Genomic DNA, 57,671 nt, shown 5'->3' with positions numbered 1-57,671 from the left:
GTTCGGCGGTCGGACGGCGATCTTCCACGCCCGAAAGGTGCACCAGACCGATCTGGTTAACATCAATGCCCGCTGGAAACTCCTGCTCAGCCTGCTCATAGAGATGATGGTGAAAGGTATCCAGCAATAACTTAAAGGGCACGTCCGCCGCGGCGATCAATTGCTGCGCTTGTACCGCCGAACGCAGCGAGCTGACCGGAAAACCCAGCGGCTCCACCAGACCCTGAATGCCATAGTGGGTAAAGCGCGGGGCCAGCTGCTGCATCGCCGCCTGGGTTTGCTGAGGCGACACGGCAATCCCCTCATTCAGCGGACACATGACCAGCGCCTTTGCACCAATCTGTTGTGCTGTCTGTAACAGTGCTTCGGCCCGGGCCAGTAGCGCGTCATCAATGCGGTTAAACGGATAGAGCGCATTAATGGTGATGATATCAATATGATACCTGTCGGTCAGAGCGCGCAGCTGATCGGTGCTGAGATCGTCAGTGACGCTGCCGCCCGGCATGTCATTACGCAGTTCAACCTTGCTCAGCCCCAGACGCTGAACCAGCTGAAAAAATGCCTCCAGCGAGAGCCGGGGCGCAATTTTGCGGTTGATACAGAAACGGGTTGGATCGATGGCCATGCACTGACTCCGGGACAGGAGGATGATGCGACCAAAGAGAACATTTATTTCATTAATAGTGAATAATGAAACACAAATTATTAGATCAGCCTCGCATTAATTTCATATTCCGTTTCAGCCCGATGCATAAAGGCTGGATCGACTTCGCAGTAAAACGCCCAAACCACTCCCCGGCTATTACCCTGCTACGCTAAGGCTGGCCGCTATTAGTGGCCTCCCGTCATCGTGATGCCGCGAGAGACTAAGTGGCGGGAAAAATGCGATCTGTGCCGCTAAAATCAAATTTCCCAAAAAGAACCATTTGAAAAATTTGTTCCACTGTAATAGCTTCATAGCACGCTTTCAGGTTTGCCTGGTCAGGCAGTGTGGCAGGTCGCATAGTCCGTCTGCAGGGAACTTAACCATCTAAAGAGGCAACATCATGACAATCATAGGTAACTTTATTGGCGGTAAAACCACTTTCAGCGCCAGCAACGAAACCATTCCTGTTTACGATCCGGCAACCGGCAAAGTGGTACGTGAACTGACGCAAAGTACCGCTGATGAAGTGGCCCAGGCGATTGGTGTCGCGCATGACGCTTTTGCCGCCTGGTCGAAAACCTCGCCGCTGCGTCGCGCCCGCGTTCTGTTCAACTTTAAAGCCCTGATGGAGCAGCACCGTGATGAGCTGGCGGCGCTGATTGTCTCTGAGCACGGCAAAGTCTGGTCTGATGCGCTGGGTGAACTGACGCGTGGCATCGAAGTGATTGAGTTTGCCTGCGGGATCCCCCATCTGCTCAAAGGCGAATATTCCCCGAACGTCGGCAGCGGTGTTGACAGCTACTCGCTGATGCAGCCAGTCGGCGTCGTGGCGGGCATTACGCCGTTTAACTTCCCGGCGATGGTACCGCTGTGGATGTTCCCGATAGCCCTGGCCTGCGGTAACACCTTTGTGCTGAAGCCACCGGCGCTGGATCCTTCTGCTGCAGTGCGTATGGCTGAACTGCTGACCGAAGCGGGCCTGCCCGATGGCGTATTTAATGTCGTACACAGTTCCAATGAAGATGCTGAGCAGCTCTATAAAGATCCGCGTATTGCCGCGGTGAGCTTCGTCGGTTCTTCTGGCGTGGCTGAGCATATCTATAAAACCGCCAGCGCCCACGGCAAGCGGGTACAGGCGTTTGGCGCGGCGAAAAACCACGCTATCGTTATGCCGGATGCCGACCTGGATGCCACCGTCAACGCCATTATGGGTGGTGCGTTTGGCTCTGCTGGTGAACGCTGCATGGCGCTGCCGGTTGTGGTCGCCGTGGGCGATGATACCGCCGACAAGCTGATCGCCCGTCTGACTCCGCTGGTGAACGCGCTGCGTATCGGCCCTGGCATTAATCAGGGCGCTGATGAAAATGAGATGGGACCGGTCGTTTCGGCGGCGCACCAGAAGAAAGTGCTGGGCTACATCGACAAAGGCGAGCAGGAAGGCGCGAAGCTGGTGGTCGATGGCCGTAACGTGCAGGTTGCAGGTCACGCCGAAGGTTACTACGTCGGCGGCACGCTGTTTGATCATGTCACCTCTGAGATGGTGATCTGGCGTGAAGAGATTTTCGGGCCGGTGCTGAGCATCATGCGCGCGCCGGACTACGACAGTGCGCTGCAACTGGTTAACAGCCATGAATTCGGCAACGGCAGCGCGATTTTCACCAGCAACGGTCACACCGCACGTGAGTTTGTGCAGAACGTTGAAGCGGGTATGGTCGGTGTCAACGTGCCGGTTCCGGTGCCGATGGCATTCCACAGCTTCGGCGGCTGGAAGCGTTCAGTGTTTGGCGCGCTCAATGTTCATGGACCGGATGGCGTGCGTTTCTATACCCGCATGAAAACGGCCACCGTACGCTGGCCATCCGGTCAGCAGACCGTGTCTGAATTCAGTATGCCAACCTTAGGCTGATTCATTTCAACGCTGATCCCGGTGCGCGACCGGCAGGATAATCTGCCGGTCGCTTTGTTCGCTGGCACCGCGCCCGCGAGCCCACCGCAGCGTCAATCGTGACAGAGAGGAGTATCAGGATGTCTTTACTGTCGAAAGCACAAGCCCCTGACGCGCAGGGTCGTATTCAGCATGTGACGCCTGAGCGCGCCGGCTGGCGTTATGTGGGATTTGATGCCTATTTGCTGAAGAAAGGGGAAACCCTGCGCCTCAGTAGTGGTGACAAAGAGCTGTGTCTGGTGCTGGTGGCCGGGCTGGCCTCGGTAAAAACCCGCCATGCTGATTTTCCCGGTATCGGTCAGCGCATGTCGCCTTTTGAGCGCGTTCCGCCTTATTCCGTTTATGTGCCGCATGATGATGAAGTAGAGGTTTACGCTGACAGCGATCTTGAGCTGGCGGTCTGTAATGCGCCCGGTCAGGGGAATCTGACTGCGCGCCTGATTGCACCAGCCGATGTTGGTGTTGAGCATCGCGGAAAAGGGCGCAACCAGCGCCTGGTTCACAATATCCTGCCTGACAATGAACCGGCTGATAGCCTGCTGGTGGTGGAAGTCTATACCAACGAGGGCGATACCAGCTCTTATCCCAGCCACAAGCACGACCAGGAGGAGAGTGAAAACGAAACCTACCTGGAAGAGACCTACTATCACCGTTTCGATCCGGAACCTGGCTTTGCCATGCAGCGCGTTTACACCGACGACCGTTCCCTGGATGTCTGTATGGCACCCTATAATCGCGACGTGGTGATGGTACCGCGCGGCTATCATCCGGTAGCGACGCTGGCGGGATACAATAACTACTATCTGAACGTGATGGCGGGGCCGGTACGGCTGTGGAAATTTACCTGGGAGAAAGATCACGCCTGGGTGAACAGCGACAGCTATCCACGGAAAGCGTAAGTCTTCGCTGAAAAATAAACAGCAATCACGGTTTATAATCCGCGTTCATATCAGTAAAAAGGGCAGCCTGTCGCGCTGCCCTTTTTTGTGTGTGGAACTCAGCTGGTCTTTGCGTTGTTCAGTGCCAGCGAAACCGCCAGCGTCTGTGCCAGGCAGAGTGAAGCGACCTGCGAACGGAAGCCATCGACCTGCGCTTCACGTACCACAAAGCAGACATCGCTGAAGGCGGCCAGCGGACTGACCTGACTGTCGGTAATGGCAATCTGATGCGCACCGCGTTTGGCACCCATTTCAACCACCTCGACCGCTTCACGTGCATAAGGCGAGTAGCTGATCGCAATCACCACATCTTTCGGGTTTACCAGGCTGAGCTGCTCGGTAAACATCCCGCCCAGTCCATCAATCAGGAAAGCGCGGCGCTCCAGATGACGCAGCGCGTAGACCAGGTAGGAAGCGACGCTGAAAGAGCGGCGCAGGCCGATAACATAGATATTCTCAGCCTCATTCAGCAGTTTCACCGCTTTGTTCAGCTGCTCAGGATTAACCTGCATCGCCAGCTGCTGCAGCGCCTGGCTGTTAACCATGGTAAAGACGTTGAGGATTTCCGCCGGACTTTCAGGCGCACTGGCGCTGTCGTCCGTGGAGGTCTGGCGAAACAGGCGAGCGCGCTCGGTATAGTTGACCGTCTCCTCCATCAGGTGCTGACGAAAAACCTGTTTCATTTCGTTGAAGCCGCTGAAGCCAAAAGCATTCGCAAAGCGGATCAGCGTCGACGGTGGCACATCAGCCTGCTGAGCAATCGAGGCGACGGTATCGAAAGCAATACTGTTACTGTTATCAAGGATGTAGCGCGCAACCTGTTTAAGACGCTTGCTCAGCGTTTCGTAGCGGCGACGAATATCGTCCTGCAAGAGAGAAAGTTGGGTGGGATTATTGTTCATCACTTCTGCCCGTATAATTAGAATAATGGCTGCATAATGAGCGCTATAGTATCAGATGGATGGAAAATTTCATTTCTTTGCGTCAACGACGCGGTTTATTTCATGGCTTTATGAAATGGTTCACAGATTAGCTTTAGCGCCCGATGCATGACTTTTCGCGGGCAATGTCAGGATGAAAGCCGGGATGAAATGCCAGCAGGGATGGAAGTATGCAGTCTTTCACCATTCAGATTGGAATGGCTGCAGATTGCTGAAAAATCGGGTCTGGCAGCAACACATTAGCTAAACGAGCAGTGAACACGGTCAGAAGAGAAAAGCGTCCCGCACCAAGGATGGTGCGGGACGAGCATGCCATGGATGGCAGCTTTCGCGTCTTTCCGATCTGACCGTGTTCCCTGTGACTGCACGGTCTAAAAGCGGCTTTTTGACAGAGCTGCAAATCAGGCGCGGGCAGCGCGCCAGTACTCAATCAGTCGCAGATAGTTGCCTTTAACCGTCTCAATCAGCGCCTGATCGTCCAGCTCCCCCTGTAACCACTGGCGGGAAGGCTGACCAAAGATAGTGCGGCCTACCGCAAAACCTTTCACCCAGGGCGCTTTGGCCGCCGCGGCGAAGCCCGCTTTAAGCTTCTCTTCGGGCGCATCCAGACCGAGTAACAGAATGCCGCGACAGTGGGGATCCTGCTGCTCAATCAGACCGCTGATCGCCTGCCAGCTTTCCGCCGACAGCGGTGGCAGTTTCCACCAGTCAGGCTGGATGCCCAGACTGTAGAAATGGCTCAACATATCAAAGTAATACGTTTCATTCTTATCCGGATTGTTGTCAGGCAGAATCACTTCCAGCAGCAGCTCATGACCGCTTTTGTTACAGCCGTTCCAGACGTCGAGCACCAGCTCATCCTGCTCTTTACGCAGTTCAGCACTATCATGTGGATGATAGAAGACCAGACATTTCACCACGTGTTCGGCAGGCCAGTCGATCAGCTGCGAGCCGATGTTGCCATGTTCCAGGCGCAGCGGCCGCGAGCTCGGCAGCTCAATCGGGCGGCCAATCCACCAGTTCTTACCGGTGATGGCGTTCAGCGCCTTCTGACCGTAGGTCGTATCCGCCAGAATCCCGCTTTTATTCTCTAATCCTGCTTCTCTGGCAGCCTGCTGAGCGGCTTCCAGCAGCAGCAGTTTCAGTTCCGGAATGCGGCTTTCGTCCACGCCCGCTTCCTGCGCCATATCCGCCAGTTGTTTGCGGTGGTCAAAGGCGAAGACATTCAGCTCCGGCCACTGCTGCTTGCGGGTAGTCACGCGGTGCAGATGGTTCAGACGGCTGTCGAGATCGGGACGCTTCACCTCTTTGTCGCGACTCAGGAAATCATCCAGCTCCGCTTTGGTTGGCATGGCGGGTGCGCAACCGTGGCGTGACACCACCAGCGCTCCACAGGCGTTGGCGTAACGGCACGCCTGAGTCCAGCCCTCATCATTCAGCCAGCCGCGCAGCAGGCCAGACATAAAGGCATCGCCCGCGCCCAGCACGTTGAGAACCTCGACGCGTACGCCCGTGTGCAGCTCAGTCTGTTCCCAGCTATCCGGGATCTCGCCTTCAAACACCACGCAACCCAGCGGTCCACGTTTGCAGACCAGCGTCGCCTGACTCGCCTGACGCACGTTTTTCAGCGCCGTCAGGGTGTCGGTACTGCCACCGGCAATATGAAACTCCTCTTCGGTGCCGACGATCAAATCGAAATAGTGCACCACTTCCTGTAACTGCTGCGTGACCTGTGACGACTCAATGAAACGCGTTTCACCGTCGCCCAGAGAGGTCAGTCCCCACAACACCGGACGATAATCGATATCCAGCGCCGTGCGCAGGCCGTTGCGGCGTGCGATATCCAGCGCTTTCAGCACCGCTTCGCGGGTCTGAGGATGGGATAAGTGGGTGCCAGTAACCGCCACGGCGCGCGCAGAGGTAATAAAGGCTTCGTCGATATCGTCCGGAACCAGGCCCATATCGGCGCAGTTATCGCGGTAGAAAATCAGCGGAAAAGTCTCTTCATCTTTAATGCCGAGGATCACCAGTCCGGTCAGACGCTGCGGATCGGTGATTAGCGCATCGGTGTTACAGCCTACGCGCTGCAACTCTTCACGCAGAAAGCGACCATTATGCTCATCTCCCACCCGCGCCAGCATCGCCGATTTCAGCCCCTGAATCGCGGTGCCATAGGCGACATTGCCCGACGAGCCGCCCAGATATTTAGCAAAGGAGGTGACATCTTCCAGTCGCGCCCCGATTTGCTGGCCATAAAAATCAACGGCGATGCGCCCGATACAAATCACATCAAGCGGTTTCTGTTGTGTACTCATACCTGTGGTTTCCTTCTGTGATTAGCAGCGCTGGCGGGCGTAAAGACCGACACCAGTTACGCTCTGCTTCCGGGTCTGTAGGTGTCTGACTGGCTATGAGGGGAGTATGAGGAATAAAAATTCCATATTCAATACGAAATGAAATATCCATCGCAATTTTGTGAACCAGGTAAAACTCCTGATTGCCGCCCGCCTGCGCAAAATCTGCCAGCGTGATGTGCGGTATGTCAGGGTTGTGAAGGGGATCGCAGGAATCCGCACGCCAGTCAGGCAAGCTGCTGCATTGAAATGAATTTTTTCATCAGGCACCACTCTCTGTTAAACGTTCCAGATTTCCCCACTGCAATCGCCCGCCAGACCTGTTGCCGTCATTAAATTTGATCTCACTCGCAAAATGAAATGTTTCTTCTGTAATCGTATTTTATGAAAAATATATTTGTTTATAATCGCCTCACGTTTCAGTTATTCAGGTCGCCTTTTCCGCCGATGACAACGCCTGGCGTTCTGTCGCGGAAGTCGGGGTCCACCAGCATGTAAGGAAGAATATGGGCACTATCAGACTGACCACGGCACAGGCGCTGGTTAAATTTCTTGATAATCAATTCATTGATGTCGATGGCGTTGAGACGAAGTTCGTAAAAGGCATCTTCGCCATTTTCGGACATGGCAACGTGCTGGGGCTGGGCCAGGCGCTGGAACAGGATAGCGGCGATCTGGTGGTCTACCAGGGCCGTAATGAGCAGGGCATGGCTCATGCAGCCACCGGCTTTGCGCGCCAGTCGCTGCGCCGCCAGATTATCGCCTGCAGTTCGTCTGTGGGGCCTGGTGCGGCCAATATGATCACCGCCGCGGCGACCGCTACCGCCAACCGCATTCCTCTGCTGCTGCTGCCAGGCGACGTCTTCGCCACCCGCCAGCCCGATCCGGTACTGCAACAGATTGAGCAGAGCTACGATCTCAGCATCAGCACCAACGATGCCTTCCGCGCCGTCAGCAAATACTGGGATCGCGTCAGCCGCCCGGAACAGCTGATGTCCGCCTGTATCAACGCCATGCGCGTACTGACCGATCCGGCAGAAACCGGCGCGGTCACGCTGTCGCTGCCGCAGGATGTGCAGGGCGAAGCCTGGGATTACCCTGACTACTTCTTCCAGAAACGGGTGCACCGTCTGGATCGCCGCCTGCCGGTGGCGGCGCAGCTGGCAGATGCCCTGACGCTGATTAACCGTAAGCGCAAGCCGATGATTATCTGCGGCGGCGGAGTGAAATACTCCGAAGCGGGCGAGGCGCTGCGCCAGTTTGCCGAGCGCTATCAGATTCCCTTTGCGGAGACGCAGGCGGGCAAAGGCACGCTGGTCTCTGACCATCCGCTGAATGTCGGCGGCGTGGGCGAAACCGGCTGTCTGGCGGCTAACCTGCTGGCGAAAGAGGCCGATTTAGTGATCGGCATCGGCACCCGCTACACCGACTTCACCACCGCGTCGAAATGGATTTTCCAGCATCCCGATGTCAGCTTCCTGAACATCAACGTCAGCAACTTTGACAGCTACAAGCTCGATGGCGTGCAGCTGCTGGCCGATGCCCGCGAAGGGCTGACCGCGCTCACCGCCGGGCTGGCCTCGCAGCACTACAGCAACGACTGGGGCAATCAGATTGAGCAGGCGCAGAGTCAGCTGCTGAAAGAGACGCAGCGCGTCTACCAGGTGGAATATCACGATGGCGACTTTGTGCCGGAGATTGCGGATCATCTCGACCGCGAAGCGGTGTTCGCTGAGTTTAACCGCCTGACCCAGTCGCTACTGACGCAAAGCAGCGTGCTCGGCACGTTAAATGAGCAACTGCCGAAAGACGCAGTGGTAGTGGCAGCGGCGGGCAGTCTGCCGGGCGACCTGCAGCGCGTCTGGCGCACCAAAGATTACAACGCCTACCACGTTGAATATGGCTACTCCTGCATGGGTTATGAAGTGAATGCCGCGCTGGGTGTGAAGCTGGCGCAGCCGCAGCGCGAGGTCTATGCGCTGGTCGGTGATGGCTCCTTTATGATGCTGCATTCAGAGCTGGTCACCTCGATTCAGGAAGGGGCGAAGATCAACGTAGTGCTGCTGGATAACATGACCAACGGCTGCATCAATAACCTGCAGATGGAACACGGCATGGACAGCTTTACCACCGAGTTCCGGTTCCGTAATGCGGAAGGCGGCAAGCTGGACGGCGGCTTTATCCCGGTCGATTTTGCCGCTATCGCCGCCGGTTATGGCTGCAAAACCTATCGTGTGACCACGCTGGAGCAGCTCAAGGCGGCGCTGGAAGATGCCCGCACCCAGACGGTTTCCACCCTTATCGACATCAAAGTGCTGCCAAAAACCATGATCCACAAATATTTCAGCTGGTGGCACGTCGGCGTGGCGCAGGCCTCGAAGACCGAACGTTCTCAGGCGGTGGCGGACAAGCTCAACAGCCATCTGGATCAGGCGCGAAAATATTAATTTCAGGGCCGTGCCGCGGCCCGTTTTGCTCTTCTCCGTACGAACCCTACACAGGTGTAATTATGACTTTGAAACTTGGCGTCATCGGTACAGGTGCAATTGGTCAGGAACATATTCGTCGCTGCAGCCATGTGCTGCAGGGTGCACAGGTGGTTGCCGTCTCTGACATTAATGTCGAAGGCGCGCGTGCCGCACTGCAACGCCTGAATATTGAGGCGGAGGTATTCGAAAATGGACACGACGTGATTCAGTCTCCGAATGTTGATGCGGTGCTGGTCACCTCATGGGATCCGACCCATGAAGAGTTCACCTTAGCGGCGATTGCCGCCGGTAAACCGGTGTTCTGTGAGAAGCCGCTGGCGATGAGCGCTGAGGGCTGCCGCCGGGTCGTGGATGCAGAGATTCAGGCGGGTAAACGCCTGGTGCAGGTCGGCTTTATGCGTCCTTACGATGCGGGCTACCGTGCACTGAAAAAAGTGATCACTGATGGCGATATCGGTGAGCCGCTGATGCTGCACTGCGCGCACCGCAACCCGACCGTGCCGGAGAACTACACCACGCCGATGGCGATCACCAACACCCTGATCCACGAGCTGGATGTGCTGCGCTGGCTGACAAACGATGACTATAAAACGGTGCAGGTAGTCTTCCCGCGCGTTACCTCGAAGTCACACAGTCAGCTGAAAGATCCGCAGATCGTGCTGTTTGAAACCCAGAAAGGGGTTCGCATTGACGTCGAGATCTTCGTTAACTGCGCTTACGGCTATGACATCCAGTGTGAAGTGGTGGGTGAAGAGGGGATTGCCCGCCTGCCAGAGCCCTCTTCGGTGCAGCTGCGCAAAGAGGCCCGCCTGTCGAACACCATTCTGGTGGACTGGAAAGATCGCTTTATCGAGGCGTATGACGTTGAGCTTCAGGCGTTTATCAACGACATCAAAGCGGGCCAGTTGACCGGTCCTTCTGCCTGGGATGGCTTTGCCGCCTCAGTCGCCGCCGATGCCTGCATTAAAGCGCAGAACAGTGGTGCGATTGAGCCGGTAGAGATGCCGCCGCGTCCTGCTTTCTATAACTGATTTAGCTGTCTATGCGGCATGGCCGCTCTCCGCCTGGGAATAAGATAATGAACAAAGAGAATGTAAAACTGGCGATCGCCCCGATCGGCTGGACCAACGATGACATGCCGGATCTCGGCAGTGAGAATACCTTCCAGCAAACCGTCAGTGAGATGGCGCTGGCTGGCTTTACCGGCAGCGAAGTGGGCAGCAAATATCCCCGCGATCCGGCGATCCTGAAACCGATGCTCGACATTCGCGGCATCGAGATCTGCAACGCCTGGTTCAGCACCTTTTTCGCCAACGGCGACAAACAGAAAACTATCGAACAGTTCATTGAGCATATGAACTTCCTGCATGCGATGGGCGCGCGGGTGATTGGCTGTTCCGAGCAGAGCAAAAGTATTCAGGGCACCGGGCTTGCGGTGTTTGAAGAGAAAGCCATTTTCAGCGATGAAGAGTGGCAGTTAACCGCGGAAGGCTACAACGAACTGGCCCGCATCGCGGCGGAGAAGGGGATGCGCGTAACGCTGCATCACCATATGGGCACCGGCATTCAGACCACTGAAGAGATTGACCGGTTTATGGAGATGACCGACGAGCAGGTCGGTTTGCTCTATGACACCGGCCACGTCTACTACTCCGAAGGCTCCCAGCAGAAGATGCTGGCGGTACTGGAGAAATATCTGCCGCGCATCTTCCACGTTCATCTTAAGGATGTGCGTGATGAGGTGGTCGCCGAGGTACGTGAGAACCATCTCTCGTTCCTGGAAGGAGTGAAAAAGGGCACCTTTACCGTACCGGGCGATGGCGTGATCGACTTCAGACCGGTGTTCAAAATCCTGGATGATTACGGCTATAAAGGCTGGATGGTGGTTGAAGCGGAGCAGGATCCGGCACTGGCCAATCCGTTTGAATATGCGGTGAAAGCGCGGAAATATATTCGCGAGAATGCAGGTATATAAAAAGCCCTTCTGAACGAAGGCTGGCTTCCCCGTGCAGGGAAGCCAGCCTTTTGTTTTACTTCAGCGTAATGCTTTTCACGATGTTATCAGCATCGCTCTGCGCCTGCTGCTGATTATCACCTGGCAGCGTAATCTGCAGCGTCACCAGTTTGCCATCCACTTTCGCCAGAACCACTGAAGACCATGAGGTCTGGTTATTGGCAGAAATCACCGTATCCAGCTGCTGTGCGGGCTGATCTTTTAGCGTCACAGATTTGTTCGACACCACCTGCAACTGCGGATCGCGGTTACGCTGCTGCTGTTCCATACGCTGCGACAGCACATCCAGACCATCATTGGTCGGGTCGCCGGCAATCACAATAATGGCGCGGGCACCGGTTTCATCCGCATAAACGTGCATGTTAGTGGTCTGCGAACCCAGTTTACCGCTTTTATCGGACATGCCTGGTGGCAGCGAGAAGCTCAGTTTGCCATCCATCAGCGTGACGGTTTGCGCCGACTGACTGGCGCTGACGCCGTTGTCATTCGCCGCTTCATCTTTCTTCTGGTCACAGGCCGCTAAGCCGAGTACCAGTAAACCCATTCCTACATATTTCACCAGGTTGCGCATCAGAATCCCTTTTTAAGTTTCCAGTCAGGCATTAATACAACAGGAATCAGGTTGCAAACGCAACCTGATGATTGTCAGAAGATCTTAGCGGATAGTAGTGGAAACCGTATGGGCGCTTAGCCGAAATTGACCTGGCGGGCGGTCTGGCGTTCAGCCAGACGTTTCAGCGCCGCGTTGAGCAGCACGCCGTAGGCGGGCAGGAAGAAGACCATGCAGATCAGCACTTTGAAGCTGTAATCCACCAGGGCAATCTCAACCCAGTGCTGCGCCATAAACGCATCGGGGCTTTTATAGAAGGCGATAAAGAAGAAGGCCAGCGTATCGCTGATATTCCCGAGAAACATGGCGCAGCCCGGCGCAATCCACCACTGTGGCAGGCGACGCAGACGGTTGAACACGTGAACGTCGAGGATCTGACCCAGCGCGTAAGCCATAAAGCTGGCGCAGGCGATACGGGCAACAAACAGATTCATCACTTCCAGTGCCTGCCAGCCCTGCCATTCACCCTGATAGAACAGCGCCGAGACACTGTAAGAGATAAACAGCGCCGGGATCATCACGGCCAGAATAATGCGTCGGGCCAGCGGTGCGCCAAAAATACGCACGGTGAGGTCGGTCGCCAGGAAGATAAACGGGAAGCTGAATGCACCCCAGGTGGTGTGAAAGCCAAACACTGAAATAGGCAACTGAACCAGATAGTTACTCGAAGTGATCACCAGCAGGTGAAACAGCGATAACCAGAAAAGCGCATGCATGCGCTGACGCGAAGAAAATGCGAGCATATTCAACCTTTTTAATGTTGGGGTGAGGGAACCCATTGCGGGACGCCGTTCGGGCAGCGCCTGGCAGTTTTATGAGCAAAAAGCGGCGGCATCTTACCGCGTTGTGCTTTTTATGCAATGGTTAATTTTAGCGCAATCGTTATCGCCTTGCTTCACCGCCAGCACGCGCTAGAATGAGCGCCCCTTACCTGAACCGAGTTGATTATGAGCGATGCTTTTTCCTCTGCCGACCATCAGCTGGATGCCCGTGGCCTGCGTTGCCCGGAGCCGGTGATGATGGTGCGCAAAACCGTACGCAGCCTGCAGGATGGCGAGACGTTGCTGATCATCGCCGATGATCCGGCCACCACGCGCGATATTCCCGGCTTCTGCCGCTTTATGGAACATGGCTTGCTGGCGCAGCAAACCGACACGCTGCCCTATCAGTTTCTGATCCGCAAAGGCATGGCGGGTTAACGACAGCCGTACAGGCCGCCGTTAACCTCACTCTTCAGATCAGAAGTCGCCTGCTCAGGCGCGGCGACGCAGTAACCGCAGCGCGTTGGCGGTGACCAGCGCGGTCGCACCCGAATCCGCCAGCACCGCCAGCCAGAGTCCGGTCAGACCCAGCAGGGTTGTAACCAGGAAAATCGCCTTCAGCCCCAGCGCAATACCGATATTCTGGCGGATGATACGCCGTGTCCGGCGTGCCAGCGCAATCATCGGAGCCAGATTGCTGAGCTGATTACGCGTCAGGGCAGCATCGGCCGCTTCCAGTGCCACATCGGTGCCGCTGCCCATCGCAATGCTCAGCGTTGCCGCTTTCATTGCCGGCGCGTCGTTAATGCCATCCCCGACCATCGCCAGCGGCTGTTGCTGACTCAGTTCACGGATCGCCGCGACTTTATCGGCGGGCAGCAGACTGGCGCGATAATCAATATCCAGCTGGCGGGCAATGGTCGCCGCAGCGCGCGGATTGTCGCCGGTCAGCATCAGGCTCTCAATACCCAGCTTTTTCAGCGCCTTTAACGCCTCAACGGCGTCGTCGCGCAACTGATCGCGCAGAGCCAGCGCACCCAGCGCTTCGCCATCGCGCATCAGCACCACCAGGGTTTCACCTTCAGCTTCCTGTTGCGCTATCTGCGCATTTTGCTGCGGCGTCAGACCGGGTGCATGGCCGGGCGTCAGCAGCTGAATCTGCTGGCCAGCGACTTTCGCGCTGATGCCGCGTCCCGCCTGCACCTGCTGATCCTGCGCGTCAGGAATCACCAGATCACGCGCCTGCGCGGCCGCCACGATAGCGCTGGCCAGCGGATGGGTGGCACCCTGTTCCGCAGCGGCGCTCAGCGCCAGCATCTCTGACTCGCTGGCCGTACCAAAGCGCAGGATCTGCGTCAGCTGTGGCTTGCCCAGCGTCAGAGTACCGGTTTTATCAAACGCCATTCTGCGCACCGAACTCAGCCGCTCTAGCGCCGCACCGCCTTTGATCAGTGCGCCCTGTCGCGCCGCCGCAGCCAGCCCGGAGGTAATGGCGGCAGGCGTGGAGATCACCAGTGCACAGGGGCAGCCAATCAACAACAGTGTCAGCCCTTTGTAGATCCACGGCTGCCAGTCGCCTGCGCCGAGCAGTGGCGGCACCACCATCACCAGCAGCGAGAGCAGCATGACCAGCGGCGTGTAAATACGGCTGAACTGGTCGATAAAGCGTTCGACCGGCGCACGATGCGTTTCCGCTTCTTCAATCAGCTGCAGGATACGGTCGATCGCGCTTTCACCCGGCTTCGACACCACTTCCAGCATCACCAGGCGATCAACGCTGGTAGCACCGGCGAGGATTTTTTCGCCGCTGGCCCGCGTTACCGGCAGCGATTCACCGGTTAGCGCGCTCTCATCGAAACTGGCAAGCGGACTGATTAAGCTGCCATCGACCGGCAAGCGGCTGCCCGCCGCGACTTCAATCACATCGCCGGGTTGCAGCGCTGCGAGCGGTACCTCAGTACGTTTGCCCTGTTCAAGGCGGATCGCCGATTCAGGCCGCAACGCCATCAGGCTGGTAACGCCGCTGCGCGCCCTGGAAGCGGCATAGCTTTCCAGCTGTTCGCCCAGCTGAAACAGCACCAGCACCATCGCGGCTTCAGCGTGTGCGCCAATAATCAGTGCGCCAGCTGACGCCAGCGTCATTAATGTCTCAATAGTAAAAGGCGATCCGCTGCGCAGACGCTGCCAGGCGCCGCGCGCCACCGGGACCAGGCCGACCAGCGTGGTCAGCACAAACAGCCGATCGCCCCAGGCGGGCGCGAACTGGCTGAGAATGCTACTGGCAAGCACCAGCAGCGCCAGCAAAATCAGCATCCGGTTATGCTGCCAGCCCGGCGTAGCGGGGGATGTGGCCGACGTGGCTGATGGGGTTGCGAGCTGGAAGCCGGCTTTTTTCACCGCCTGTTCAACGGCGTTTTGTACGTCCTGGTCAGCGTTGACCACCAGTTTCTCGCTGCTGAACAAGACACGGGCATCGGTCACGCCACTCACCTGACGGACAGCGGTTTCAATGGTGCGGGCACACGACGGGCAATCCATCCCGCTGACCTGCCAGCTAAAGGGATAACTGTCGGCACCTCGCCGGTCGCTTTCCTCAGCGGTGTCGGCGTCGTTGCCAGGGCTGCAGTGACTGTCACAGCAACAGTCTGCCGTCTCGGCAGGTACAGGCGTCGCAGCATGAATAGAAAGGGAGAGGGGGCGGGCCTGGCGAACCTGGCACAGCGGTTTTGCTGCGGCGTGACTGGCACGGGGTTTGCCGCAGCCACAGGCGTGATGTTGATGCATATGACCTCCAGAGTGTAAGAATAGTGGGATGAGCAACGCAGCCCATCCCTTATCCTACACTCTGGAGTGAACTCCAGAGTCAAGGCTATTTTTTCAGACGACCCATAACGAGCGCACGATCATAAAGTGACCGGCGAAGTAGCAGGCGGCGACAATCGCGCTGTCGGCGGTAAAGCGGCGGCGATAGTGTGAGATAAACCAGACGGCGTTTGCCAGCAGCAGCAGACCGGCACCAACCATGATCGAGAAGCTGTAATCGGTCGGGCGGAAGAAGTACTGCTCGGTCGCTATCCAGGTCATCACCAGCGTCATGCCGATAAAGGTGCAGACAGGCCAGCGCAGATCTTCCAGTCGGCTCCAGATGATGCCAATCAGGGCGGCACCGATGATGAGCAGCGTCAGCGGAATCGGCCAGAAGAAGGTCATGGTCATGCTGGCGGCGAAGCAGAGGGTATAAAGCAGGTGCGACAGGAAGAAAGCCCCGATGGCATAGAGCATCTGCTGACGCGGCAGCAGCGTTAACGCATCACCGACCAGCGTCGCGACCAGACCGGCCAGAATCAGGTAGTCCGTAGTCTGCAGCACCGGTGCCTGCCAGGCCAGCCCGACAAGCAGCAGCAGCGTGACCGGCTTAAATAACCAGCGTTGCCATTGCGGGCCGCGATAGGTGGCGTCGACATAGAGCCAGCCGGAGAAAAGTACAGCGAGGAAAGACCAGAGCATTGTTTCTCCCTTTTTTGTTCAAAATGGTGAAAGATCCCAAAATATCCCTTCCAGTTTAGGTTAAGCCTCTGAGATGTGACAATCAGGCAACTCTGGTTGTATGCTTTGCCGCCTGATTAATCATCCTGCAGGCACAAGAACGCTATGAGCAAACCGCCGCTAATCTTTATCATCGTTCTGGCGATTATCGCCGTGCTGGCGACCCGTCAGTTCATTAAGCAACGCCGGGAAGTGGCGGTGAATGACGCTTCACCCGAGCGTTCTCTGCAGGCTGAGGTCAAAACCAAACGTGAATTTCCTGCACCCAATCGCCGTTCACGGCAGCGGGAAGTGATCGCCGGGGAAGAGATGCGCTACGAGGTGCTGTTTCACCCGCTGAACGGTGCCAGCGACATCAAAGTGCAGCTTAAAGAGGCGGAATATCATCAGCTGGACAAGGGTGCCAGAGGCGAGCTGAAGATGCAGGGCACGCGCTTTATCAGCTTCACACCCCGGCAGTAACCGGCGGGCATCGCGCCCGCCCGGGATTATTTCTTGCGTGGGAAGTTTTTCTTCTGCCAGGCGACCAGTTCGAACACCCCGAACAGAAACACTTTGGCCTGGGTGACGCGGTCAATCGGCGGCGCATCTTTGGTCTGCGTGGTGCGCAGTAACACCAGCTGCAGGCCATGCATCAGGATCATGAAAATCAGCGCAACGTTGATAAAATAAGTCAGCGGTTTCGGGTAGGGATGAACCAGGTTAGCCAGCAGAAATCCCCACACGCATAGCATCAACAGACGCCCCAAATTAAGTAACATCCTGCGTCTCCTGTTGACGTTGATACAAACGATAAGCCACTTGTCCGGCTATTTTCTCGCGATAAAGATCCCACTCTGGCGGCACCGGCGGTGCGCCATTTTCCACTTCACTTTCGACGTAAATCAGCGCCTGATCGGCCAGCCAGTGATTCTGCTCCAGCAGCTGTAACGTCTGTTCCAGCAATCCCTGACGAAACGGCGGATCGATAAACACCACATCAAAGGGTTCACCTGGCTGTGCCAGCCAGTTTAACGCATTGGTCTGAATCACGGTGCCATTACTGGCGCGCAACGTCTGCAGATTTTTTGTCAGCTGCTGCGCCACCGGCCGTTCCAGCTCGAGCAGCGTCGCCGATCCCGCGTAACGCGACAGGGCTTCCAGTCCTAATGCGCCGCTACCGGCAAAGCAGTCGAGGCAGCGCGCCTCTGGCAGCACCGGGGCCAGCCAGTTAAACAGCGTCTCACGTACCCGATCGGTGGTCGGGCGCAGTCCGGCGCTGTCCGGCACCGGCAGTTTGCGTCCGCGCCACTGGCCGCCAATGATGCGAATCTGCCCGGCACCGCCTGTACTGCGGGGGTTTTTATTCATCTTGCTCACAACTCGTCATAATTTGTTGCGTAGTTTAACGGGCGAATCGGTGAGAAGAAACGTTAAAAAAGGGTGCTGTGGTGAGCTGGCTGGAAAGTGTTAGACTACTGAGTTGCTGAAGTCATGCATTATTCTGCGGTTTACGCCGGTCTGGCGCTGACCAACTTTCATTGATTTACCCCTGGAAACCACGCGCGACCGGGACAAAGCCATCGAGGAGTGTCGTCACACAATGGCAAAAGAGAAAAAACGTGGCTTTTTTTCCTGGCTGGGATTTGGCAAAGAGGAAGAGAAACAACCTGTAGCGGAGGAGCAGACACAAGAGGTCGCAGAACCCGCAGAGCAGCAGGCAGAACAGGACGCCCCGGCATTAAGCCAGGCTGAAGCGCAAGCGGAAGAGACTGTCGTTATCACCGAAACGGTGGCCGGGCAGCAGCGTGAGGCGGAAGCCACCGCGGCAGCGCCGCATGAGTCAGCACCCATGGTGCTGGATGAAGCTGCGCCGATTGAGGCCGATCCTGAAGCGCTACTGGAAATCGCCGCACCTGAACATGACGCGACGCCGGTTATTGACGCCGACGACGTGGTAAAGCCAGCCGTTGATGCGGAACCCGCCGATGCGCCGTTAAGCGAAGAAGAGCTGACCGCACTGGCGCTGGGCGACGTCCCGATCGTTGAAACCCCGGACAGCGAAGCGGACGCGCCATTAAGCGAAGAAGAGCTGACCGCGCTGGCGCTGGATGACGCCGGGATCGTTGAAACCCCGCACAGCGAAACCGAAGCGCCGTTAAGCGATGAAGCGCTGACGCCGGACGAAGCTGCGATCGTTGAAACCCCGGACAGTGAAGCGGAAGCACCGCTCACCGAAGAAGAGCTGACCGCACTGGCACTGGGCGAAGCCGAAGTCACCGACGCGGAACCGGCAGAGACATTATCCGATACCGTCAGCGATCTCCCGCTGGCCGCCGCGCCACTCATCGTGCAGGAGCAGGAGCGTCCCAGCAAAGAGGGCTTCTTTGCCCGCCTGAAGCGCAGCCTGGTGAAAACCCGTCAGAACCTCGGTTCCGGTTTTATCAGCCTGTTCCGTGGCAAAAAGATTGATGATGAGCTGTTTGACGAGCTGGAAGAGCAACTGCTGATTGCGGATGTGGGTGTGGATACCACTCGCCGCATCATCACGCATCTGACCCAGCAGGCAAACCGCAAGCAGCTGCGTGACGCGGAAGCGCTCTTCGGCCTGCTGAAAGCGGAGATGGCCTCGATTCTGGCGAAAGTGGACGCGCCACTGGACGTCTCAGGCAAAACGCCGTTTGTGATCCTGATGGTTGGCGTCAATGGTGTAGGTAAAACCACCACCATCGGTAAACTGGCGCGCCAGTATCAGGCTGAAGGCAAATCCGTGATGTTAGCGGCTGGTGATACCTTCCGCGCCGCGGCTGTTGAGCAGCTGCAGGTGTGGGGCCAGCGCAATAACATTCCGGTGATTGCTCAGCACACCGGTGCAGATTCCGCTTCGGTGATCTTCGATGCTATTCAGGCGGCTAAATCGCGTGGCGTTGACGTGCTGATTGCCGATACCGCGGGTCGTCTGCAGAACAAATCGCACCTGATGGAAGAGCTGAAAAAAATCACCCGCGTGATGAAGAAACTGGATGATTCAGCGCCACACGAAGTGATGCTGACGCTGGATGCCAGCACCGGACAGAATGCGGTCAGCCAGGCCCGACTGTTTAACGAAGCCGTTGGCGTGACCGGGATTGCGCTCACCAAGCTGGATGGCACCGCCAAAGGCGGCGTGATCTTCTCGGTGGCCGATCAGTTCGGTATTCCGATTCGCTACATCGGCGTCGGTGAAGGCATTGAAGATTTACGGCCGTTTAAGGCAGAAGATTTTATTGAGGCACTGTTTGCCCGAGAGGACTAATTAGGATGATTCGCTTTGAAGAGGTCAGTAAGGCATATCTCGGCGGACGTCAGGCGCTGCAGGGGGTAGATTTCCGTCTGCGTCCCGGCGAAATGGCGTTTCTGACCGGCCACTCCGGTGCCGGTAAAAGTACCTTGCTGAAGCTGATTTGTGGCATTGAGCGCCCGAGTGCCGGAAAAATCTGGTTCAGCGGCCATGACATTTCCCGCCTGCGTAACAGCGAGGTGCCTTTCCTGCGTCGTCAGATCGGCATGATTTTCCAGGATCACCACCTGCTGATGGATCGTTCGGTTTATGAAAATGTGGCGATCCCGCTGATTATCTCCGGTGCCAGCGGCGAAGACATTCGTCGTCGCGTTTCGGCGGCACTGGATAAAGTGGGTCTGCTCGACAAAGCGAAAAGTTATCCGATTCAGCTTTCTGGCGGTGAACAGCAGCGTGTGGGCATCGCCCGTGCGGTGGTGAACAAGCCAGCCGTGCTGCTGGCCGATGAACCGACCGGTAACCTTGACGACGCGCTGTCAGAAGATATTCTGCGCCTGTTCGAAGAGTTTAACCGCGTCGGCGTCACCGTCCTGATGGCGACGCATGACAGCGGTCTTATCGCCCGACGCAACTACCGGATGATGACGCTGAATCAGGGACGTCTGCACGGAGGCCACGATGGTCAATAAACGTATTAAACGTCCGGCTGCGCCGAAAGCGAAGCAGCAGTCGAAGAGCAAAGCGCTGAAAGGCGGCTGGCAGGAGCAGTGGCGCTATGCGCTGCGCGGTACGCTTTCTGATATGTGGCGTCAGCCGCTGGCAACCCTGCTGACGGTGATGGTCATCGCCATTTCACTGACGCTGCCCAGCGTCTGCTACATGGTATGGAAAAACGTCAGCCAGGCGGCAACGCAGTGGTATCCGGCGCCGCAGTTAACCGTTTATCTCTCCAAAACGCTGGATGACACGGCGGCAGAAAACGTGGTGGCGCAGCTCAAGCAGGTCGAAGGCGTGGATAACGTCAACTACCTGACGCGGGAAGAGGCGCTGAACGAGTTCCGCAACTGGTCAGGCTTTGGCGGCGCAATGGATATGCTGGAGCAGAATCCGCTGCCTGCGGTGGCCATCATCACGCCTAAGCTCAATTTCCAGAACTCAGACACCATGCAAAGCCTGCGCGATCGGGTAACTAAAGTGCAGGGCGTGGATGAAGTGCGGATGGATGATAGCTGGTTTGCGCGGCTGGCGGCGCTGACCGGGCTGGTGGGGCAGATCGCCTCAATGATTGGCGTGCTGATGATCGTGGCGGTGTTCCTGGTGATCGGTAACAGCGTCCGGCTCAGCATCTTTGCCCGACGCGACACCATTAACGTGCAGAAGCTGATTGGTGCCACTGACGGCTTTATCCTGCGTCCGTTCCTCTATGGCGGGGCGCTGCTGGGCTTCAGCGGGGCAGTGCTGTCGCTGCTGCTGTCGGAAGTGCTGGTGCTGCGTCTGCAGTCCGTTGTTGCCAGTGTGGCGACGGTATTTGGTACCACCTTCTCGCTGGAAGGCTTCTCGTGGGATGAGGCGCTGCTGCTGTTACTGATTGCGGCGATCATCGGCTGGGTGGCTGCGTGGCTGGCAACGGTACAACATTTACGTCGATTTACGCCGCAGTAAACGCCTGCAACATTTTTTTGTTATAATGGTCCTCTGCTACCGATGGTGGGTGCAGAGGATATTTCCCCTCTTCCTTTCCTGTCATCTGTGTGTAAAATATTCACCGCTATAATTGAACTTGTGGATAACTTTACCACTCTAAGTAGCACAGATTGCTTTCGGATTTCGCGCGACGTTGACGTAATGTATCGTCTGCGCAGGGAAATGTGCGGCAATTCCACTGAATTTGTGAGGGTTTGAATGACCAAAGAAATGCAAACTTTAGCTATTGCTCCTCTTGGCAACCTGGAGTCTTACGTCCGGGCTGCGAATACCTGGCCGATGCTCTCGGCAGAAGAGGAAAAAGCGTTGGCTGAACGGCTGCATTACCAGGGCGATCTGGATGCGGCAAAGACGCTGATCCTGTCTCACCTACGCTTTGTAGTTCATATCGCTCGTAATTACTCCGGCTACGGTCTGCCACAGGCTGACCTGGTCCAGGAAGGCAATATCGGCCTGATGAAAGCGGTACGTCGCTTCAACCCAGAAGTGGGCGTGCGTCTGGTTTCGTTTGCCGTGCACTGGATTAAAGCGGAGATTCACGAATACGTGCTGCGTAACTGGCGTATCGTGAAAGTCGCGACCACCAAAGCACAGCGTAAGCTGTTCTTTAACCTGCGTAAAACCAAGCAGCGTCTGGGCTGGTTCAATCAGGACGAAGTCGAGATGGTTGCGCGTGAGCTGGGCGTAAGCAGCAAAGATGTGCGTGAAATGGAATCGCGTATGGCCGCGCAGGATATGACCTTTGATATGTCTGCCGACGACGAGAGCAGCGAAGGCCGATCTATGGCACCCGTGCTTTATCTTCAGGATAAAACCTCTGACTTTGCTGACGGCATTGAAGAGGATAACTGGGATGCGCATGCGGCTGACAAGCTGAGCTATGCGATGGAAGGTCTGGATGAGCGTAGTCAGCACATCATTCGCGCCCGCTGGCTGGACGAAGACAATAAAACCACGCTGCAGGAGCTGGCCGATCAGTACGGCGTGTCAGCCGAACGTGTCCGGCAGCTGGAAAAGAACGCCATGAAGAAACTGCGTATGGCGATCGAAGCGTAACGCACTTCGACATCTTAAGGGGCGACTTTATGTCGCCCTTTTTGTTTTTCTGCGCCTGACTATTCTACCGCCATTATCCAGCCATCACTCTGCGCCCTGAAGCCACACGCCTGCATAAAGGCTGCCCGCACCTGCTGATCGTCACTGCCATCATCGGCAATCCACCAGTCCGCTATCGACCCATTCTGCCTGATCGTCTCTTCCAGTAAATATTGTCCCACCCCGCGTCGGCGCGTGACATCCCGCACCGACAGCCGGTGAACTTTGCCGTGGATCCCGGCGATTTCCAGCTGCAAACCCGCCAGTAGCCGGTCGTTAAAACGGGCAGCATAGAGACGATGGCGCTCATCCAGCTGCTGCTCCAGTTGTTCAATCTCCAGATCCGGCCAGACTTTGCCAAGATCAATGCGGTCCTGCGCGGTCAGCGTGGTTAAACGCTGAATAGTGAGCTTCATAACAAAAACCTCTGTAACAGGGGAAAGTGCAGCGAAAATGTACAACCAGAGTGCTACCACATTTTCATCAATAAAACAGGTCAAAAGATGGTCGGGATGCCAGGATGATAGTTGTAAACAGGGAGAGCGTGCGATCAATCCAGCATAACGCGCTGGCAAAGCGGTGAAAAACCGGCCGTTGCCTCCAGTGTATTATGCTGTTTCACTCAGTCAATTCTGAATATGTCAGTTGATTTACAGAAGAAACTTCCTGTTTAATAACCTGAAAAATAAAGCCTTATTAATAAAAAATGTCAGAAAAGTACGCTAACTCATTCATGCTTAATCAGTTTTCGACTTTATCTGACAGCACAAACACTCACAACATACACGACAAAACAAATGGGGTAGTCAGGATGAAAATGAAAGGTCGCGCATTACTGGCGGGATGTGTAGCACTGGCGATGAGCCATGCGGCGCTGGCTGAAGATATCAAAGTGGCGATTGTTGGCGCAATGTCTGGCCCGGTGGCGCAGTACGGCGACATGCAATTCGCCGGTGCGACTCAGGCAATTGAAGATATCAACGCCAAAGGCGGTGTTAACGGCAACAAACTGGTTGCGGTGAAATATGACGACGCCTGTGACCCGAAACAGGCGGTTGCGGTAGCGAACAAGGTGATTAACGACGGCATCCGCTACGTGATCGGCCATCTCTGCTCTTCATCCACCCAGCCCGCTTCTGACATCTATGAAGATGAAGGTGTGCTGATGATTACCCCGGCGGCGACCGCCCCTGACCTGACTTCCCGCGGCTATAAACTGATTATGCGCACCACCGGTCTCGACTCCGATCAGGGTCCGACCGCCGCGAAATATGTGATGAGCGAGCTTAAACCGCAGCGCATCGCCGTAGTGCATGACAAACAGCAGTATGGCGAAGGCCTGGCGCGCTCCGTACAGGAGAGCCTGAAAAAGCAGGGCGCTAATATCGTGATGTTTGAAGGTATCACCGCTGGCGATAAAGATTTCTCTACGCTGGTCGCGCGCTTCAAGAAAGAGAACGTCGATTTCGTCTATTTCGGCGGTTACTACCCGGAAATGGGCCAGATCGTGCGTCAGGCACGTGCTGCGGGCCTGAAAACCCAGTTTATGGGACCGGAAGGCGTGGGTAACGCCTCGCTGTCCAACATCGCCGGTGCCGCTTCTGAAGGCATGCTGGTGACCCTGCCAAAACGCTATGACCAGGTTGAAACCAACAAACCGATCGTGGAAGCGCTGAAAGCGAAGAAACTGGATCCGACCGGACCGTTCGTCTGGACCACCTATGCCGCACTGCAGTCGCTGGCAACCGGTATGGAGCGCAGCAAGAGCGCTGAGCCGGACGCTATCGTGAAAAACCTCAAGGAAGGTGCCGCGGTGCCAACCGTGATGGGCAACCTTAACTGGGATGAGAAGGGTGACCTTAAGGGCTTTGAATTCGGCGTCTTTAAATGGCATGCCGATGGCACCTCGACTGCTGTGAAGTAAACCAGGCTGTTTTGTGGTGAGCGGGAGACCGGTTAACCGGTTTCCCCTGACCAGCGACACGAACGCCTGGTGCTGGTCTGCCAGGCGTTTTTTGTACCCCGATCGCCCATGATCGGTTAAGTAAGGGTCAAGGTATGTCCGAGCAGTTTCTCTATTTTATTCAGCAGATGTTTAACGGTGTGACCCTGGGCAGCACCTACGCGCTGATCGCCATCGGTTACACCATGGTTTACGGCATTATCGGCATGATCAACTTCGCCCACGGCGAGGTCTACATGATCGGTAGCTATGTCTCCTTTATCGTGATTGCCGCCCTGATGATGATGGGCATCGACACCACCTGGCTGATGATTGCGGCCGGCTTTGTGATGGCGGTAATTATCTCCAGCGCCTACGGCTGGAGCATTGAGCGCGTCGCCTACCGGCCTGTGCGCTCGTCCAAGCGCCTGATTGCGCTGATCTCCGCCATCGGGATGTCGATATTCCTGCAAAACTACGTCAGCCTGACGCAGGGTTCACGCGACCTGGCGCTGCCGAGTCTGATTACCGGACAGTGGACGGTAGGCGAGAGCAACGGCTTTGCCGCCACGATTTCTACCATGCAGATAGTGATCTGGGTGGTGACGTTCCTGGCGATGCTGGCGCTGACCACCTTTATCCGCTACTCACGCATGGGCCGCGCCTGCCGCGCCTGCGCAGAAGACCTGAAAATGGCCAGCCTGCTGGGAATTAATACGGATCGCGTGATCTCGCTGACCTTTGTCATCGGTGCCGCGATGGCCGCGGTGGCGGGCGTATTGCTGGGACAGTTCTACGGTTCAATCAACCCCTTCATCGGCTTTATGGCAGGCATGAAAGCGTTCACTGCCGCTGTGCTGGGCGGGATTGGCAGTATTCCGGGCGCGATGATTGGTGGTCTGGTGCTGGGCATCGCCGAGGCGCTGACCTCGGCCTATCTCAGTACGGAATATAAAGATGTGGTCTCGTTTGCCCTGCTGATTGTGGTGCTGCTGGTGATGCCGACCGGGATTCTGGGTCGCCCGGAGGTCGAAAAAGTATGAAGACTTCCTTGATCAATGCCCTGATCTCCTCGGTGATGCTGCTGGTGCTCGCCACCTTCTTTATGGGGCTGCGCCTGAATCTGGACGGCACTAATCTGGTGGTGCAGAACGCCGGTAGCGTGCGCTGGAACTGGATCGCCACAGGCTGTGCGGTGGTGTTTCTGTTTCAGCTGCTGCGTCCGGTATGGCAAAGCGGCCTGAAGAAAATTTCCGGTCCAGCGCTGGTGTTACCGGGTCTGGATGGCTCGACGCCGAAGCAGAAGCTGGTGATGGCAGTACTGATTATCGCCGCCGTTGCCTGGCCATTCCTGGTGTCACGCGGCACCGTCGATATCGCCACCATGACGCTGATCTACGTGATGCTCGGTCTGGGCTTAAACGTGGTGGTCGGCCTCTCTGGCCTGCTGGTGCTGGGTTATGGTGGCTTTTACGCCATCGGTGCCTACACCTTTGCGCTGCTGAACCACTATTACGGTCTCGGCTTCTGGCAGTGCCTGCCGCTCTCCGGCATAGTTGCCGCGCTGTTTGGTCTGCTGCTGGGCTTCCCGGTGCTGCGACTGCGCGGCGACTATCTGGCGATAGTGACGCTGGGCTTCGGTGAGATCGTGCGTATTCTGCTGCTGAACAATACCGCCCTGACCGGCGGGCCGAATGGCATCAGCCAGATCCCGAAACCGACGCTGTTTGGTCTGGAGTTTGGTCGTACGCCGCGTGAAGGCGGCTGGGATACCTTCCATAACTTCTTTGGGCTGAAGTACGATCCCAGCGACCGCATTATCTTCCTCTACCTGGTGGCGCTGCTGCTGGTGGTGCTGACGCTGTTTGTGATCAACCGGCTGCTGCGGATGCCGCTGGGCCGAGCCTGGGAAGCCCTGCGCGAGGATGAGATTGCCTGTCGTTCACTGGGCCTCAGTCCGACCCGCATCAAGCTGACCGCCTTTACCATCAGTGCCGCGTTTGCCGGTTTTGCCGGCAGCCTGTTCGCGGCACGTCAGGGCTTTGTCAGCCCGGAATCCTTTACCTTTGTCGAATCCGCCTTTGTGCTGGCGATTGTCGTGCTGGGCGGGATGGGGTCGCAGTTTGCGGTGATTCTGGCCGCCATCCTTCTGGTGGTGTCACGCGAGCTGATGCGCGATCTCAATGAGTACAGCATGCTGGTGCTGGGTGGCCTGATGGTGCTGATGATGATCTGGCGTCCGCAGGGCCTGTTGCCGATGAAGCGTCCGCATCTGAAGCTCAGAACCGGTAAACAAGGAGAGCAGGCATGATTCAGCCTTTATTAGCCGTTGAAGGCCTGATGATGCGCTTCGGCGGGCTGTTAGCCGTGAACAATGTGGCGCTGGAGCTGCGTCCGCAGGAGATCGTTTCGCTGATTGGCCCCAACGGTGCCGGTAAAACCACCGTGTTCAACTGCCTGACCGGCTTTTACAAGCCAACCGGCGGGACGATCACATTGCGTGAGCAGCATCTGGAAGGGTTGCCGGGCCAGAAGATTGCGCGGATGGGCATCGTGCGGACGTTCCAGCATGTGCGTCTGTTCCGTGAGATGACGGTCATTGAGAACCTGCTGGTGGCGCAGCATCAGCATCTGAAAAGCGGCGTATTTTCCGGTCTGCTGAAAACCCCGGCGTTTCGCCGCAGTGAGAGCGAGGCGCTGGATCGTGCGGCGACCTGGCTGGAGCGGGTGGGGCTGCTGGATCTGGCTAACCGTCAGGCGGGCAATCTGGCCTATGGTCAGCAGCGTCGGCTGGAGATTGCGCGCTGTATGGTGACGCGCCCGGAGATCCTGATGCTGGATGAACCGGCGGCGGGCCTTAATCCCAAAGAGACGCACGAGCTGGACGCGCTGATTGCGGAGCTGCGTGGAGAACATAAGGTGTCGGTGCTGCTGATTGAACATGATATGAAGCTGGTGATGGGGATTTCTGACCGTATTTATGTGGTCAATCAGGGAACGCCGCTGGCTAACGGAACGCCGGAAGAGATTCGTAATAACCCGGATGTCATTCGTGCCTATTTAGGAGAGGCCTGAGATGGCAAATGCGATGTTAACCATTGAGAACGTCAGCGCCCATTACGGCAAAATTCAGGCGCTGCACAACGTCAGCCTCTATATCAATCAGGGCGAAATCGTCACCCTGATTGGCGCTAACGGTGCCGGAAAAACCACGCTGCTGGGTACGCTATGCGGCGAACCGCGCGCGACGCAGGGCACCATTACCTTTGATGGCAAAACCATTACCGACTGGCAAACCTCACGCATTATGCGTGAAGCGATCGCCATCGTGCCGGAAGGCCGGCGGGTCTTTTCGCGCATGACGGTAGAAGAGAACCTGGCGATGGGGGGCTTTTTTGCCAGCCGTCCGGACTATCTGACGCGGATCAAGCGCGTTTATGAACTCTTCCCGCGGCTGGAGGAGCGTAAAATCCAGCGCGCCGGGACGATGTCGGGCGGCGAACAGCAGATGCTGGCGATTGGCCGTGCGCTGATGAGCCAGCCGCGCCTGCTGTTGCTGGACGAACCGTCGCTGGGACTGGCACCGATCATTATTCAGCAGATCTTCGACACCATTGAGCAGCTGCGCAGCGAGGGGATGACGATTTTCCTGGTGGAGCAGAATGCTAATCAGGCGCTGAAGCTGGCGGATCGGGGTTATGTGCTGGAGAACGGGCATGTGGTGCTCGAAGACACAGGTGCAGCTCTCCTTTCCAACGAAGCCGTCCGCAGTGCTTACTTAGGTGCCTGATGGGGCACGGCCTGGCTTACTTGCCATTTCGACACCGGGCAGTGCTCGTAATCCTCACGTATATATATACGCTCCGGTTACTGCGCGCTGGCCGGTGCCGAACTGCCTGCGCCGCCGACGGCCTTGAGCATCGGTGTGGGTGTTGCCGCCAACGGGCTTTGAGTTTGCCCTTAAAAAGCAGGGACAAGTGCTGTCATTGCCAGTATCCGTTACAATTTATGTAAATTAACTCGACTTTGTAATGGTGTATAGCCGCTCAGATTGCTGAAAACCCAAATCAGGGTGAATTTGGCTGCAACGAACAAACTCAACGCACAGGGAACACGGGCAGAGGAGGAAAGCGTCCCGCGCCATGGACGGCGCGGGCCGAGCATGTCATGGATGACGGATTTTGCGTCTTTCCGATCTGACCGTGTTCTCTGTGCAGGGCTCAGTCTTACAGCAACCAGGCCAGACTTTGTCAACAAGCTCAGCTGCAGTTAGTCGCTCTGCCTTTTCCGCTATTCAGTCTGTCACCCGGCTGTCATCTTTCTGTTATTAATCCTTCATTTCCCCGTGTCATGTTACTTCGCGAAACAGAAATCCGTGATTTCACGCGTATTTACCTGCACAGGAAAATTCTATGTCCGTCGTTACCTTTCGTCGTAGCCTGATGAGCGTGCTGCTCGGTCTGACGCTCAGCAGCCATGCCATGGCCGCCACTGAGATCCCTTTCTGGCACTCTATGGAAGGCGAGCTAGGCAAAGAAGTGGATTCGCTGGCACAGCGTTTTAACCAGACGCATCCCGATTACAAAATTGTTCCGACCTACAAAGGTAACTACGAGCAGAGCCTGGCAGCAGGGATTGCGGCAGTGCGCAGTGGCAAAGCCCCTGCGGTGCTGCAGGTTTATGAAGTCGGTACGGCGACCATGATGGCCTCGCAGGCGATTGTGCCGGTGCATCAGGTCTTCAAAGACGCCGGTATCCCCTTTGATGAAAAGCAGTTCGTGCCAACGGTGGCGGGCTACTACAGCGACAGCAAAGGTCAGCTGATCTCTCAGCCGTTCAATAGTTCGACGCCAGTGCTCTACTACAACAAAGATGCCTTTAAAAAAGCGGGTCTGAACCCGGATCAACCACCGAAAACCTGGCAGGAGCTGGCGATGGATGCCGCTGCCCTGCGCAAATCGGGCATGAGCTGTGGCTACGCCAGCGGCTGGCAGGGCTGGATCCAGATTGAAAACTTTAGCGCCTGGCACGCTCTGCCGGTAGCGACCAAAAACAACGGGTTTGACGGACTCGACGCCGTGCTGGAGTTCAACAAGCCGGTACTGGTTCGTCATATCGAGCTGCTGGAAGCGATGAACAAGAAAGGGGACTTCACCTACTTTGGCCGCAAAGATGAGTCCACCGCCAAGTTCTACAACGGCGACTGCGGCATCACCACCGCCTCATCCGGTTCGCTGGCTGATATCCGTCATTACGCCAAATTCAACTTCGGCGTTGGCATGATGCCGTATGACGAGACCGTGCCGAATGCGCCGCAGAACGCCCTGATCGGCGGTGCCAGCCTGTGGGTGATGAAAGGCAAAGATGCGACAACCTACAAAGGCGTGGCTGAGTTTATGCAGTTCCTCGCTAAACCAGAAATCGCAGCGGAATGGCACCAGAAAACGGGTTATCTGCCGATTACCACCGCCGCCTACGAGCTGACTAAGCAGCAGGGCTTCTACGATAAGAATCCGGGTGCGGATATCGCCACCCGTCAGATGATGAACAAGCCGCCACTGCCGTTCACCAAAGGCATGCGTCTGGGCAATATGCCGCAGATTCGTACCGTGATCGACGAAGAGCTGGAAAGCGTCTGGACCGGCAAGCAGTCGCCGCAGAACGCGATGGATAACGCAGTGAAACGCGGTAATGAGTTGCTGCGCCGCTTCCAGCAGCAGGTGAAGTAATCTCTCCTTGCGGGCCAGCTCAGGCTGGCCCCTCTCTCTGACGCCAGGTATGCCATGTCTTCATCTCGTCCGGTCTTTCGCACCAGTCTTTTGCCCTATCTTCTGGTGCTGCCGCAACTGCTGATTACCGCCATCTTCTTTCTCTGGCCTGCCGGTGAAGCGCTGTGGTACTCGCTGCAAAGCCTCGATCCCTTTGGCATCTCCAGCAGCTTTGTCGGGCTGGAAAATTTCAGACGCCTGTTTGCCGATCCTTACTATCTGGATTCGTTCTGGACCACCATAAAATTCAGCGGCATGGTCACGGTGTTCGGCATGGTCTTCTCGCTGCTGCTGGCGGCGCTGGTGGATTATGTGGTGCGGCTGCGCCGTCTCTATCAGACGCTGTTGCTGCTGCCCTACGCCGTTGCGCCTGTCGTGGCCGCGGTACTGTGGATGTTCCTGTTTAATCCGGGCCTGGGCCTGTTCAGCTATCTGCTGAACCACATCGGCTACAACTGGAACTACGCGCAAAACAGCGGTCAGGCGATGTTCCTGATTGTGCTGGCATCAATCTGGCAGCAGATGAGCTACAACTTCCTGTTCTTCTTCGCTGCGCTGCAATCGATCCCCAAATCGCTGGTGGAAGCCGCCGCCATTGACGGTGCCGGACCGGTGCGTCGCTTCTTCAACCTCTCGCTGCCGCTGATTACGCCGGTCAGCTTCTTCCTGCTGGTGGTGAATCTGATCTACGCCTTCTTCGATACCTTCCCGGTGATCGATGCCGCCACCGGCGGCGGGCCGGTGCAGGCGACCACCACGCTGATCTACAAAATCTATCGCGAAGGCTTTACCGGTCTGGATCTCTCCTCGTCCGCTGCGCAGTCGGTGGTGCTGATGCTGCTGGTCATCGGGCTGACGGTGCTTCAGTTCCGCTTTGTTGAACGTAAGGTGCAATACCAATGATTGAGAATCGACGCGGGCTGGATCTCTTCAGCCACATCGTGCTGGTGCTGGGCGTGCTCACCATCCTGTTTCCGCTCTATGTCGCCTTTGTGGCGGCGACGCTGGATAACGAAGCGGTCTATCAGGTGCCGATGACGCTGGTGCCCGGCACGCACCTGTGGGAGAACATCTCGCGCATCTGGACGCATGGCGTCAACGGCAACGGGCCGGCGTTTGGCCTGATGCTGCTCAACAGCATGATCATGGCGCTGGGCATCACCTTCGGCAAAATCACGGTGTCGATGCTGTCGGCGTTTGCGCTGGTCTGGTTTCGTTTTCCGCTGCGCACGCTCTTTTTCTGGCTGATCTTCATCACCCTGATGCTGCCGGTTGAGGTGCGTATCTTCCCGACAGTACAGGTGATTGCCGATCTCAACCTGCTCGACAGCTACAGCGGATTAACCCTGCCGCTGATGGCCTCGGCAACCGCCACCTTCCTGTTCCGCCAGTTCTTTATGTCGCTGCCGGATGAGCTGGTGGAGGCGGCGCGTATCGACGGTGCCAGCGCGATGCGCTTCTTTATCGACATTGTTCTGCCGCTGTCGAAAACCAATCTGGCGGCGCTGTTTGTGATCACCTTTATCTACGGCTGGAACCAGTACCTCTGGCCGCTGCTGATCATCAATGACGCCAGCCTCGGCACGGCGGTGGCGGGGATTAAAAGCATGATCTCCTCCAGCGGATCGCCGACCCAGTGGAATGAAGTGATGGCGGCAATGTTATTAACCCTGATCCCACCGCTGGTGGTGGTGTTAGTCATGCAGCGTGCCTTTGTGCGCGGTCTGGTTGAGAGTGAGAAATAAGATGGCAGGCGTAACCCTTCAGGCAGTAACCAAATCCTACGATGGCAAAAATCAGATCATCCAGCCGCTGAATGTCACCATCAATGACGGCGAATTTATGGTGATGGTCGGTCCATCCGGCTGCGGTAAATCGACCCTGCTGCGCATGGTGGCCGGACTGGAGCGCGTCAGCTCCGGCGATATCTATATCGACGGCCGGCGCGTTACTCAGGAAGAGCCAAAAGATCGCGGGATTGCAATGGTGTTCCAGAACTACGCGCTCTATCCCCATATGTCGGTGGAGGAGAACATGGCCTATGGGCTGAAAATCCGTGGCATGGGCAAAGAGCAGGTCCGCCAGCGGGTGCTCGACGCGGCGCGCAGTCTGGAACTGGATCACCTGCTGATGCGTCGGCCTCGCGAACTCTCCGGCGGACAGCGGCAGCGCGTGGCGATGGGCCGCGCGATCGTGCGTGAACCGGCAGTTTTTCTGTTTGATGAGCCGCTCTCCAACCTTGATGCCCGTCTGCGGGTGCAGATGCGGCTGGAACTGCAGCAGCTGCATCGCCGCTTACAGACCACCAGCCTCTATGTCACCCACGATCAGGTGGAGGCGATGACGCTGGCGCAGCGGGTGATGGTGATGAACAAAGGGGTGGTCGAGCAGCTCGGCACGCCGGTCGAGGTGTATGAGCGTCCCGCCAGCCAGTTTGTTGCCTCGTTTATTGGCGCGCCCGCCATGAATCTGCTGAAAGGGCAGTTCAGCAGCGATGGATCACGCTTCGATCTCGACGCCTCGCACGCTCTGCCGCTCAGCGACAGTAAAGCGAAATGGGCTAACCGGCCGGTGGTGCTGGGTATCCGGCCAGAGCACATCCGGCTCAGTAGCCGCGAGCAGGGCGGCGTGCCGCTGCGGGTCGATACGCTGGAGATGCTGGGGGCTGATAATCTGGCACATGGCCGCATCGGTGACACGCCACTGGTGGTACGCTTAGCCCACAGTGAACGTCCGCAGCCAGGCAGTACGCTGTGGCTGCATCTGCCGTCAGATGCGTTACACTTCTTCGATTCAACCCATGGAAAGCGTCTGGAATGAGCACACAACACTGGCCCTATCCCCACATCGTCGCCCATCGCGGCGGCGGTAAACTGGCACCGGAAAATACGCTGGCGGCGATCGACACTGGCGCGAAATATGGTCATCAGATGATTGAATTTGATGCCAAATTATCGGCCGATGCGCAGATCTTCCTGCTGCATGACGACACGCTCGATCGCACCAGCAACGGCTGGGGCGTGGCGGGTCAGCTGCCGTGGGAGAAGCTGTCGCAGCTTGATGCGGGCAGCTGGTTTGGCAACGCGTTTACCGGTGAAAAGCTGGCGCGGCTGGATCAGGTGGCGGCACGCTGCCGTCAGCATCAGATGATGGCGAACATCGAAATCAAACCGACCACCGGCAGCGATGCTGAAACCGGACGCGCCGTGGCACAGGCTGCCGCGATACTGTGGCAGGATCAGGTCGCACCGTTGCTCTCTTCGTTCTCTTTTGAGGCGCTGGAAGCCGCGATGAAGGCAGAGCCGCAGTTGCCGCGTGGCCTGCTGTCGCACAGCTGGGATCCGCAGTGGCAGGAGAAAACTGCTGCGCTGGCGTGCGTCTCAATTCATCTTAATCATAAGGTGCTGACCGCTGAGCGGGTCGCCGAACTGAAAGCCGCAGGCCTGAAGATTCTGGTTTATACCGTGAACAGCCCGGATCGGGCGCGGGAATTGCTGAAATGGGGCGTCGATGCCATCTGTACTGATGCCATCGACATCATCGGCCCCGATTTTCATTAGTTCTGGTTTAGATTCTGGTTCTGATTCTGCTGGCCCGGCTGCGTGGTAATCACCCGCTGCTGGGCGCTGTTCCGCTGCTCCTGCATTTTACGCTGCGTGTCCTGCGTCTGACGCTGCTGATCCTGGCGCAGCTTCAGCTGTTGCTGCTGCTGCTGGGTCTGCATCTGCGACTGCATCCGCTGCTGGCTGGGGTTATAGCCAGGTTTATTCGGATCGTTAGTGCTGTTCAGCGTGTTCGCCTGACTGGCGAAAGGCAGCAGAGCGGCCAGAATAATCATCCACTTTTTCATCACTCCTCCTTCCTTAAAGCGACAGGGTTTTGGGTGCACAACGGCGTACACCGATATCAGGGTCGTAGCCATAAGTTTACCCGATATCACAGACCTTACTTTCCGATCTATTCCTGATTTGACTTAACCCCGGTTATTTTGCTGTATTTGTAGGCACTTGCAGAAATGATAAAAAAATGTAAATAACAATATGGGATGGTGGCAGGATGAAAATGCAGCAAACAGTGCGGCAGCTTAGCTGGTCGCTGGTGATGAGTTTCACCGTAGTGGCAGGCGCTAACGCCGCGCCAACGCAGGCACCGCCGGTCTCCTACGGTGTGGACAGTGACACTTTTCACCCGGTAAAAGCGCAGCACGGCATGGTTGCGTCAGTGGATGCGATGGCAACACAGGTTGGCGTCGAGATCCTGCGTCAGGGCGGCAATGCGGTGGATGCCGCGGTGGCGGTAGGCTTTGCGCTGGCCGTGACCCATCCGCAGGCGGGCAATCTCGGCGGCGGTGGTTTTATGCTGCTGCGCACTGCCTCTGGCCGCGCCACGGCTATCGATTTCCGTGAAATGGCCCCGGGACACGCGTCGCGTGACATGTTCCTGGATAAGCAGGGCAACGCCGACAGCAAGTTGTCGCTGACATCACATCTTGCCTCCGGCACGCCGGGCACCGTGGCCGGACTGGCGCTGGCTGCGCAGAAATATGGCACTCTGCCGCTGAGCACGCTGCTGGCACCGGCGATCAAACTGGCGCGTGACGGTATTCCGGTCAACGATGCGCTGGCGGATGACCTGAAGACCTACGGCAAAGAAGTGCTGATCACCCATCCCAACAGCAAAGCGATCTTCTACAAACCGGACGGTACGCCGTGGCAGAAGGGCGATCGGCTGGTGCAGAAGAACCTCGCTCACAGCCTGCAACTGATTGCCCGTCAGGGGCCGGATGCCTTTTACAAAGGTGAAATCGCGGATGAGATCGCCGGAGAGATGGCGCAACATGGCGGCCTGATCAACAAAGCTGACCTGGCGGCCTATCGTGCGGTCGAGCGTAAGCCAATTAGCGGGACATACCGTGGCTATGAAGTCTTCTCAATGCCGCCGCCGTCATCCGGTGGCATCCACATCGTGCAGATTCTGAATATCCTGGAGAACTTCGATCTGGCGAAGATGGGCTTTGGCAGTGCTGATGCCATGCAGGTGATGGCAGAAGCGGAGAAATATGCCTACGCGGACCGTTCGGAATATCTCGGCGATCCCGATTTCGTGAAGGTGCCGTGGCAGGCGCTGACCAGTAAAGCCTATGCCAAGACCCTGGCGCAGCAGATCGATGTGGCGAAAGCGCGACCTTCCAGCGAGATCAAACCGGGCAAGCTCGAACCTTATGAAAGCAATCAGACTACCCATTTCTCGGTGGTGGATAAGCAGGGGAATGCGGTCGCGGTGACTTATACGCTTAACACCTATTTCGGCAGCGGAATTGTGGCGGGCAACAGCGGCATCCTGATGAATAACGAGATGGATGACTTCTCAGCCAAGCCCGGCACGCCCAATGTCTATGGACTGGTCGGCGGGGAAGCGAATGCGGTGCAACCGGCGAAACGTCCGTTGTCATCGATGTCGCCGACCATCGTCGCCAAAGAGGGCAAAACATGGCTGGTGACCGGCAGTCCTGGCGGCAGCCGCATTATCACCACGGTGTTGCAGATGGTGGTTAACAGCATCGATTTCGGGATGAACGTGGCGGAAGCCACTAATGCGCCGCGTTTCCATCATCAGTGGCTGCCGGATCAGCTGCGGGTGGAGAAGGGCTTCAGCCCCGATACGCTGCGTCTGCTGGAAACCAAAGGTCAGCATGTGAAGGTACTTCCGTCGATGGGCAGTACGCAGAGCATCATGATTGGGCCGGATGGCATGCTCTATGGCGCTTCCGATCCGCGCAGCATTGATGATTTGAGTGCGGGTTATTGAGATTTTACTGTGTTGTTTGCGCAGGCACGGTTTAACAGTGAACCGTGTCAGACAGAGTCAGCAATCAGAAAGGGCCCCGGAAGGGTAATGCCAGTCAGTTAAGCGACAGGTGATAACGCAGTCTGGTGCCGGGCAGGGGCTGGCGGTCCTCGCGCCGCTGCGCGGTTCCTTCACGTCATTCCTCTGCCTGACGGACCGCCGGGGATGGCACATCCTGTGCCGCCCCGCCTTTCGCCCGCGTCCTGCGGGCTCTCCTGGCAGACTCATTCTGTTCAGCGCTGCGGATTGCCTGCCCCTGCCCGGCACCGGCCTGCTCTGAAGCTTCAGTGTGTATTGTTAAAAAGGGCACGAGAGTGGAGGCCTGAGCGCCTCTGCTGCTGAAAGGGCTATCCGCAGCGCTGAGGCGTGACGGCGGGCCAGAAGTCCACGCCGGGAAGCGTGGACAGTTCGGGGCCGGCCAGGGAGGGCCGATCCCCGAACGGTTCGTCGGCACGACGTCAAAGCCAAAGGTACCGCGTGAGCGGCGCGAGGACGGCCCGGCAGCAGCAGAGGTGCTCAGGCCCGCCCTGCGGCAGGCCCGCCCGGAAAAAAAGCCGCCACGTTTGACCGTGACAGCCTTTACAAATCTAATCTTAACTGATCAGCATTACCCCGGAAGGGGCCTTTTTTGCATTCAGGGGATCAGAGTTAAAATACGCTGTGACGCGATTTAAAACCCGCCACAGCATTAAAACCCTTTAAACATCAAGGTATTCACCGCGTTAATCAGGGTAAAAAATGTGAAAATGACTTTACAGACGCGAATGATAATGATTATTATTGTCATGCATTCTCGGGAGGTCGCCCGACAGCCTGAGAAAGCACGACATTGCTCACATTGCTTCCAGTATTATTTAGCCAGCTTATCCGCTGGCTTTTTTTTTGCCTGCCCTTCTTCAGTGCTTTTCAGCCACTGCTCAATGCTCATTCAACTATTTTGAACAGAGGCGTGAAGTTTTTCAGCTATCAATCAGACCGCCTCAGGGACAGACTATAAAAAACATTGAGGAGATTTGAACATGATTTATGTACGCAAAGCTGAAGAACGCGGTCACGCAAACCATGGCTGGCTGGATAGCTGGCACACTTTCTCTTTCGCCAGCTATCACGATGCGAACTTTATGGGTTTCTCCGCGCTGCGGGTCATCAACGAAGATGTGATTGATGGCGGTCAGGGATTTGGTACCCATCCTCACAAAGATATGGAAATCCTGACCTACGTGCTCTCCGGTACGGTTGAGCATCAGGACAGCATGGGCAACAAAGAGCAGATCCCGGCAGGGGAGTTCCAGATTATGAGCGCCGGCACCGGCGTACGTCACTCTGAGTACAACGCCAGCGAAAGCGAGCCGCTGCACCTTTATCAGATCTGGATCATTCCTGAGCGTACCGGTATCGAGCCGCGCTACGATCAGCGCCGCTTCCCGGATGTGCAGGGGCGTCAGCTGGTGTTAAGCCCGGATGCCCGTGAAGGATCGCTGAAAGTCTTTCAGGACATGACCTTATCGCGCTGGGTAATGGCTGCCGGCGAACAGGACAATGTCGCGATTGATGCGGGACGTCGTATCTGGATTCAGGTGGTGAAAGGTGATGTTACCGTTAACGGCAACGCGATCACCACCAGCGACGCCCTGGCGATCTGGGACGAAAGCGCGCTGACCATTGAAGCCAGCTCGGCTGCAGAAGTCCTGCTGTTTGATCTGCCACCGGTCTAAGCAGATAACGGGCGCGCATCGTCGCGCCCGGTTGGCAATTTTGTGACAGAAAAGTGATAGACTCATCGTACTTTAGCTTTAAGGGCGATCCCAGGCGCTACGATGAAGAAGAAAAGACCGGTATTACAGGACGTTGCCGATCGCGTCGGCATTACTAAAATGACCGTCAGCCGTTACCTGCGTAATCCAGAGCAGGTCTCCGTTGCCCTGCGGGATAAGATTGCGGTGGCACTGGATGAGCTGGGTTATATCCCCAATCGCGCCCCCGATATGCTTTCTAACGCCACCAGCCGCGCCATTGGCGTACTGCTGCCGTCACTCACAAACCAGGTTTTTGCTGACGTATTGCGCGGCATCGAAGCCGTCACCGACGAAGCCAACTATCAGACGCTGGTCGCCCACTTTGGTTACAACCCGCAAAAAGAGGAGCTGCAACTGCGCTCGCTGCTGGGCTGGAACATTGATGGGGTTATCCTCACCGAACGCACCCATACACCAGGCACGCTGCGCATGCTGGAAGTGGCCGGTATCCCGGTGATTGAGGTGATGGACAGCGTCACGCCCTGCCTGGATATGGCGGTAGGCTTTGATAACGTTGAAGCGGCCCGGCAGATGACGCAGGCAATCCTCAGCAAAGGTCATCGTCATACCGTCTACCTTGGCGCACGCCTGGATGAACGTACGCTGCAGAAGCAGCGCGGTTACGAAATCGCGATGCGCGAAGCGGGGCTGACGCCACGCAGTGTGATGATGGAAGATGCCTCTTCATTCAGCGCCGGTTGTGATCTGCTGCGTGAGGCGCAACGTCTCTATCCTGAAACAGATAGCCTGTTCTGTACCAATGACGACCTGGCGGTCGGCACGATGTTTGAGTGCCAGCGTCAGGGATTGCAGGTGCCCTCTCAGATGGCGATAGCCGGTTTCCACGGCCATGACATCAGTCAGGTTGTCACGCCACAACTGGCGACAGTGCTGACGCCACGCGACCGCATGGGACGCGAAGCCGCGGCGCTGCTGCTGGCGCGCATTGCCGGAGAAACCAGCACCTGCCAGCCGCTGGATGTCGGTTTTGAGATCAGTGAAGGTGGCAGCATCTGATTGTGGCGTTTTTATGAGTCAGCTCACACTTTCATGCATTTCCTGGTAAAAAGGTTGCCAGGCTGTTAAGCGGCCAGGAGAATGAGAAACGACATTGTTATCGGTAACATTGGCAAATTCTCACCTGCCGGAGCAGAAAAATGACAACGCAATCCCCGTCGCATCACGTTTTTATCCTGATGGGCGTTTCAGGCAGCGGAAAGTCTGCCGTCGCCAATCAGGTCTCTCACCAGCTGAATACAGCCTTTCTTGACGGTGATTTTCTCCACCCACGCGCCAACATCCTGAAGATGGCCGATGGTCATCCGCTGGATGACAACGATCGCCAGCCGTGGTTACAGGCACTGAACGACGCCGCGTTTGCTATGCAGCGCACCCAGGCGATTTCCATCATTGTCTGTTCAGCCCTGAAGAAAAGTTATCGCGACATCCTGCGTCAGGGAAATGACAATCTGCGTTTCGTCTACCTGAAGGGCGACTTCGACACCATCGAAGCTCGCCTGAAAGCGCGTAAAGGCCACTTCTTCAAGCCGCAGATGCTGGTGACGCAGTTTGCGACGCTGGAAGAGCCAGGGCGGGACGAGCCGGATGTACTGGTGGTGGATATCGCGCATTCACTGGACGATGTGGTGGCAGCTACGGTTGCGACTATCCAGGACGCTATCAGCCAGGGTTAGAGATGAATACCGCAACACTCGTTTTAACCGCAGCAGGCTCCGTGCTGCTGCTGCTTTTCCTGGTGATGAAGGCCCGTATGCACGCCTTCGTCGCATTGATGTTAGTGTCCATCGGTGCCGGGCTGTTCTCCGGCATGCCACTGAATCAAATCGCTGAAACCATGCAGAAGGGGATGGGCGGCACGCTCGGCTTCCTCGCGATTGTGGTCGCGCTGGGCGCGATGTTCGGCAAAATCCTGCATGAAACCGGCGCAGTTGATCAGATCGCCATCCGGATGCTGAAAACCTTTGGTCAGAGCCGCGCCCATTACGCGATGGGCATTGCCGGTCTGATCTGCGCGCTGCCGCTCTTTTTTGAGGTGGCAGTCGTGCTGTTGATTAGCATCGCTTTTGCGGTGGCACGGCGTACCGGCGGCAATCTGGTGAAGCTGGTGATCCCGCTGTTTGCCGGTGTGGCCGCAGCGGCGGCGTTCCTGCTGCCCGGACCGGCGCCGATGCTGCTGGCTTCGCAGATGCACGCAGATTTTGGCTGGATGATCCTGCTGGGTCTCTGTGCGGCGATCCCGGGCATGCTGATTGCCGGGCCCCTGTTTGGCAACTTCATTGGCAACCACGTCTCGTTCAGCGCGCCGCCGGAAGATCATCAACCGGATGTCGATGAGAGCAAGCTGCCGTCGTTTGGCTTCAGCCTCTCACTGATTCTGTTTCCGCTGGTGCTGGTTGGCCTGAAAACCATCGGCGCACGCTTCACGACCGAAGGCACCACCCTGTATGAGTGGCTGGAATTTATCGGCCATCCCTTCACCGCAATCCTGCTGGCGCTGCTGGTGGCGATTTATGGCCTGGCTTACCGTCAGGGTATGGATAAAGAGCGGGTAATGCAGGTGTGTGGCAGCGCGCTGCAACCGGCCGGGATTATCCTGCTGGTGATTGGCGCGGGCGGCGTGTTTAAGCAGGTGCTGGTGGACTCCGGCGTGGGTCCGGTGCTGGGCAATGCGCTGACCGGCGCAGGACTGCCGATTGCGCTGGCCTGCTTTATCCTGTCGGGTGCGGTGCGGGTGATTCAGGGATCGGCGACGGTCGCCTGTCTGACCACGGTGGGCTTAATCATGCCGGTGATTGAACCGCTGCACTACAGCGGCGCTCAGCTGGCGGCGCTGTCGATCTGCATCGGCGGTGGCTCAATCATTATCAGCCATGTGAACGATGCTGGGTTCTGGCTGTTTGGTCGCTTCACCGGGGCCAGCGAAGCGGAAACGCTGAAGACCTGGACACTGATGGAAACCATTCTCGGTACCGTTGGTGCGGTGGTCGGAATGATCGCCTTCACACTACTCTCTTAATCATGTCGGCTCTGCGCTTCCCTGGCTTCATGGGAAGCGCAGACACTCTCCTACAGCTTCAGATAAGCCCGAATGCCGTCCAGGAACATCTGAGTTGCCAGCATAATCAGTATTAATCCCATCAGCCGCTCCAGCGCATTCACGCCTTTATCGCCCAGCAGCCGCAGGAACAGACCTGACATCAGCAGAATACCCACCGTCACGCCCCAGGCGATCAGCAGCGCGCCGACCAGGTGCGACATCTGATGCGGATATTGATGCGACAGCAGCATCAGCGTCGCCAGCAGCGATGGCCCGGCTACCAGTGGGATCGCCAGTGGCACCAGGAAGGGCTCTTCACCCGCCGGTAAACCAGAACTGCTGCTTTCCGCCGACGGGAAAATCATCTTAATGGCGATAAGAAACAGGATGATCCCGCCGGAAATCGACACCGTTTCAGTACGTAGATTCAAAAATGCCAGGATGCGTTCACCGGTAAACAGGAACAGCAGCATGATGATCAGAGCAATCAACATTTCACGGATCAGCACCACTCGCCGCCGTTTCGGCTCCAGATGCTTTAAAACCGACATAAAAATCGGCAGATTGCCCAGCGGATCCATAATTAACAACAATAATATTGTCGCTGAAATCATTTCAGTCATCGGTTTTACGCCATGTTGTTCACGAAAAAGCGGAATTATTAGTTACGCTGCTGAAAAAGTTAGCGTAATCGAATTAATTCACTTGCTACCCGGCCTGCATTTTGTAGAGTGAAGGGACACAGGTAAATCTTATTATTACGCAGAGCGGCGTGAAAATAGCACGCCGCTCTCTCCTCTGAAATGAAAAGCAGGTGTAACTGCCTTAGACGGACACGACATGAAGAATGTAGGTTTTGTTGGTTGGCGCGGTATGGTCGGCTCCGTGCTGATGTCCCGCATGAGTGAAGAGCGTGATTTTGATGCAATCAATCCGGTCTTCTTCTCGACGTCGCAGCATGGTCAGGCGGCACCCGCATTTGCGGGCAAACAGCAGGGCACACTGCAGGATGCGTTTGATATTGAGGCGCTGCGGGCGCTGGATATCATTATTACCTGCCAGGGCGGCGACTACACCAGTGACGTCTATCCAAAGCTGCGCGCCAGCGGCTGGCAGGGATACTGGATTGATGCGGCCTCCACGCTGCGCATGAAAGATGATGCCATCATCATCCTCGATCCGGTCAACCATGCGGTGATTCGCCAGGGTATCGACAGTGGGATCAAAACCTTTGTCGGCGGTAACTGTACCGTCAGCCTGATGCTGATGTCGCTGGGCGGCCTGTTTGCTCAGGACCTGGTGGAGTGGGCTTCGGTTGCCACCTATCAGGCGGCCTCTGGCGGCGGCGCGCGCCACATGCGTGAACTGCTGACCCAGATGGGCATGCTGCACGATCACGTTGCGCCTGCGCTGCAGAACCCGGCCTCCGCCATCCTCGACATCGAGCGTAGCGTGACCGACTTCACCCGTTCCGGTACCCTGCCGACCGATAACTTCGGCGTGCCGCTGGCGGGCAGCCTGATTCCGTGGATCGACAAACAGCTGGAAAACGGTCAGAGCCGCGAAGAGTGGAAAGGCCAGGCTGAGACCAACAAGATCCTCGCCACCCGTAATGTCATCCCCGTTGATGGATTGTGCGTGCGCGTCGGGGCACTGCGCTGCCACAGCCAGGCCTTTACGCTGAAGCTGAAACGCGACCTGCCGCTGGCTGAAATTGAGCAGCTGCTGGCCTCTCACAATGAGTGGGTCAAAGTGGTGCCGAATGACCGCGAACTGACGATGCGTGAACTGACGCCTGCCGCTGTCACCGGTACGCTGACCACGCCGGTTGGCCGGTTGCGTAAACTGAATATGGGGCCGGAATATCTCTCCGCCTTCACGGTGGGCGACCAGCTGTTATGGGGCGCAGCCGAACCGCTACGTCGCATGCTGCGGTTGTTAACCAGCTAAACAGAAAACATCGCCAAAGGCCGGATTTATGATCAATGCCGATCAGATTAGGCAAAGATGATCGATTAACTGTCTGATAGCTATATGAAAGCCCGTAATCATTGTTGATGGTTACGGGCTTTTTGTTGTTAGTCCAGTCTATGGATAATTTTGACTTCAGCCAAAAAATTCTTTGCGTTTTATGGTGTGTTTTTTGAGCTTGATGGATGGCTTTGGGCAGAGACTTGCATCACAGCAATATGCACATTCTGTCGCTGCTCAATGGAGTACATAGTGTCTTAGAAATTGTGTTCGTCAGACTGAATCTGCAAACACTTTTCATTAAGGTCCTAACCGCCCAAAAATCATCATTTATCAGGCATGCGCAATGCAGGCTTTTTTAGACGCTAATGCATTTTAAATGACGGGATGGGAATGATGGTACGGTGGTCAATAAGGATGTAATACGGTGGTAAAAAAGAAAAAGCCCCGAGGGGCTTTTTCTATTCAGTATCACTTTTCTTTGAAGTGATGATTGTTTTTGCTTGGCGGAAATGGATCATCTTTTTTCACATGGCGATCATATGCAGTTCCTGCGTATGAATTGTCAGTATCGTGATACTGGCCATAAGTTCCAGTCTTAGGGCATGGTTGCCCTGACCAATGTTTTGCCATTGTTAATTTCCTTATTCACATAGACATCTTAATTGATGTCTTTTTTTTAATACGACTAACTTGTCTGGTTTTCAATCATGTTTTGCTAACTTTTACCGCTTCATTTTCGAAATGTGACAATGTTCAAAATTGAATGACTTATTCATTCTTTAGTATGTTAACCCTCTGTGCTTGCAGAGTTAATGACGTAAAAAAATAGTTGCGCCATTACATTCGGAAATGTTTAGAATGAAAGTAATGTATGCGAATCTCGTTCTGGAAGAAAATACCTGTACGATGATGCTGGTACGCCATTTTAGAGTTGTAGTAGTCAGTATAAATTCAGGCTATTATATTTTTATTCGTTTATTTACACATTCATGCCCTTCAGTGAAGCATTTCTATCCGATGTTCTATGCTCGTATATTCCAGTCATCGGTATACTGGACATTTCCATCAACATAACGCCATGTGATTTTGTCATACATCATGGATATTGATTCCATATGGTTGATTTGCGCATTACCGGACATTTTAGCGTTTGGCATGCCAGGATTCACGCCAGTGATCTTTACCCCCTCAATAGTCATGACAAAGTAACACTCTTCCTGCCCGGCATGATTGATTTTATACCAGCGGATTTCCGCACTTTGCAGCGTCTGGCCCGTAGCAACCGCCTTATAAAGATATGGACTGGAGCTATCAAACTCCTTTTCAATCATCATCGGTGAGTGTGAACGCTTGCCGGTTATCTTGCCGTTAGCACTATCTACAGGAATGTTCAGTCCATGACTGAAACCAATAATCTCAATGCTGCCATCACGATCCCATACATCAACAGAACCTTTAATATGAGCACCGCCATCATCTTTGAGCCACATGTAAGCAGGAATTGGCATCCTATTATCACCTTACTTTTCTGATCAACTTCATTGTTATGAAAAAAATTGCCGCAGTGATAACTATATTAGTGAGGAAACTCATATAGAAATACGTATCATCTATTGCCTCTGCGCCAATTTCACCGGAGCCATATAAAATATGGCCTAGCTTTAAAGCGAAATCATAATTAATCCAGTTATAAGGCTCACCCATAGCCCGACCAACGATAAGTAAAAGAAGAAGGAAGAAGGCTAATTTTCCTAATCTACGGGCAAGTGTCGCCATAAGTGATTACCTCAATGGTGCCATAGGCTTTTAAGTCTGTGCCAGGAACCGAGATTTTAGATGTTCTTAATAGAGCATTTCTCAGCATGTTGAAGTCTGATTGCCAGGCCAGCGTAATACAGCCCTCTGAAACCTGACCGGGATGAAGCCTGAAGCCTCCTCGCGTTACTCCTCGAAAAAAGGTGCTATCGTCGATCATCCCATCCACGCGGAAAAGGGCAAACCATTCTGAATGATCAACATGATATTTGAATGCACTTTTTATTTCGTCAATTGCCCATGCTCTGACGCTATTGACCCAACTACCAGAAGGTCTGTCGACTATGTAGTAGTGTCCGGCAGGTAATGGCCCTTTGTTTATTATCATCCCGCAGCCACCCTTATTACGGTAAATATCATTACCAGAAAACGCTAAAAAAGTGCCTAAGCCCGGAAAAATCAGAGGAGAGTAATCAGCATTGTTTATGACAAACTTTCCTTGTAAAGACATAGCAGTCCTTTACTTCTAAAATTTTTGAATTTACATGCTAATTCAAAGTAAAAAACAGATGTACGGCTATTTTGGGCAAAATTTAGGATCGTGAAGCAGATTCAATTCTCAACTTTTTTATGACTCAATCCATTTCATGTCAGAAACATACTGCTAACCATCGCTTTACAACACATTATCAGGTAGCTTTTCTCAATCGTCCTCTGCACCCAGCGATCCTGAACTCTGAGATTTGGCGGTGGCAGAGGCTCTGTTTCATTCCGGTGAAAAATGCAGCTTCATCAGTCGGGGCGCTCCAGGCAACATAAATGACCATAATCATCAGTTTATCCGGCCTTTTTTGTTTTTGTCGTACACGAAACAATCTACCGTTTCGCTTACTCAGTGATCAACTTCCCTTTTTTGCCGGTCGGTAAAGATTATTTTGCTTTAGTCCATGGCAAGTGCCGTGACCAAGCTATGATTTAACCATGATGTGCCACAGGTAACTCTTGTGCTTTCCGGATTAAATGGTTGTGGTACACGGCAAAAACACTTTTCCCACGGAATGGCCTGACTTCTTTGTCGTTGTACGTATGGCTCAATGAAGAGCAGCGCAGGTGAACCGCGACAGGCTGTGTCGCGTTCATTTCGGCTGCCAATTATCACAGGAAGAAAGTCATGTCAGAGCTTCCCGATCGCGATGCGATCAATGCCCTGTTTGCGGGTAATTATGCCGACCCTTTTTCGTTACTAGGGATGCACCGAACTCAGCAAGGCCTTGAAGTCAGGGCATTGCTCCCCGAAGCGCTTGAAGTGTGGGTCATTGAAACCTCCACCGGGCGCAAACTGGCTCAGCTGGTGTGTGAAGATGCACGTGGCTTCTTCAGTGGCGTTATTCCACGCCGCAAAAACCCGTTCCGCTATCAGCTGGCGGTGAACTGGCACGGCCAGCAAAACCTGGTAGACGATGCCTATCGCTTTGGTCCGCTGCTGCAGGAGATGGATCTGTGGCTGCTGGCAGAAGGGACGCACCTGCGCCCTTATGAGACGCTGGGCGCGCACGGCGACGTCATTGATGGCGTCTTCGGCACCCGCTTCTGCGTCTGGGCACCCAACGCCCGTCGCGTGTCAGTGGTTGGCGATTTCAACTTCTGGGATGGCCGCCGTCATCCGATGCGTCTGCGTCAGGAGCTGGGCATCTGGGAGCTGTTTGTACCGGGCGCGGTCAACGGCCAGCTCTACAAGTATGAAATCATCGACGCCAATGGCGAACTGCGCATCAAAGCGGACCCGTACGCCTTTGAGGCGCAGATGCGTCCGCAGACTGCGTCGATGATCTGTGGTCTGCCAGAGCCTGTTGAGATGAAAGCGGAGCGCAAGGCGGCCAACGCCTTTGACGCGCCGATCTCCATCTATGAAGTGCATCTGGGCTCCTGGCGTCGTCACACCGACAACAACTTCTGGCTGAGCTACAAAGAGCTGGCTGAACAGCTGGTGCCCTACGTCAAAGAGATGGGCTTTACCCATATCGAACTGCTGCCGATCAACGAACATCCCTTTGATGGCAGCTGGGGCTATCAGCCGCTGGGCATGTATGCGCCGACCCGACGTTTTGGTACCCGTGACGAGTTCCGCGCCTTCATTGACGCCGCCCATGAGGCGGGCCTCAACGTGCTGCTCGACTGGGTGCCGGGCCACTTCCCCAGCGACGATTTCGGTCTGGCAAGGTACGACGGCACCGAGCTCTATGAGCACAGCGACCCGCGTGAAGGCTTTCACCAGGACTGGAATACCCTGATCTACAACTTTGGTCGCCGGGAAGTGAGCAACTACCTGTCGGGCAATGCGCTCTACTGGACGGAGCGCTTTGGCATTGATGGCCTGCGTGTGGATGCGGTGGCATCGATGATCTACCGCGACTACAGCCGCAGCGAAGGGGAATGGGTGCCGAATCAGTACGGCGGCCGTGAAAACCTGGAAGCGATTGAGTTTCTGCGTCACACCAACCGTACGCTCGGCACCGTGGCATCCGGTTCGGTGACCATGGCCGAAGAGTCGACAGACTACCCTGGCGTGACGCGTCCCACCGAAGACGGCGGGCTGGGCTTCTGGTTCAAATGGAATCTGGGCTGGATGCACGACACCCTCGACTACATGAAGGTCGATCCCATCTACCGTAAGCACCATCACGATCTGATGAGCTTCGGCATGATGTACAACTACACCGAAAACTTTGTGCTGCCGCTGTCGCATGACGAAGTGGTGCACGGTAAGCGCTCGATTCTCGATCGTATGCCGGGCGATGCATGGCAGAAGTTCGCCAACCTGCGTGCTTACTACGGCTGGATGTGGGGCTTCCCCGGCAAGAAACTGCTGTTTATGGGCAACGAATTTGCCCAGGGTCGCGAGTGGAACCACGATGTCAGCCTTGACTGGCATCTGCTGGAAGGGGACGACAACTGGCACCACGGCGTTCACCGTCTGGTGCGCGATCTCAACCACACCTATCAGTACTACACGCCGCTGCATCAGCTCGACTTCGATCCGGCAGGCTTTGAGTGGCTGGTGGTAAACGATGCGGAACACTCCGTCTTCGCCTTTGTCCGTCGTGACCGTGAAGGCAACGAAGTGATCGTGGTCAGTAACTTTACGCCGGTGCCGCGTCCGGGCTATCGCTTTGGCGTTAACCAGCCTGGCTACTGGCGTGAAGTGCTGAATACCGATCAGCATGAGTATCACGGCAGCGACGTGCGCAACCATCGGGTGCATACCGATGAGCAGGAGAGCCACGGGCGACCGCAGTCGCTGAGCCTCAATCTGCCGCCGCTGGCAACGGTATGGCTGGTGCGGGAGGCTGAATGACCATCACTGCCGGAGATCCCGAACCGCTGGGTGCCAGTTACGATGGCAAAGGCGTTAACTTCACCCTGTTCTCACAGCATGCCGGGCGCGTAGAGCTCTGCCTGTTTGATGAGCAGGGTGCAGAACAGCGTCTTGACCTGCCTGGCCGCAGCGGGGATATCTGGCATGGTTATGTTCCGGCGTTGAAGCCAGGACAGCGCTACGGCTACCGGGTGCATGGTCCCTGGGCACCGCAGCAGGGACACCGTTTTAATCCGGCGAAGCTGCTGGTTGACCCTTGCGCCCGCGCGGTTGAGGGCGATGCACCGGATGACCCGCTGTTTCATGGCGGCGAGGCGCAGCCCGATCCGCATGACAACGCGGCGATTGCGCCGAAGTCACGGGTAGTCGCGGAGGATTTTGACTGGCAGGACGACGTCGCACCGGGTATTCCCTGGGGTAACACGGTGATTTACGAAGCCCACGTGCGCGGCCTGACGCAGCAGCATCCGGAAATTCCGGAAACGCTGCGCGGGACTTACGCGGCGCTCGGTCATCCTGTTATGGTGAATTACCTGCGCAGTCTGGGGATTACCACCCTTGAGCTACTGCCGGTGGCGCACTTCGCCAGCGAGCCGCGACTGCTGCAGCTCGGCCTCAGCAACTACTGGGGCTATAACCCCTTTGCGCTCTGGGCGGTGGATCCCCGTTACGCCTCCGGTCAGCCGGACGTGACGCCGTTGCAGGAGTTTCAGCAGGCGGTCAAAAACCTGCACGCCGCGGGTATCGAAGTGCTGCTGGATGTGGTGTTCAACCACACCGCTGAACTGGATGAGATTGGCCCGACAATCTCCATGCGCGGCATCGACAACGCCAGCTACTACTGGCTCGATGAGCAGGGCGATTATCAGAACTGGACCGGCTGCGGCAACACGCTGAATATCCATCATCCGAAGGTGATGACGTGGGCTTTAGAGGCGCTGCGCTACTGGGTGCGGGTCTGCCACGTCGACGGCTTCCGCTTTGACCTCGCGCCGGTGCTGGGCCGCACACCGGATTACCAGCGTGATGCGCCATTTTTTGAGGCGATACGCGCCTGTCCGCTGCTCTCTCAGGTCAAGCTGATTGCTGAACCCTGGGATATCGGCCCTGACGGCTATCAGGTTGGCCGTTTTCCGCCGCCGTTTGCCGAATGGAACGATCAGTTTCGCGACACCGCGCGTCGTTACTGGCTGCACGGCGACATAAGCAACGGCGAGTTCGTCCGCCGCTTTGCCGCCTCCAGCGATCTCTACCAGCATGATGACCGGTCGCCACACGCCACGGTTAACCTGATCACCGCCCACGACGGCTTTACGCTGTGGGATGTGGTGAGCTTCGAACGTAAACACAACGAAGCGAACGGGGAAGATAACCGTGATGGTCACGGCGATAACTACAGCCACAACCACGGCAAAGAGGGGCTGAACGTCAGCTTCGACGTGATTGAACGTCGCCGTCGCAGCGTGCGGGCACTGCTGACGACGCTGCTGCTGTCACAGGGCACGCCGATGCTGCTGGCAGGCGATGAGCGCGGCCACACCCAGCGCGGCAATAACAACGCTTACTGTCAGGACAACGCCCTGAGCTGGCTTGACTGGCAGGCGGATGAGAAGGGATTAGTCGGATTCACCGCTGCACTGATCGAGCTGCGCCAGCGCATTCCGGCGCTGACCGCAGATCGCTGGTGGCAGGACGGTGACGGCAATGTGCAGTGGCTCAATGCCGGTGGCCAGCCACTGCAACACGATGAATGGGCACAGGGGATGCACAGATTGCAGATCCTGCTGTCCGGCCGCTGGTTAATAACAATAAACGCCACGGATACGGTGAATGACATCGTGTTACCAGACGGAGAATGGCGCGCCCTTCCTCCTTTCGCCGGGGACGACAACCCCATACTGCTAACTGTCTGGCATGGTCCCGCACACGGTGTGTGCGTGTTCCAAAAGCAATCATAAGGAGTCAGACATGGTTAAGTTAGATAGAACAGATCACCTGATGCTGGCCCGCCAGCTCCCTACACAGACGGTTGCTCTGATCCTCGCCGGCGGACGCGGCACGCGCCTGGTCGATTTAACGGCCAAACGTGCCAAACCGGCGGTGCATTTCGGCGGCAAGTTCCGCATTATCGACTTTGCCCTCTCCAACTGCGTCAACTCCGGTATCCGACGGATTGGCGTGATTACTCAGTATCAGTCTCATACCCTGACTCAGCACATCCAGCGTGGCTGGTCGATCTTCAATGAAGAGATGAATGAGTTTGTCGATTTGCTGCCAGCGCAGCAGCGATTTTCGACCGAACAGTGGTATCGCGGGACGGCCGATGCCGTGACGCAAAACCTTGATGTGATTCGCCGCTATCAGGCGCAGTACATCGTGATCCTCGCCGGGGACCACATTTATAAGATGGATTACTCACGCATGCTGCTGGATCACGTGGTCAACGAGGCGAAATGTACCATCGCCTGTTTACCGGTGCCGGTGCATGAAGCCACGGCGTTTGGCGTGATGGCGGTGGACGAAGAGAACATGGTGATCGATTTCGTGGAGAAACCCGCGAAACCGCCCACCATGCCGGGTGATGACACCCAGGCGCTCGCCAGCATGGGGATCTACGTTTTCAACGCAGACTATCTTTATGAACTGCTGGAAGAGGATCTGCAGACGCCAGGCTCTAACCACGACTTCGGCAAAGATATCCTGCCGAAAATCGTGGCAAGCGGCGAAGGCTATGCGCACTCCTTTGCGCTCTCCTGCGTACAGAACGATGACAATGCGCCGCCTTACTGGCGCGACGTCGGGACGCTGGAAGCCTACTGGCGCGCCAATCTCGACCTGGCATCGGTGATGCCTGAACTCGATATGTATGACGTCACCTGGCCGATTCGTACCCACATGGAGCCGCTGCCGCCGGCCAAATTTGTTCAGGATCGTTCCGGCAGTCACGGGATGACCATGAACTCGCTGGTCTCGGGGGGCTGCATCATCTCCGGTTCAGTGGTGGTCAATTCGGTGCTGTTCCCGCGGGTACGCGTTAACTCTTTTTGCAATATAGATTCAACTGTACTGCTGCCTGATGTGGTAGTGGGCCGATCGTGTCGTCTGCGTCGCTGCGTCATTGATCGTGCCTGCGAGTTACCGGAAGGCATGGTCATTGGCGAAAACCCGGATGAAGACAGTCGCCGGTTTCACCGTTCGGATGAAGGCATCGTACTGGTAACCCGCGCCATGCTGGCCAGGCTGGCCAAAGCGGGGCTGTAAGCGATAAGCGAAACTTACGCAATCGGCACGCGGAGCGTGTCGGATAACTTAATGAGGTCGAGGATGCAGGTTTTACATGTCTGTTCGGAACTTTTCCCGCTGCTAAAAACGGGCGGACTGGCTGATGTAGTCGGGGCATTACCTCAGGCACAAATTGCGGGCGGCACGGATACGCGGGTACTACTGCCCGCTTTTCCCGCATTGCGCAAAGGCATACCTGATCTCCAGGTCGTGACAGAGCGAGAAACATTTGCCGGTCATGTACGTCTGCTATTTGGTGAATTTAACGGTGTGGGCATCTACTTGATTGATGCTCCCGGCCTCTACGATCGTCCGGGTAGTCCTTACCATGACGAATCGCAGTTTGCGTATGTCGACAACTATCTGCGCTTTGCGCTGCTGGGCTGGGTTGGCTGTGAACTGGCGTGCGGCATGGACGCGATGTGGCGTCCCGATATTGTGCATGCCCATGACTGGCACGCAGGCCTGACCTGCGCCTATCTGGAAGCGCGTGGTCGTCCGGCTAAATCGGTCTTCACCGTGCACAACCTGGCGTATCAGGGGCTGTTCATGGCGCACCACATGGAAGAGATTGGCCTGCCATGGTCGTTCTTTAACATGCACGGGCTGGAGTTTTTCGGTCAGATCTCCTTCCTGAAAGCGGGACTTTTTTACGCCGACCATATCACGGCGGTCAGCCCGACTTACGCCCATGAAATTACCTCTGCCGAATATGCTTACGGCATGGAAACCCTGCTGGCACAGCGGATGCGTGAAGGCCGTCTTAGCGGCATTCTCAACGGCGTTGATCCCTCTATCTGGGATCCGGCGCACGATCTGCTGCTCAGCGCGCGTTATAACCGCGACACGCTGGAAGCGAAAGCGGAGAACAAACGTCAGCTGCAGGTGGCGATGGGTCTCAAGGTGGATGATAAAGCGCCGGTGTTCTGCGTAATCAGCCGTCTGACCAAACAGAAAGGGCTGGACCTGGTGCTGGAGGCGCTGCCCGGCTTGCTGGCGCAGGGCGGTCAACTGGTGCTGCTGGGCCAGGGCGATGCTGAACTGCAGCAGGGCTTCCTGGCGGCGGCGGCAGAGCATCCGGGCAGCGTCGGCGTGCAGATCGGCTATCACGAAGCGTTCTCACACCGCATTGTCGGCGGCGCGGACGTGATTGTGGTGCCGAGTCGCTTTGAGCCCTGTGGTCTGACACAACTTTATGGCCTCAAGTATGGTACGTTGCCGTTAGTGCGTCGCACCGGCGGGCTGGCCGATACCGTGAATGACAGCTCACTGGAGAATCTGGCCGACGGCATCGCCAGTGGATTCAGTTTTGAAGATGCCAACGCCTGGTCACTGCTTCGGGCTATCCGGCGCGCGTTTGTGTTGTGGTCCCGTCCTTCGCTCTGGCGCTATGTTCAGCGCCAGGCAATGGCGATGGACTTTAGCTGGCAGGTGGCAGCACAAGCCTACCGTGATCTCTACCAACGTTTGATGTAACGGATTGGGAAAACTGGATATGAATGCACCTTTCACTTACGCCTCACCAACGTTGACGGTTGATGCCTTAAAGCATTCGATTGCCTATAAATTGATGTTTACCATCGGCAAAGATCCCTCTATCGCCAATAAGCATGAGTGGCTTAACGCCTCGCTGCTGGCGGTGCGCGACCGGATGGTGGAGCGCTGGCTGCGTTCCAGCCGTGCTCAGCTGTCGCAGGATGTCCGGCAGGTCTATTACCTGTCGATGGAGTTCCTGATGGGCCGCACGCTGGGCAATGCGCTGCTGGCGATGGGGATTTATGACGATCTCAACCAGGCGCTGGATGAGATGGGACTGGATCTGGCCGAGCTGATGGAAGAGGAGAACGATCCGGGGCTGGGCAACGGTGGTCTGGGTCGCCTGGCGGCCTGTTTCCTCGACTCGCTGGCGACGCTGGGCATGCCGGGCCGTGGCTATGGCATCCGGTATGATTACGGCATGTTCAAACAGAACATTGTGGAAGGTGAGCAGAAAGAGTCGCCGGATTACTGGCTTGAATATGGTAATCCGTGGGAATTCCAGCGTTTCAATACCCGTTACAAAGTGCGCTTTGGTGGCCGCGTCCAGCACGAAGGCGCGAAAGTGCGCTGGCTGGAGACCGAAGAGATCCTGGCGATGGCCTATGACCAGATCATTCCGGGCTTTGACACCGACGCTACCAACACCTTACGGCTATGGGGCGCGCAGGCCAGCAACGAAATCAACCTCGGCAAGTTCAACCAGGGCGACTACTTTGCGGCGGTGGAAGATAAAAACCACTCCGAGAACGTGTCGCGCGTGCTCTATCCGGATGATTCGACCTACTCAGGCCGCGAGCTGCGCCTGCGTCAGGAATATTTCCTGGTCTCCGCGACGGTGCAGGACATTCTGAATCGTCACTGGCGGATGCATCAGACCTGGGACAACCTGGCGGATAAAATCGCTATTCACCTGAATGATACCCATCCGGTGCTGGCGATCCCCGAACTGATGCGTCTGCTGATCGACGATCATAAATTCAGCTGGGACAACGCTTTTGACGTCTGCTGTCAGGTCTTCTCCTACACCAACCATACGCTGATGACCGAAGCGCTGGAAACCTGGCCGGTCGATATGATCGGCAAGATCCTGCCGCGTCATCTCAGCATTATTTTTGAAATTAACGACTTCTTCCTTAAGACCATTCAGGATCACTATCCCGATGACCTGGATCTGCTGTCGCGCATTTCGATCATCGATGAAAACGATGGCCGCCGGATACGCATGGGCTGGCTGGCGGTGGTGGTCAGCCACAAAGTAAACGGCGTTTCGGAGCTGCACTCCAACCTGATGGTACAGTCGCTGTTTGCCGATTTCTCCCGTCTGTTCCCTGGCCGCTTCTGTAACAAAACCAATGGTGTCACTCCGCGTCGCTGGCTGGCGCTGGCGAACCCGGCGCTGTCAGAGGTGCTGGATGAGGAGATTGGCCGCAACTGGCGCACCGATCTCAGCCAGCTGGGCGAGCTGAAGGCGCAGATCGACTATCCGGCGTTTATCGAAAAAGTGGCGGTCGCCAAGTATCAGAACAAGCGTCGGCTGGCCGACTGGGTGGCGAAGAATCTGGACGTGGTGCTCGACCCGAACGCGCTGTTTGATGTGCAGATCAAGCGCATTCACGAGTACAAACGCCAGTTGCTCAACGTGCTGCATGTGATCACCCGATACAACCGTATCAAGGCCGATCCGCAGGCGGATTGGGTGCCACGCGTCAATATCTTTGCCGGTAAAGCGGCGTCGGCCTATTACGTTGCCAAGCACATCATTCATCTGATCAACGATGTCGCCAATGTGATCAACAACGATCCGCAGGTGAAGAACAAACTGAAGGTGGTCTTCATCCCGAACTACAGCGTGAGCCTGGCGCAGATCATTATTCCGGCGGCCGATCTCTCTGAGCAGATCTCTACCGCAGGGACAGAGGCGTCCGGCACCAGTAATATGAAGTTTGCGCTGAATGGCGCGCTGACCATCGGTACGCTGGATGGGGCCAACGTTGAAATGCTGGATCACGTCGGTGAAGAGAACATCTTCATTTTCGGTAATACCACGCCGCAGGTCGAAGCCCTGCGTAAAGGGGGCTATAACCCGCGTGACTATTATGAAAAGGATGAAGAGCTGCATCAGGTGCTGACTCAGATTGCTTCCGGTCTGTTCAGTCCGCAGGATCCGGGCCGCTACCGCAATCTGTTCGATTCACTGGTCAACTTCGGCGATCACTACCAGTTGCTGGCGGATTATCGCAGCTATGTGGATACCCAGGATAAAGTGGATGCGCTCTACCGTAAACCGGATGAGTGGCAACGCCGCGCGGCTAAAAACATCGCCGGAATGGGCTACTTCTCGTCGGACCGTACGATTCAGGAGTATGCTGATGAGATCTGGAATATCTCGCCAGTAAGGTTGTAAGGCGCGTGCAGTCAGGTTTCTGACTTTCTTTGCGGCCGAGGGATCGGCCGCACTCTCCTGTGCTCTCTTTGCTCACCGTCTATCCCGCACCTCTTTCAGCAGGTTCAGCCTCTTATCGCCTCTGCCTCCGTAAGTGCCTCTTGTGCGAGCCAGATCATTACACCCTGGCTGAGAATCGCTACTATGCGGGAAAGCAAAATGACCCTACAGGCAACAGCAGCAATGAGTGACAACATCAACCAGGAAATTACCTTCCGTAAACTCAGCGTCTTCATGATGTTTATGAGCAAGGGCAATATCGCCCGTACGGCGGAAGCGCTGGCGCTGAGCAGCGTCAGCGTGCATCGCGCACTGCATACGCTGGAAGAGGGCATCGACTGCCCGCTGTTTATCCACAAGGGCCGCAACCTGGTGCCGCTGCCTGCCGCCTGGACGCTGCTGGACTACTGTCGCGATGTGACCACCCTGATGGGCAAAGGCATTGAAGAGGCGCGCAAAGTCGCAGGCATCGGCGGAGGGCGTCTGCGACTTGGCACGCTCTACTCCCTGACGCTGGAGACCATTCCCCGGCTGATCATGGGCATGAAGCTACGTCGGCCCACGCTGGAGCTCGATCTGACCATGGGTTCCAATCAAATGCTGCTGAATATGCTGGAAGATGATGCGCTGGATGCGATTCTGATCGCCACCGATGACGGCGAACTCAGCGACGCGCATTTTGATGTGATTCCGCTGTTTGAGGACAGGATCTTTCTGGCCACACCGGCCGGTGAGACGCGGGACGGAGCTGGTCCGGTGGATCTGCGTGATTATGCCGACCGTGATTTTGTCTCGCTGGCTGAGGGGTTTGCCACCTATGCCGGTTCGCAGGAGGCGTTCCAGATAGCCGGATTTGAACCGCGCATGGTCACCCAGGTGAATGACATCTTCTCGATGATAAGCCTGGTGCAGGCGGGCGTCGGCCTGGCGCTGATTCCGGGACGGATGAAGAAGGTGTATGAAAACAACATTCAGCTGCTGACGCTCGCTGAGCCTTACCAGATGCGTCAGCAGATCTCGATTGTCTACTCACATCGCCGCGAACGGGATAATGACCTGCTGGCACTGGCGGCAGAAGGGCGGATGTACGCCCGCAGCCTTACTGACTCAGCCGTTTAACCAGATGGAGTGCAACCTCAACGCTGTTGCGCTCCAGACAAATCGCGTCGCCCTGCCAGCCCGCCTGAAGCGTCAGGCCGGTCAGCACATTGCCAGGCGGCATCTCAATCGCCAGTCGGGCATCGCGCTGATTGGCTGAAACCATCGCATCATTCCACTGCACCGTACGCGCCATATTAAAGGCAAGATCGTCGGCAATCTTCTCCGGCTCCCAAATCACGCGTCCGGTTGAGCCACTGAGGTAAGCGCAATGGGGACGGGAAAGGCTGACGGACCCGAACGCGCGCGCCAGTTCTGCGGCGGGCTTATCCAGCAGCGCGCAGTGCGACGGCACGCTCACCGCGAGTTTAATCGCTTTGCTGGCACCGGCATCCAGCGCTTTCTGCGCGACTACCGCCATATCCTCGTCGCGGCCAGCAATCACAATCTGCGTTTCCGCATTCAGGTTGGCGATATAGGTGTTGCTGCCGGGCAGCAGTTTCTCCAGACGACTCAGCGTCAGGCCGGTGATGGCGGTCAGACCATATCCCTCCGGATAAGCCTGCTCCATCAGATCGCCGCGCAGCGCCACCAGCCGCAAAGCATCACTGAAATCCAGCGCGCCGGAAATCACCGCAGCAGGAAACGCACCAATCGACAGACCGCTGACGATATCGGGTTTCACCCCACGGCGGATCAGCTCGCGCGCCCAGGCGACACCGCAAATCAGCAGACTGAGCTGCACGGCGCGCGTGTGGCGCAGTGCATCGGCACTGTCGAGCTGGTCAGTCTCGTCGCCCAGCACTGCACGCACGCTGTTTAACAGGGCGTCGCCGTCGGGAAGGTGCTGTAACATCCCGGCACGCTGAGTGCCCTGGCCGGGAAAGGTAAAGAGTATTTTCATTGTAGCTCCCTGCTCCAGGGTGAAGCGGTCAGTATCGGCCCGGTAACGGTTTTAACCAGCACGCGGCCTTCACGCAGCCACTCGCTGAGGGCAAACGCGCCGGACGGCGTTTCTATCTGCGTATCGACCCGACAGGCCAGCGTGTCGGTTTGCGCCTGCCAGCGTTGCAGCGTATCGCGCGCCAGCGGCTCTGGCGCGCGAATAACTAAATCAAGATCGCTGGCGGCATGCAGCGTGGGTTGCTGTGTTGCCAGTGCGTAACCGGTACTGCCGGTAATGCCCCAGCGCCACGGCCAGTCGTGCTCACTGAGGGCAATCGCCGCGCCGACCGGCGCATAAGCGGTGAACGGCGAGGCAAGCAACTGCGCACGCGCTGCCAGCATCTCCGGCGTGACAACGCGAACGATATCCGCTGCATTGACCCATCCGGCGGCGCGCTGTTCGCGACGCTCGCCGCGCACACCCACCGGTATCAGCCCGGTTTCGCTCCTGTCGCGCCGCACCACGACCGGAAGGCCGGGATGCCAGAACTGACTGACCCAGCTCTCACTGATGGCGGCTAAGGCGTTGCTGTCTCGCAGCCAGAG

The 57,671-nt window shown here is 56.4% G+C and carries 51 protein-coding genes (2 of these 51 only partly in view); 33 read left to right on the top strand and 18 right to left on the bottom strand.

What is annotated here, in order from left to right:
* On the bottom strand, positions 1-625 hold the 5' portion of the coding sequence (locus GVJ63_RS16505) for a TIM barrel protein (RefSeq protein ID WP_159227127.1). It extends 191 nt beyond the left edge of the window; 625 of the gene's 816 nt are visible here — the first part of the coding sequence; it begins with the start codon at positions 623-625; the stop codon falls past the left edge of the window.
* Positions 626-1,046: 421 nt separating this feature from the next.
* Here GVJ63_RS16505 and GVJ63_RS16500 point away from each other — a divergent pair, with 421 nt between their 5' ends.
* Both GVJ63_RS16500 and iolB read left to right on the top strand, forming a co-directional pair.
* Positions 1,047-2,552, top strand: coding sequence for a CoA-acylating methylmalonate-semialdehyde dehydrogenase (locus GVJ63_RS16500; RefSeq protein ID WP_010253344.1), 1,506 nt, complete (start codon positions 1,047-1,049; stop codon positions 2,550-2,552).
* A gap of 119 nt (positions 2,553-2,671) precedes the next feature.
* A complete protein-coding gene (gene iolB, locus GVJ63_RS16495; RefSeq protein WP_022624005.1) occupies positions 2,672-3,490 on the top strand; it encodes a 5-deoxy-glucuronate isomerase in 819 nt (272 codons plus the stop codon).
* A gap of 98 nt (positions 3,491-3,588) precedes the next feature.
* On the opposite strand, the gene GVJ63_RS16490 is transcribed toward iolB, so the two are convergent.
* Positions 3,589-4,431, bottom strand: a complete 843-nt coding sequence (locus GVJ63_RS16490; protein WP_010253340.1) for a MurR/RpiR family transcriptional regulator — start codon at positions 4,429-4,431, stop codon at positions 3,589-3,591.
* Between the two features lie 440 nt (positions 4,432-4,871).
* Positions 4,872-6,785 (bottom strand): 5-dehydro-2-deoxygluconokinase, encoded by a 1,914-nt coding sequence (gene iolC, locus GVJ63_RS16485; RefSeq protein WP_033773070.1) that lies wholly within the window; start codon positions 6,783-6,785, stop codon positions 4,872-4,874.
* Between the two features lie 545 nt (positions 6,786-7,330).
* On the opposite strand from iolC, the gene iolD reads away from it, so the two are divergent.
* The 3 genes from iolD (at position 7,331) to iolE (ending at position 11,288) form a co-directional block, all read left to right on the top strand.
* The gene (gene iolD, locus GVJ63_RS16480) at positions 7,331-9,271 is read left to right on the top strand and encodes a 3D-(3,5/4)-trihydroxycyclohexane-1,2-dione acylhydrolase (decyclizing) (protein WP_010253337.1); all 1,941 of its coding nucleotides are present in this window, start codon (positions 7,331-7,333) and stop codon (positions 9,269-9,271) included.
* Between the two features lie 62 nt (positions 9,272-9,333).
* A complete protein-coding gene (locus GVJ63_RS16475) occupies positions 9,334-10,344 on the top strand; it encodes a Gfo/Idh/MocA family protein (protein ID WP_033780961.1) in 1,011 nt (336 codons plus the stop codon).
* Positions 10,345-10,391: 47 nt separating this feature from the next.
* The gene (iolE, locus tag GVJ63_RS16470) at positions 10,392-11,288 is read left to right on the top strand and encodes a myo-inosose-2 dehydratase (RefSeq protein ID WP_159227126.1); all 897 of its coding nucleotides are present in this window, start codon (positions 10,392-10,394) and stop codon (positions 11,286-11,288) included.
* A 55-nt stretch (positions 11,289-11,343) separates the two neighbouring features.
* Here the strand turns inward: iolE and GVJ63_RS16465 are convergent, their stop codons facing one another.
* Together GVJ63_RS16465 and GVJ63_RS16460 are read right to left on the bottom strand one after the other, a co-directional pair.
* Positions 11,344-11,898 (bottom strand): DcrB family lipoprotein, encoded by a 555-nt coding sequence (locus tag GVJ63_RS16465; RefSeq protein WP_010253333.1) that lies wholly within the window; start codon positions 11,896-11,898, stop codon positions 11,344-11,346.
* A 116-nt stretch (positions 11,899-12,014) separates the two neighbouring features.
* On the bottom strand, positions 12,015-12,680 hold the full coding sequence (locus GVJ63_RS16460) for a 7-cyano-7-deazaguanine/7-aminomethyl-7-deazaguanine transporter (protein WP_010253331.1): 666 nt from the start codon (positions 12,678-12,680) through the stop codon (positions 12,015-12,017).
* A gap of 204 nt (positions 12,681-12,884) precedes the next feature.
* On the opposite strand from GVJ63_RS16460, the gene tusA reads away from it, so the two are divergent.
* Positions 12,885-13,136: a sulfurtransferase TusA gene (tusA, locus tag GVJ63_RS16455; RefSeq protein ID WP_010253330.1), complete on the top strand. Its 252-nt coding sequence runs from the start codon at positions 12,885-12,887 to the stop codon at positions 13,134-13,136.
* A 54-nt stretch (positions 13,137-13,190) separates the two neighbouring features.
* Here the strand turns inward: tusA and GVJ63_RS16450 are convergent, their stop codons facing one another.
* Both GVJ63_RS16450 and GVJ63_RS16445 read right to left on the bottom strand, forming a co-directional pair.
* A complete protein-coding gene (locus GVJ63_RS16450; protein ID WP_159227125.1) occupies positions 13,191-15,482 on the bottom strand; it encodes a zinc/cadmium/mercury/lead-transporting ATPase in 2,292 nt (763 codons plus the stop codon).
* A 93-nt stretch (positions 15,483-15,575) separates the two neighbouring features.
* Positions 15,576-16,205 carry a lysoplasmalogenase gene (locus GVJ63_RS16445; protein ID WP_010253326.1) on the bottom strand — a complete coding sequence of 210 codons (630 nt, stop codon included), beginning with the start codon at positions 16,203-16,205 and terminating at the stop codon, positions 15,576-15,578.
* Between the two features lie 144 nt (positions 16,206-16,349).
* Between GVJ63_RS16445 and GVJ63_RS16440 the strand changes: the two genes are divergently transcribed.
* The gene (locus tag GVJ63_RS16440) at positions 16,350-16,706 is read left to right on the top strand and encodes a DUF2500 domain-containing protein (RefSeq protein ID WP_022624010.1); all 357 of its coding nucleotides are present in this window, start codon (positions 16,350-16,352) and stop codon (positions 16,704-16,706) included.
* Positions 16,707-16,732: 26 nt separating this feature from the next.
* Here GVJ63_RS16440 and GVJ63_RS16435 read toward each other — a convergent pair whose 3' ends face one another.
* Positions 16,733-17,005: a DUF1145 family protein gene (locus tag GVJ63_RS16435; protein ID WP_003852192.1), complete on the bottom strand. Its 273-nt coding sequence runs from the start codon at positions 17,003-17,005 to the stop codon at positions 16,733-16,735.
* Positions 16,995-17,594 (bottom strand): 16S rRNA (guanine(966)-N(2))-methyltransferase, encoded by a 600-nt coding sequence (gene rsmD / locus GVJ63_RS16430; protein ID WP_010671526.1) that lies wholly within the window; start codon positions 17,592-17,594, stop codon positions 16,995-16,997. Before rsmD ends, GVJ63_RS16435 begins: the two co-directional genes overlap by 11 nt.
* A gap of 232 nt (positions 17,595-17,826) precedes the next feature.
* Between rsmD and ftsY the strand changes: the two genes are divergently transcribed.
* The 4 genes from ftsY (at position 17,827) to rpoH (ending at position 22,263) form a co-directional block, all read left to right on the top strand.
* Positions 17,827-19,518 (top strand): signal recognition particle-docking protein FtsY, encoded by a 1,692-nt coding sequence (gene ftsY / locus GVJ63_RS16425; protein WP_159227124.1) that lies wholly within the window; start codon positions 17,827-17,829, stop codon positions 19,516-19,518.
* Between the two features lie 5 nt (positions 19,519-19,523).
* Positions 19,524-20,192, top strand: a complete 669-nt coding sequence (gene ftsE, locus GVJ63_RS16420; protein ID WP_010253318.1) for a cell division ATP-binding protein FtsE — start codon at positions 19,524-19,526, stop codon at positions 20,190-20,192.
* A complete protein-coding gene (gene ftsX, locus GVJ63_RS16415; RefSeq protein WP_010253316.1) occupies positions 20,182-21,165 on the top strand; it encodes a permease-like cell division protein FtsX in 984 nt (327 codons plus the stop codon). The genes ftsE and ftsX overlap by 11 nt, the downstream gene beginning before the upstream one ends.
* A 240-nt stretch (positions 21,166-21,405) precedes the next feature.
* Positions 21,406-22,263, top strand: coding sequence for an RNA polymerase sigma factor RpoH (gene rpoH, locus GVJ63_RS16410; RefSeq protein ID WP_010253314.1), 858 nt, complete (start codon positions 21,406-21,408; stop codon positions 22,261-22,263).
* A gap of 59 nt (positions 22,264-22,322) precedes the next feature.
* Here rpoH and panM read toward each other — a convergent pair whose 3' ends face one another.
* On the bottom strand, positions 22,323-22,718 hold the full coding sequence (gene panM / locus GVJ63_RS16405; RefSeq protein WP_010253313.1) for an aspartate 1-decarboxylase autocleavage activator PanM: 396 nt from the start codon (positions 22,716-22,718) through the stop codon (positions 22,323-22,325).
* Between the two features lie 395 nt (positions 22,719-23,113).
* On the opposite strand from panM, the gene GVJ63_RS16400 reads away from it, so the two are divergent.
* The 10 genes from GVJ63_RS16400 to ugpQ all read left to right on the top strand — a co-directional run bounded on the left by GVJ63_RS16400 (position 23,114) and on the right by ugpQ (position 33,572).
* Positions 23,114-24,226 carry a branched-chain amino acid ABC transporter substrate-binding protein gene (locus GVJ63_RS16400; RefSeq protein ID WP_010253311.1) on the top strand — a complete coding sequence of 371 codons (1,113 nt, stop codon included), beginning with the start codon at positions 23,114-23,116 and terminating at the stop codon, positions 24,224-24,226.
* A gap of 134 nt (positions 24,227-24,360) precedes the next feature.
* Positions 24,361-25,287: a high-affinity branched-chain amino acid ABC transporter permease LivH gene (livH, locus tag GVJ63_RS16395; protein WP_009087789.1), complete on the top strand. Its 927-nt coding sequence runs from the start codon at positions 24,361-24,363 to the stop codon at positions 25,285-25,287.
* On the top strand, positions 25,284-26,555 hold the full coding sequence (locus GVJ63_RS16390; RefSeq protein WP_010671528.1) for a high-affinity branched-chain amino acid ABC transporter permease LivM: 1,272 nt from the start codon (positions 25,284-25,286) through the stop codon (positions 26,553-26,555). Before livH ends, GVJ63_RS16390 begins: the two co-directional genes overlap by 4 nt.
* Entirely contained in the window at positions 26,552-27,319 is a 768-nt protein-coding gene (gene livG, locus GVJ63_RS16385; protein ID WP_010253302.1) for a high-affinity branched-chain amino acid ABC transporter ATP-binding protein LivG, read from the top strand. The genes GVJ63_RS16390 and livG overlap by 4 nt, the downstream gene beginning before the upstream one ends.
* A gap of 1 nt (position 27,320) precedes the next feature.
* Positions 27,321-28,034 (top strand): high-affinity branched-chain amino acid ABC transporter ATP-binding protein LivF, encoded by a 714-nt coding sequence (livF, locus tag GVJ63_RS16380; RefSeq protein ID WP_022624013.1) that lies wholly within the window; start codon positions 27,321-27,323, stop codon positions 28,032-28,034.
* Positions 28,035-28,656: 622 nt separating this feature from the next.
* Positions 28,657-29,973 (top strand): sn-glycerol-3-phosphate ABC transporter substrate-binding protein UgpB, encoded by a 1,317-nt coding sequence (gene ugpB / locus GVJ63_RS16375; RefSeq protein ID WP_045139548.1) that lies wholly within the window; start codon positions 28,657-28,659, stop codon positions 29,971-29,973.
* 54 nt (positions 29,974-30,027) lie between these two features.
* Positions 30,028-30,915, top strand: coding sequence for a sn-glycerol-3-phosphate ABC transporter permease UgpA (gene ugpA, locus GVJ63_RS16370; protein ID WP_010253295.1), 888 nt, complete (start codon positions 30,028-30,030; stop codon positions 30,913-30,915).
* Positions 30,912-31,757: a sn-glycerol-3-phosphate ABC transporter permease UgpE gene (gene ugpE / locus GVJ63_RS16365; RefSeq protein WP_010671530.1), complete on the top strand. Its 846-nt coding sequence runs from the start codon at positions 30,912-30,914 to the stop codon at positions 31,755-31,757. The genes ugpA and ugpE overlap by 4 nt, the downstream gene beginning before the upstream one ends.
* A 1-nt stretch (position 31,758) precedes the next feature.
* Positions 31,759-32,832: a sn-glycerol-3-phosphate import ATP-binding protein UgpC gene (locus GVJ63_RS16360; RefSeq protein ID WP_159227123.1), complete on the top strand. Its 1,074-nt coding sequence runs from the start codon at positions 31,759-31,761 to the stop codon at positions 32,830-32,832.
* On the top strand, positions 32,829-33,572 hold the full coding sequence (gene ugpQ / locus GVJ63_RS16355) for a glycerophosphodiester phosphodiesterase (protein WP_033780969.1): 744 nt from the start codon (positions 32,829-32,831) through the stop codon (positions 33,570-33,572). Before GVJ63_RS16360 ends, ugpQ begins: the two co-directional genes overlap by 4 nt.
* Here the strand turns inward: ugpQ and GVJ63_RS16350 are convergent.
* Positions 33,569-33,862: a DUF2756 domain-containing protein gene (locus GVJ63_RS16350; protein WP_010253283.1), complete on the bottom strand. Its 294-nt coding sequence runs from the start codon at positions 33,860-33,862 to the stop codon at positions 33,569-33,571. The genes ugpQ and GVJ63_RS16350 overlap by 4 nt on opposite strands.
* A 206-nt stretch (positions 33,863-34,068) precedes the next feature.
* On the opposite strand from GVJ63_RS16350, the gene ggt reads away from it, so the two are divergent.
* From ggt to gntU, 5 genes are all read left to right on the top strand, one after another.
* The gene (gene ggt / locus GVJ63_RS16345; protein ID WP_061704360.1) at positions 34,069-35,820 is read left to right on the top strand and encodes a gamma-glutamyltransferase; all 1,752 of its coding nucleotides are present in this window, start codon (positions 34,069-34,071) and stop codon (positions 35,818-35,820) included.
* A gap of 1,058 nt (positions 35,821-36,878) precedes the next feature.
* The gene (locus tag GVJ63_RS16340) at positions 36,879-37,574 is read left to right on the top strand and encodes a pirin family protein (protein WP_010671535.1); all 696 of its coding nucleotides are present in this window, start codon (positions 36,879-36,881) and stop codon (positions 37,572-37,574) included.
* A gap of 102 nt (positions 37,575-37,676) precedes the next feature.
* Positions 37,677-38,672 carry a gluconate operon transcriptional repressor GntR gene (gene gntR, locus GVJ63_RS16335; protein WP_159227122.1) on the top strand — a complete coding sequence of 332 codons (996 nt, stop codon included), beginning with the start codon at positions 37,677-37,679 and terminating at the stop codon, positions 38,670-38,672.
* A gap of 140 nt (positions 38,673-38,812) precedes the next feature.
* Positions 38,813-39,349, top strand: coding sequence for a gluconokinase (gntK, locus tag GVJ63_RS16330; protein WP_022624019.1), 537 nt, complete (start codon positions 38,813-38,815; stop codon positions 39,347-39,349).
* 2 nt (positions 39,350-39,351) lie between these two features.
* Positions 39,352-40,692, top strand: coding sequence for a gluconate transporter (gene gntU, locus GVJ63_RS16325; protein WP_010253270.1), 1,341 nt, complete (start codon positions 39,352-39,354; stop codon positions 40,690-40,692).
* Between the two features lie 50 nt (positions 40,693-40,742).
* Here the strand turns inward: gntU and GVJ63_RS16320 are convergent, their stop codons facing one another.
* Positions 40,743-41,336: a YhgN family NAAT transporter gene (locus GVJ63_RS16320; protein ID WP_003853054.1), complete on the bottom strand. Its 594-nt coding sequence runs from the start codon at positions 41,334-41,336 to the stop codon at positions 40,743-40,745.
* 217 nt (positions 41,337-41,553) lie between these two features.
* On the opposite strand from GVJ63_RS16320, the gene asd reads away from it, so the two are divergent.
* Positions 41,554-42,663, top strand: coding sequence for an aspartate-semialdehyde dehydrogenase (gene asd / locus GVJ63_RS16315; RefSeq protein ID WP_010671542.1), 1,110 nt, complete (start codon positions 41,554-41,556; stop codon positions 42,661-42,663).
* A 492-nt stretch (positions 42,664-43,155) separates the two neighbouring features.
* Here asd and GVJ63_RS22255 read toward each other — a convergent pair whose 3' ends face one another.
* The 4 genes from GVJ63_RS22255 to GVJ63_RS16300 all read right to left on the bottom strand — a co-directional run bounded on the left by GVJ63_RS22255 (position 43,156) and on the right by GVJ63_RS16300 (position 44,953).
* Complete coding sequence (locus GVJ63_RS22255; RefSeq protein ID WP_164501699.1) at positions 43,156-43,317, bottom strand: hypothetical protein; 162 nt, start codon at positions 43,315-43,317, stop codon at positions 43,156-43,158.
* 392 nt (positions 43,318-43,709) lie between these two features.
* Positions 43,710-44,195: a type VI secretion system tube protein TssD gene (locus tag GVJ63_RS16310; RefSeq protein ID WP_089414992.1), complete on the bottom strand. Its 486-nt coding sequence runs from the start codon at positions 44,193-44,195 to the stop codon at positions 43,710-43,712.
* A gap of 7 nt (positions 44,196-44,202) precedes the next feature.
* Positions 44,203-44,463, bottom strand: a complete 261-nt coding sequence (locus GVJ63_RS16305) for a hypothetical protein (RefSeq protein WP_010253258.1) — start codon at positions 44,461-44,463, stop codon at positions 44,203-44,205.
* The gene (locus tag GVJ63_RS16300) at positions 44,444-44,953 is read right to left on the bottom strand and encodes a DUF2778 domain-containing protein (protein WP_010253255.1); all 510 of its coding nucleotides are present in this window, start codon (positions 44,951-44,953) and stop codon (positions 44,444-44,446) included. The genes GVJ63_RS16305 and GVJ63_RS16300 overlap by 20 nt, the downstream gene beginning before the upstream one ends.
* Positions 44,954-45,613: 660 nt before the next feature.
* Between GVJ63_RS16300 and glgB the strand changes: the two genes are divergently transcribed.
* The 6 genes from glgB to GVJ63_RS16270 all read left to right on the top strand — a co-directional run bounded on the left by glgB (position 45,614) and on the right by GVJ63_RS16270 (position 56,201).
* Positions 45,614-47,797 carry a 1,4-alpha-glucan branching enzyme gene (gene glgB, locus GVJ63_RS16295; RefSeq protein WP_010253252.1) on the top strand — a complete coding sequence of 728 codons (2,184 nt, stop codon included), beginning with the start codon at positions 45,614-45,616 and terminating at the stop codon, positions 47,795-47,797.
* A complete protein-coding gene (gene glgX, locus GVJ63_RS16290; protein WP_159227121.1) occupies positions 47,794-49,776 on the top strand; it encodes a glycogen debranching protein GlgX in 1,983 nt (660 codons plus the stop codon). The genes glgB and glgX overlap by 4 nt, the downstream gene beginning before the upstream one ends.
* 10 nt (positions 49,777-49,786) lie before the next feature.
* Positions 49,787-51,079 (top strand): glucose-1-phosphate adenylyltransferase, encoded by a 1,293-nt coding sequence (gene glgC, locus GVJ63_RS16285; protein ID WP_010253246.1) that lies wholly within the window; start codon positions 49,787-49,789, stop codon positions 51,077-51,079.
* Positions 51,080-51,142: 63 nt separating this feature from the next.
* Positions 51,143-52,576 carry a glycogen synthase GlgA gene (glgA, locus tag GVJ63_RS16280; protein ID WP_010253243.1) on the top strand — a complete coding sequence of 478 codons (1,434 nt, stop codon included), beginning with the start codon at positions 51,143-51,145 and terminating at the stop codon, positions 52,574-52,576.
* 19 nt (positions 52,577-52,595) lie between these two features.
* The gene (glgP, locus tag GVJ63_RS16275; protein ID WP_010253240.1) at positions 52,596-55,043 is read left to right on the top strand and encodes a glycogen phosphorylase; all 2,448 of its coding nucleotides are present in this window, start codon (positions 52,596-52,598) and stop codon (positions 55,041-55,043) included.
* A gap of 222 nt (positions 55,044-55,265) precedes the next feature.
* Entirely contained in the window at positions 55,266-56,201 is a 936-nt protein-coding gene (locus GVJ63_RS16270; protein ID WP_010253237.1) for a LysR family transcriptional regulator, read from the top strand.
* Here GVJ63_RS16270 and mdcH read toward each other — a convergent pair.
* Positions 56,182-57,084: a malonate decarboxylase subunit epsilon gene (gene mdcH / locus GVJ63_RS16265; RefSeq protein ID WP_010253234.1), complete on the bottom strand. Its 903-nt coding sequence runs from the start codon at positions 57,082-57,084 to the stop codon at positions 56,182-56,184. The genes GVJ63_RS16270 and mdcH overlap by 20 nt on opposite strands.
* Positions 57,081-57,671, bottom strand: partial view of a malonate decarboxylase holo-ACP synthase gene (locus GVJ63_RS16260; protein ID WP_022624026.1) — the 3' portion only. Its footprint extends 30 nt past the window's final position; the window shows 591 of its 621 coding nt (coding positions 31-621); the start codon falls outside the window, past its right edge; the stop codon is at positions 57,081-57,083. Before GVJ63_RS16260 ends, mdcH begins: the two co-directional genes overlap by 4 nt.

The sequence above is a fragment of the Pantoea sp. 18059 genome (assembly GCF_902706165.1).
GTDB classification, from domain to species: domain Bacteria; phylum Pseudomonadota; class Gammaproteobacteria; order Enterobacterales; family Enterobacteriaceae; genus Pantoea; species Pantoea agglomerans.
Note: the sequence above shows the minus strand (reverse complement) of the source record. Positions and strands in the feature narration are given on the sequence as shown.

Coding starts and splice junctions, on each gene's coding strand:
- livF (WP_022624013.1), top strand. CDS start 27,321: ATGGCAAATGCGATGTTAACCATTGAGAACGTCAGCGCCCATTACGGC.
- GVJ63_RS16350 (WP_010253283.1), bottom strand. CDS start 33,862: ATGAAAAAGTGGATGATTATTCTGGCCGCTCTGCTGCCTTTCGCCAGT.
- GVJ63_RS16300 (WP_010253255.1), bottom strand. CDS start 44,953: ATGTCTTTACAAGGAAAGTTTGTCATAAACAATGCTGATTACTCTCCT.
- GVJ63_RS16445 (WP_010253326.1), bottom strand. CDS start 16,205: ATGCTCTGGTCTTTCCTCGCTGTACTTTTCTCCGGCTGGCTCTATGTC.
- GVJ63_RS16320 (WP_003853054.1), bottom strand. CDS start 41,336: ATGACTGAAATGATTTCAGCGACAATATTATTGTTGTTAATTATGGAT.
- ugpE (WP_010671530.1), top strand. CDS start 30,912: ATGATTGAGAATCGACGCGGGCTGGATCTCTTCAGCCACATCGTGCTG.
- ugpQ (WP_033780969.1), top strand. CDS start 32,829: ATGAGCACACAACACTGGCCCTATCCCCACATCGTCGCCCATCGCGGC.
- livG (WP_010253302.1), top strand. CDS start 26,552: ATGATTCAGCCTTTATTAGCCGTTGAAGGCCTGATGATGCGCTTCGGC.
- GVJ63_RS16400 (WP_010253311.1), top strand. CDS start 23,114: ATGAAAATGAAAGGTCGCGCATTACTGGCGGGATGTGTAGCACTGGCG.
- panM (WP_010253313.1), bottom strand. CDS start 22,718: ATGAAGCTCACTATTCAGCGTTTAACCACGCTGACCGCGCAGGACCGC.
- ugpB (WP_045139548.1), top strand. CDS start 28,657: ATGTCCGTCGTTACCTTTCGTCGTAGCCTGATGAGCGTGCTGCTCGGT.
- glgB (WP_010253252.1), top strand. CDS start 45,614: ATGTCAGAGCTTCCCGATCGCGATGCGATCAATGCCCTGTTTGCGGGT.
- gntU (WP_010253270.1), top strand. CDS start 39,352: ATGAATACCGCAACACTCGTTTTAACCGCAGCAGGCTCCGTGCTGCTG.
- GVJ63_RS16460 (WP_010253331.1), bottom strand. CDS start 12,680: ATGCTCGCATTTTCTTCGCGTCAGCGCATGCATGCGCTTTTCTGGTTA.
- ftsE (WP_010253318.1), top strand. CDS start 19,524: ATGATTCGCTTTGAAGAGGTCAGTAAGGCATATCTCGGCGGACGTCAG.
- glgA (WP_010253243.1), top strand. CDS start 51,143: ATGCAGGTTTTACATGTCTGTTCGGAACTTTTCCCGCTGCTAAAAACG.
- ftsX (WP_010253316.1), top strand. CDS start 20,182: ATGGTCAATAAACGTATTAAACGTCCGGCTGCGCCGAAAGCGAAGCAG.
- rsmD (WP_010671526.1), bottom strand. CDS start 17,594: ATGAATAAAAACCCCCGCAGTACAGGCGGTGCCGGGCAGATTCGCATC.
- glgP (WP_010253240.1), top strand. CDS start 52,596: ATGAATGCACCTTTCACTTACGCCTCACCAACGTTGACGGTTGATGCC.
- GVJ63_RS16450 (WP_159227125.1), bottom strand. CDS start 15,482: ATGCATCAACATCACGCCTGTGGCTGCGGCAAACCCCGTGCCAGTCAC.
- GVJ63_RS16270 (WP_010253237.1), top strand. CDS start 55,266: ATGAGTGACAACATCAACCAGGAAATTACCTTCCGTAAACTCAGCGTC.
- asd (WP_010671542.1), top strand. CDS start 41,554: ATGAAGAATGTAGGTTTTGTTGGTTGGCGCGGTATGGTCGGCTCCGTG.
- iolB (WP_022624005.1), top strand. CDS start 2,672: ATGTCTTTACTGTCGAAAGCACAAGCCCCTGACGCGCAGGGTCGTATT.
- GVJ63_RS16435 (WP_003852192.1), bottom strand. CDS start 17,005: ATGTTACTTAATTTGGGGCGTCTGTTGATGCTATGCGTGTGGGGATTT.
- mdcH (WP_010253234.1), bottom strand. CDS start 57,084: ATGAAAATACTCTTTACCTTTCCCGGCCAGGGCACTCAGCGTGCCGGG.
- livH (WP_009087789.1), top strand. CDS start 24,361: ATGTCCGAGCAGTTTCTCTATTTTATTCAGCAGATGTTTAACGGTGTG.
- GVJ63_RS16475 (WP_033780961.1), top strand. CDS start 9,334: ATGACTTTGAAACTTGGCGTCATCGGTACAGGTGCAATTGGTCAGGAA.
- ggt (WP_061704360.1), top strand. CDS start 34,069: ATGAAAATGCAGCAAACAGTGCGGCAGCTTAGCTGGTCGCTGGTGATG.
- GVJ63_RS22255 (WP_164501699.1), bottom strand. CDS start 43,317: ATGGCAAAACATTGGTCAGGGCAACCATGCCCTAAGACTGGAACTTAT.
- iolE (WP_159227126.1), top strand. CDS start 10,392: ATGAACAAAGAGAATGTAAAACTGGCGATCGCCCCGATCGGCTGGACC.
- GVJ63_RS16440 (WP_022624010.1), top strand. CDS start 16,350: ATGAGCAAACCGCCGCTAATCTTTATCATCGTTCTGGCGATTATCGCC.
- GVJ63_RS16500 (WP_010253344.1), top strand. CDS start 1,047: ATGACAATCATAGGTAACTTTATTGGCGGTAAAACCACTTTCAGCGCC.
- iolD (WP_010253337.1), top strand. CDS start 7,331: ATGGGCACTATCAGACTGACCACGGCACAGGCGCTGGTTAAATTTCTT.
- GVJ63_RS16310 (WP_089414992.1), bottom strand. CDS start 44,195: ATGCCAATTCCTGCTTACATGTGGCTCAAAGATGATGGCGGTGCTCAT.
- rpoH (WP_010253314.1), top strand. CDS start 21,406: ATGACCAAAGAAATGCAAACTTTAGCTATTGCTCCTCTTGGCAACCTG.
- GVJ63_RS16305 (WP_010253258.1), bottom strand. CDS start 44,463: ATGGCGACACTTGCCCGTAGATTAGGAAAATTAGCCTTCTTCCTTCTT.
- ugpA (WP_010253295.1), top strand. CDS start 30,028: ATGTCTTCATCTCGTCCGGTCTTTCGCACCAGTCTTTTGCCCTATCTT.
- glgX (WP_159227121.1), top strand. CDS start 47,794: ATGACCATCACTGCCGGAGATCCCGAACCGCTGGGTGCCAGTTACGAT.
- GVJ63_RS16490 (WP_010253340.1), bottom strand. CDS start 4,431: ATGAACAATAATCCCACCCAACTTTCTCTCTTGCAGGACGATATTCGT.
- ftsY (WP_159227124.1), top strand. CDS start 17,827: ATGGCAAAAGAGAAAAAACGTGGCTTTTTTTCCTGGCTGGGATTTGGC.
- iolC (WP_033773070.1), bottom strand. CDS start 6,785: ATGAGTACACAACAGAAACCGCTTGATGTGATTTGTATCGGGCGCATC.
- glgC (WP_010253246.1), top strand. CDS start 49,787: ATGGTTAAGTTAGATAGAACAGATCACCTGATGCTGGCCCGCCAGCTC.
- tusA (WP_010253330.1), top strand. CDS start 12,885: ATGAGCGATGCTTTTTCCTCTGCCGACCATCAGCTGGATGCCCGTGGC.
- GVJ63_RS16340 (WP_010671535.1), top strand. CDS start 36,879: ATGATTTATGTACGCAAAGCTGAAGAACGCGGTCACGCAAACCATGGC.
- gntK (WP_022624019.1), top strand. CDS start 38,813: ATGACAACGCAATCCCCGTCGCATCACGTTTTTATCCTGATGGGCGTT.
- GVJ63_RS16360 (WP_159227123.1), top strand. CDS start 31,759: ATGGCAGGCGTAACCCTTCAGGCAGTAACCAAATCCTACGATGGCAAA.
- GVJ63_RS16465 (WP_010253333.1), bottom strand. CDS start 11,898: ATGCGCAACCTGGTGAAATATGTAGGAATGGGTTTACTGGTACTCGGC.
- gntR (WP_159227122.1), top strand. CDS start 37,677: ATGAAGAAGAAAAGACCGGTATTACAGGACGTTGCCGATCGCGTCGGC.
- GVJ63_RS16390 (WP_010671528.1), top strand. CDS start 25,284: ATGAAGACTTCCTTGATCAATGCCCTGATCTCCTCGGTGATGCTGCTG.